Source organism: Bacillus sp. ISL-77 (assembly GCF_018613105.1).
On the sequence record NZ_JAGGQY010000022.1, the window covers coordinates 1 to 51,317 of the forward strand.

General features: G+C 35.8%; 49 protein-coding genes and 9 pseudogenes. 34 read left to right on the forward strand and 24 right to left on the reverse strand.

Going from position 1 to position 51,317, the window contains the following annotated elements; all coding sequences use genetic code 11:
• Nucleotides 1-171: 171 nt before the first annotated feature.
• Nucleotides 172-465 carry a YolD-like family protein gene (locus J7E77_RS08345; RefSeq protein ID WP_214713473.1) on the reverse strand — a complete coding sequence of 98 codons (294 nt, stop codon included), beginning with the start codon at nucleotides 463-465 and terminating at the stop codon, nucleotides 172-174.
• A 919-nt stretch (nucleotides 466-1,384) separates the two neighbouring features.
• On the opposite strand from J7E77_RS08345, the gene J7E77_RS08350 reads away from it, so the two are divergent.
• The 6 genes and pseudogenes from J7E77_RS08350 (at nucleotide 1,385) to J7E77_RS08375 (ending at nucleotide 6,813) form a co-directional block, all read left to right on the forward strand.
• Entirely contained in the window at nucleotides 1,385-1,837 is a 453-nt protein-coding gene (locus J7E77_RS08350) for a JAB domain-containing protein (RefSeq protein ID WP_251028007.1), read from the forward strand.
• A 56-nt stretch (nucleotides 1,838-1,893) separates the two neighbouring features.
• Complete coding sequence (locus tag J7E77_RS08355) at nucleotides 1,894-2,070, forward strand: hypothetical protein (protein WP_214713474.1); 177 nt, start codon at nucleotides 1,894-1,896, stop codon at nucleotides 2,068-2,070.
• A gap of 833 nt (nucleotides 2,071-2,903) precedes the next feature.
• Nucleotides 2,904-4,264: pseudogene (locus tag J7E77_RS08360) on the forward strand (IS1182 family transposase).
• 468 nt (nucleotides 4,265-4,732) lie between these two features.
• On the forward strand, nucleotides 4,733-5,572 hold the full coding sequence (locus J7E77_RS08365; RefSeq protein WP_214713475.1) for an ArdC family protein: 840 nt from the start codon (nucleotides 4,733-4,735) through the stop codon (nucleotides 5,570-5,572).
• A gap of 193 nt (nucleotides 5,573-5,765) precedes the next feature.
• Nucleotides 5,766-5,906, forward strand: a complete 141-nt coding sequence (locus tag J7E77_RS08370; protein WP_214713476.1) for a hypothetical protein — start codon at nucleotides 5,766-5,768, stop codon at nucleotides 5,904-5,906.
• A gap of 373 nt (nucleotides 5,907-6,279) precedes the next feature.
• Complete coding sequence (locus J7E77_RS08375) at nucleotides 6,280-6,813, forward strand: hypothetical protein (protein ID WP_214713477.1); 534 nt, start codon at nucleotides 6,280-6,282, stop codon at nucleotides 6,811-6,813.
• A gap of 546 nt (nucleotides 6,814-7,359) precedes the next feature.
• Here J7E77_RS08375 and J7E77_RS31680 read toward each other — a convergent pair.
• Entirely contained in the window at nucleotides 7,360-7,590 is a 231-nt protein-coding gene (locus J7E77_RS31680) for an FAD-dependent monooxygenase (protein ID WP_214713514.1), read from the reverse strand.
• A gap of 260 nt (nucleotides 7,591-7,850) precedes the next feature.
• On the opposite strand from J7E77_RS31680, the gene J7E77_RS08385 reads away from it, so the two are divergent.
• The 5 genes from J7E77_RS08385 to J7E77_RS08405 are packed head-to-tail and all read left to right on the forward strand — an operon-like array spanning nucleotide 7,851 to nucleotide 13,397.
• The gene (locus J7E77_RS08385; RefSeq protein ID WP_214713478.1) at nucleotides 7,851-9,623 is read left to right on the forward strand and encodes a spore germination protein; all 1,773 of its coding nucleotides are present in this window, start codon (nucleotides 7,851-7,853) and stop codon (nucleotides 9,621-9,623) included.
• A 27-nt stretch (nucleotides 9,624-9,650) separates the two neighbouring features.
• Complete coding sequence (locus J7E77_RS08390; protein WP_251028008.1) at nucleotides 9,651-10,844, forward strand: Ger(x)C family spore germination protein; 1,194 nt, start codon at nucleotides 9,651-9,653, stop codon at nucleotides 10,842-10,844.
• Nucleotides 10,845-10,850: 6 nt separating this feature from the next.
• Nucleotides 10,851-11,084 (forward strand): hypothetical protein, encoded by a 234-nt coding sequence (locus J7E77_RS08395; protein WP_214713479.1) that lies wholly within the window; start codon nucleotides 10,851-10,853, stop codon nucleotides 11,082-11,084.
• 17 nt (nucleotides 11,085-11,101) lie between these two features.
• Nucleotides 11,102-12,223, forward strand: coding sequence for a GerAB/ArcD/ProY family transporter (locus J7E77_RS08400; protein ID WP_214713480.1), 1,122 nt, complete (start codon nucleotides 11,102-11,104; stop codon nucleotides 12,221-12,223).
• Nucleotides 12,224-12,248: 25 nt separating this feature from the next.
• Nucleotides 12,249-13,397, forward strand: coding sequence for a GerAB/ArcD/ProY family transporter (locus J7E77_RS08405; protein ID WP_214713481.1), 1,149 nt, complete (start codon nucleotides 12,249-12,251; stop codon nucleotides 13,395-13,397).
• A gap of 1,027 nt (nucleotides 13,398-14,424) precedes the next feature.
• On the opposite strand, the gene J7E77_RS08410 is transcribed toward J7E77_RS08405, so the two are convergent.
• Nucleotides 14,425-14,574 (reverse strand): hypothetical protein, encoded by a 150-nt coding sequence (locus J7E77_RS08410; RefSeq protein WP_155443886.1) that lies wholly within the window; start codon nucleotides 14,572-14,574, stop codon nucleotides 14,425-14,427.
• Between the two features lie 1,161 nt (nucleotides 14,575-15,735).
• Between J7E77_RS08410 and J7E77_RS08415 the strand changes: the two genes are divergently transcribed.
• Together J7E77_RS08415 and J7E77_RS08420 are read left to right on the forward strand one after the other, a co-directional pair.
• A complete protein-coding gene (locus tag J7E77_RS08415) occupies nucleotides 15,736-16,029 on the forward strand; it encodes a hypothetical protein (RefSeq protein ID WP_214713482.1) in 294 nt (97 codons plus the stop codon).
• Nucleotides 16,030-16,044: 15 nt separating this feature from the next.
• Nucleotides 16,045-16,248: pseudogene (locus J7E77_RS08420) on the forward strand (DUF4145 domain-containing protein); the annotation flags it as partial.
• Nucleotides 16,249-16,435: 187 nt separating this feature from the next.
• Here J7E77_RS08420 and J7E77_RS08425 read toward each other — a convergent pair.
• Both J7E77_RS08425 and J7E77_RS08430 read right to left on the reverse strand, forming a co-directional pair.
• The gene (locus tag J7E77_RS08425; RefSeq protein WP_186446590.1) at nucleotides 16,436-16,612 is read right to left on the reverse strand and encodes a hypothetical protein; all 177 of its coding nucleotides are present in this window, start codon (nucleotides 16,610-16,612) and stop codon (nucleotides 16,436-16,438) included.
• Between the two features lie 12 nt (nucleotides 16,613-16,624).
• On the reverse strand, nucleotides 16,625-16,861 hold the full coding sequence (locus J7E77_RS08430) for a helix-turn-helix domain-containing protein (protein WP_373890014.1): 237 nt from the start codon (nucleotides 16,859-16,861) through the stop codon (nucleotides 16,625-16,627).
• 209 nt (nucleotides 16,862-17,070) lie between these two features.
• Between J7E77_RS08430 and J7E77_RS08435 the strand changes: the two genes are divergently transcribed.
• Both J7E77_RS08435 and J7E77_RS08440 read left to right on the forward strand, forming a co-directional pair.
• Nucleotides 17,071-17,313, forward strand: a complete 243-nt coding sequence (locus tag J7E77_RS08435; protein WP_214713484.1) for a hypothetical protein — start codon at nucleotides 17,071-17,073, stop codon at nucleotides 17,311-17,313.
• 706 nt (nucleotides 17,314-18,019) lie between these two features.
• Complete coding sequence (locus J7E77_RS08440; RefSeq protein WP_251028009.1) at nucleotides 18,020-18,415, forward strand: helix-turn-helix domain-containing protein; 396 nt, start codon at nucleotides 18,020-18,022, stop codon at nucleotides 18,413-18,415.
• Nucleotides 18,416-18,496: 81 nt separating this feature from the next.
• Here the strand turns inward: J7E77_RS08440 and fsa are convergent, their stop codons facing one another.
• Together fsa and tkt are read right to left on the reverse strand one after the other, a co-directional pair.
• Entirely contained in the window at nucleotides 18,497-19,165 is a 669-nt protein-coding gene (gene fsa, locus J7E77_RS08445) for a fructose-6-phosphate aldolase (RefSeq protein WP_214713485.1), read from the reverse strand.
• A 17-nt stretch (nucleotides 19,166-19,182) separates the two neighbouring features.
• Nucleotides 19,183-21,177, reverse strand: coding sequence for a transketolase (gene tkt, locus J7E77_RS08450; RefSeq protein WP_214713486.1), 1,995 nt, complete (start codon nucleotides 21,175-21,177; stop codon nucleotides 19,183-19,185).
• Between the two features lie 250 nt (nucleotides 21,178-21,427).
• On the opposite strand from tkt, the gene J7E77_RS08455 reads away from it, so the two are divergent.
• Nucleotides 21,428-22,177, forward strand: a complete 750-nt coding sequence (locus tag J7E77_RS08455; protein WP_214713487.1) for a DeoR/GlpR family DNA-binding transcription regulator — start codon at nucleotides 21,428-21,430, stop codon at nucleotides 22,175-22,177.
• Between the two features lie 223 nt (nucleotides 22,178-22,400).
• On the opposite strand, the pseudogene J7E77_RS08460 reads toward J7E77_RS08455, so the two are convergent.
• Nucleotides 22,401-22,678, reverse strand: a pseudogene (locus tag J7E77_RS08460) (IS110 family transposase); the annotation flags it as partial.
• Nucleotides 22,679-23,266: 588 nt separating this feature from the next.
• On the opposite strand from J7E77_RS08460, the pseudogene J7E77_RS08465 reads away from it, so the two are divergent.
• From J7E77_RS08465 to J7E77_RS08495, 8 genes and pseudogenes are all read left to right on the forward strand, one after another.
• Nucleotides 23,267-23,417 (forward strand): annotated as a pseudogene (locus J7E77_RS08465) (fructose-bisphosphatase class II); the annotation flags it as partial.
• Entirely contained in the window at nucleotides 23,380-23,808 is a 429-nt protein-coding gene (locus J7E77_RS08470; protein WP_214713488.1) for a hypothetical protein, read from the forward strand. The pseudogene J7E77_RS08465 and the gene J7E77_RS08470, both read left to right, overlap by 38 nt.
• A 135-nt stretch (nucleotides 23,809-23,943) precedes the next feature.
• Entirely contained in the window at nucleotides 23,944-25,590 is a 1,647-nt protein-coding gene (locus tag J7E77_RS08475) for a spore germination protein (protein WP_214713489.1), read from the forward strand.
• Entirely contained in the window at nucleotides 25,580-26,791 is a 1,212-nt protein-coding gene (locus J7E77_RS08480) for a Ger(x)C family spore germination protein (protein ID WP_214713490.1), read from the forward strand. Before J7E77_RS08475 ends, J7E77_RS08480 begins: the two co-directional genes overlap by 11 nt.
• Before the next feature lie 48 nt (nucleotides 26,792-26,839).
• On the forward strand, nucleotides 26,840-27,943 hold the full coding sequence (locus tag J7E77_RS08485) for a GerAB/ArcD/ProY family transporter (protein ID WP_214713491.1): 1,104 nt from the start codon (nucleotides 26,840-26,842) through the stop codon (nucleotides 27,941-27,943).
• A 329-nt stretch (nucleotides 27,944-28,272) separates the two neighbouring features.
• On the forward strand, nucleotides 28,273-28,500 hold the full coding sequence (locus J7E77_RS30485; protein ID WP_308160475.1) for a GerAB/ArcD/ProY family transporter: 228 nt from the start codon (nucleotides 28,273-28,275) through the stop codon (nucleotides 28,498-28,500).
• Between the two features lie 26 nt (nucleotides 28,501-28,526).
• A pseudogene (locus J7E77_RS30490) lies at nucleotides 28,527-28,967 on the forward strand (GerAB/ArcD/ProY family transporter); the annotation flags it as partial.
• A gap of 523 nt (nucleotides 28,968-29,490) precedes the next feature.
• A pseudogene (locus tag J7E77_RS08495) lies at nucleotides 29,491-30,551 on the forward strand (GerAB/ArcD/ProY family transporter).
• Here J7E77_RS08495 and J7E77_RS08500 read toward each other — a convergent pair.
• Nucleotides 30,544-30,774 carry a YczF family membrane protein gene (locus tag J7E77_RS08500; protein ID WP_214713492.1) on the reverse strand — a complete coding sequence of 77 codons (231 nt, stop codon included), beginning with the start codon at nucleotides 30,772-30,774 and terminating at the stop codon, nucleotides 30,544-30,546. The pseudogene J7E77_RS08495 and the gene J7E77_RS08500 overlap by 8 nt on opposite strands.
• A gap of 168 nt (nucleotides 30,775-30,942) precedes the next feature.
• Here J7E77_RS08500 and J7E77_RS08505 point away from each other — a divergent pair, with 168 nt between their 5' ends.
• Both J7E77_RS08505 and J7E77_RS31930 read left to right on the forward strand, forming a co-directional pair.
• The gene (locus J7E77_RS08505) at nucleotides 30,943-31,206 is read left to right on the forward strand and encodes a recombinase family protein (RefSeq protein WP_308160476.1); all 264 of its coding nucleotides are present in this window, start codon (nucleotides 30,943-30,945) and stop codon (nucleotides 31,204-31,206) included.
• A 110-nt stretch (nucleotides 31,207-31,316) separates the two neighbouring features.
• Nucleotides 31,317-31,430, forward strand: a complete 114-nt coding sequence (locus J7E77_RS31930) for a hypothetical protein (RefSeq protein ID WP_483861470.1) — start codon at nucleotides 31,317-31,319, stop codon at nucleotides 31,428-31,430.
• 218 nt (nucleotides 31,431-31,648) lie between these two features.
• Here the strand turns inward: J7E77_RS31930 and J7E77_RS08515 are convergent, their stop codons facing one another.
• Nucleotides 31,649-31,870 (reverse strand): hypothetical protein, encoded by a 222-nt coding sequence (locus J7E77_RS08515; protein WP_214713494.1) that lies wholly within the window; start codon nucleotides 31,868-31,870, stop codon nucleotides 31,649-31,651.
• A 45-nt stretch (nucleotides 31,871-31,915) separates the two neighbouring features.
• Here J7E77_RS08515 and J7E77_RS08520 point away from each other — a divergent pair.
• Nucleotides 31,916-32,287: pseudogene (locus J7E77_RS08520) on the forward strand (JAB domain-containing protein); the annotation flags it as partial.
• A 55-nt stretch (nucleotides 32,288-32,342) separates the two neighbouring features.
• On the forward strand, nucleotides 32,343-32,534 hold the full coding sequence (locus J7E77_RS08525; protein ID WP_214713495.1) for a hypothetical protein: 192 nt from the start codon (nucleotides 32,343-32,345) through the stop codon (nucleotides 32,532-32,534).
• A gap of 1,060 nt (nucleotides 32,535-33,594) precedes the next feature.
• Here J7E77_RS08525 and xerS read toward each other — a convergent pair.
• From xerS to J7E77_RS08570, 9 genes and pseudogenes are all read right to left on the reverse strand, one after another.
• Nucleotides 33,595-34,710: a tyrosine recombinase XerS gene (gene xerS / locus J7E77_RS08530; protein ID WP_214713496.1), complete on the reverse strand. Its 1,116-nt coding sequence runs from the start codon at nucleotides 34,708-34,710 to the stop codon at nucleotides 33,595-33,597.
• Nucleotides 34,711-34,879: 169 nt separating this feature from the next.
• Nucleotides 34,880-35,041, reverse strand: coding sequence for a hypothetical protein (locus J7E77_RS08535; RefSeq protein WP_214713497.1), 162 nt, complete (start codon nucleotides 35,039-35,041; stop codon nucleotides 34,880-34,882).
• Between the two features lie 14 nt (nucleotides 35,042-35,055).
• A complete protein-coding gene (gene hepT / locus J7E77_RS30495) occupies nucleotides 35,056-35,463 on the reverse strand; it encodes a type VII toxin-antitoxin system HepT family RNase toxin (RefSeq protein ID WP_308160478.1) in 408 nt (135 codons plus the stop codon).
• Nucleotides 35,455-35,855 (reverse strand): annotated as a pseudogene (gene mntA, locus J7E77_RS30500) (type VII toxin-antitoxin system MntA family adenylyltransferase antitoxin); the annotation flags it as partial. The gene hepT and the pseudogene mntA, both read right to left, overlap by 9 nt.
• 155 nt (nucleotides 35,856-36,010) lie before the next feature.
• Nucleotides 36,011-36,427 carry a type II toxin-antitoxin system death-on-curing family toxin gene (locus J7E77_RS08545; protein WP_214713498.1) on the reverse strand — a complete coding sequence of 139 codons (417 nt, stop codon included), beginning with the start codon at nucleotides 36,425-36,427 and terminating at the stop codon, nucleotides 36,011-36,013.
• Complete coding sequence (locus J7E77_RS08550; RefSeq protein WP_214713499.1) at nucleotides 36,424-36,588, reverse strand: hypothetical protein; 165 nt, start codon at nucleotides 36,586-36,588, stop codon at nucleotides 36,424-36,426. Before J7E77_RS08550 ends, J7E77_RS08545 begins: the two co-directional genes overlap by 4 nt.
• 577 nt (nucleotides 36,589-37,165) lie before the next feature.
• On the reverse strand, nucleotides 37,166-37,603 hold the full coding sequence (locus J7E77_RS31405; protein ID WP_251028010.1) for a CBO0543 family protein: 438 nt from the start codon (nucleotides 37,601-37,603) through the stop codon (nucleotides 37,166-37,168).
• A gap of 171 nt (nucleotides 37,604-37,774) precedes the next feature.
• Nucleotides 37,775-38,176 (reverse strand): annotated as a pseudogene (locus J7E77_RS30505) (YrvL family regulatory protein).
• A 215-nt stretch (nucleotides 38,177-38,391) separates the two neighbouring features.
• On the reverse strand, nucleotides 38,392-39,420 hold the full coding sequence (locus tag J7E77_RS08570) for a DUF1835 domain-containing protein (protein WP_214713502.1): 1,029 nt from the start codon (nucleotides 39,418-39,420) through the stop codon (nucleotides 38,392-38,394).
• Between the two features lie 460 nt (nucleotides 39,421-39,880).
• Here J7E77_RS08570 and J7E77_RS08575 point away from each other — a divergent pair, with 460 nt between their 5' ends.
• Nucleotides 39,881-41,104 carry an IS110 family RNA-guided transposase gene (locus J7E77_RS08575; RefSeq protein ID WP_214713503.1) on the forward strand — a complete coding sequence of 408 codons (1,224 nt, stop codon included), beginning with the start codon at nucleotides 39,881-39,883 and terminating at the stop codon, nucleotides 41,102-41,104.
• 394 nt (nucleotides 41,105-41,498) lie between these two features.
• A complete protein-coding gene (locus J7E77_RS08580) occupies nucleotides 41,499-42,725 on the forward strand; it encodes an IS110 family RNA-guided transposase (protein ID WP_214713504.1) in 1,227 nt (408 codons plus the stop codon).
• Between the two features lie 131 nt (nucleotides 42,726-42,856).
• Here J7E77_RS08580 and J7E77_RS08585 read toward each other — a convergent pair whose 3' ends face one another.
• Nucleotides 42,857-43,213, reverse strand: coding sequence for a DUF2019 domain-containing protein (locus tag J7E77_RS08585; RefSeq protein WP_214713505.1), 357 nt, complete (start codon nucleotides 43,211-43,213; stop codon nucleotides 42,857-42,859).
• A 273-nt stretch (nucleotides 43,214-43,486) separates the two neighbouring features.
• Nucleotides 43,487-44,500, reverse strand: coding sequence for a DUF3231 family protein (locus J7E77_RS08590; RefSeq protein WP_214713506.1), 1,014 nt, complete (start codon nucleotides 44,498-44,500; stop codon nucleotides 43,487-43,489).
• A 257-nt stretch (nucleotides 44,501-44,757) separates the two neighbouring features.
• On the opposite strand from J7E77_RS08590, the gene J7E77_RS08595 reads away from it, so the two are divergent.
• The gene (locus J7E77_RS08595) at nucleotides 44,758-45,234 is read left to right on the forward strand and encodes a hypothetical protein (protein WP_214713507.1); all 477 of its coding nucleotides are present in this window, start codon (nucleotides 44,758-44,760) and stop codon (nucleotides 45,232-45,234) included.
• A 910-nt stretch (nucleotides 45,235-46,144) separates the two neighbouring features.
• Here the strand turns inward: J7E77_RS08595 and J7E77_RS08600 are convergent.
• Nucleotides 46,145-46,891, reverse strand: coding sequence for a leucine-rich repeat domain-containing protein (locus J7E77_RS08600; protein ID WP_308160472.1), 747 nt, complete (start codon nucleotides 46,889-46,891; stop codon nucleotides 46,145-46,147).
• A gap of 330 nt (nucleotides 46,892-47,221) precedes the next feature.
• On the opposite strand from J7E77_RS08600, the gene J7E77_RS08605 reads away from it, so the two are divergent.
• On the forward strand, nucleotides 47,222-48,226 hold the full coding sequence (locus tag J7E77_RS08605) for a DUF3231 family protein (RefSeq protein WP_214713508.1): 1,005 nt from the start codon (nucleotides 47,222-47,224) through the stop codon (nucleotides 48,224-48,226).
• Between the two features lie 24 nt (nucleotides 48,227-48,250).
• Nucleotides 48,251-48,706 carry a hypothetical protein gene (locus J7E77_RS08610; protein WP_214713509.1) on the forward strand — a complete coding sequence of 152 codons (456 nt, stop codon included), beginning with the start codon at nucleotides 48,251-48,253 and terminating at the stop codon, nucleotides 48,704-48,706.
• 132 nt (nucleotides 48,707-48,838) lie between these two features.
• Here the strand turns inward: J7E77_RS08610 and J7E77_RS08615 are convergent, their stop codons facing one another.
• Nucleotides 48,839-49,276, reverse strand: coding sequence for an Imm26 family immunity protein (locus tag J7E77_RS08615; protein WP_214713510.1), 438 nt, complete (start codon nucleotides 49,274-49,276; stop codon nucleotides 48,839-48,841).
• Between the two features lie 334 nt (nucleotides 49,277-49,610).
• Entirely contained in the window at nucleotides 49,611-49,814 is a 204-nt protein-coding gene (locus J7E77_RS08620) for a cold-shock protein (protein ID WP_214713511.1), read from the reverse strand.
• Between the two features lie 678 nt (nucleotides 49,815-50,492).
• On the opposite strand from J7E77_RS08620, the gene J7E77_RS08625 reads away from it, so the two are divergent.
• Complete coding sequence (locus J7E77_RS08625; protein WP_214713512.1) at nucleotides 50,493-51,125, forward strand: LysE family translocator; 633 nt, start codon at nucleotides 50,493-50,495, stop codon at nucleotides 51,123-51,125.
• Nucleotides 51,126-51,317 lie beyond the last annotated feature (192 nt).

Below are 51,317 nucleotides of genomic sequence, written 5' to 3' on the forward strand. Positions count from 1 at the left end.
ACCATCTTCCATTAAAGGGCGCGATTGTGAAGTAACAAAAAGCCTAATTTCTCAAATACAATACTGAGAAATTGGGCTTTTAAATATTGACATTTTCTTAGCGTTGTAAATCTGCATTTTCCCCTGACCTTCGCTACCTCTATTATAGTTTGTATTTCTAATGCTGTTTTCTTAGTATTGCTCAATTTCAATAATATCTCCTAATTTTAAAACATGTTTTTTAGTCGAGTAATCAACAATTCGTAATTCTCTTTTTAGCTGATCGACATAATGAATATTACCAACAAGTTTCTTCATTTCCCCTTTTTGATAGAAGGTGAATTGTAGAGTAATGTTCTCTTCCATAGCCCTACAGATAACTTCATTAAATTCTTCATATTTTTGTTCATCCAAAACCGGTTTTTCGACTTTATCTAAACTTTCATTGTATTCCCTTAGTAATTTTACATGTTCCGGTACCATCATTGAAACCCATTTAATACGGCCTCTGTCACGAATTTCCTCAAGACACCTACTTTTCCATTACATTTTGTGCGACATTATATAAAATCACTTATCACTATTAAAATTCAAATTAATTCCTTGACATTTAATGTAAATTTCTTCATTCCTCGATCTTTATGATCTTTATTCATTAAAAGTTTCCCCCCTTCTATTTTATTATAGGAACATTCGTTCTTGTTATTCAAGGGGTATGTTACAAAAATTTTTGATATTCCTACATCCTCCTTCAGTTTTTTGATGTCATGCAGCCTTAAGGCTGCAGTTTTTCTTCAGAAATAAGAACGTTAAAATCTAGGTTAAAGGCATACAGAACTACTTTTGGCGGCAGCACTACGGACTGATCAGAAAGGAAAAACACTCTTTCTGTCATTCCGTACGTGTCGCTTCGGCATTAAATGGACCGATAACCACGGACTGTATGGCTCACGTCTACATTCCGTAGGTTCCTGTTTCATTTACGGCTTACGCCGCCATACCGAACGAGCCGAAGACCGGAAAATCAAAAGATTAAATGAATACAAGACAAAAGGAGAGCAGCCGAAACGGCTGCTTTTATTGTTTATTTTTCCCTTTTGCCTTCCGAATCGTAAAACAGCGCAAGCTTTCTAACCTTCTAGCCGGTAGGAACCCGAACCTTTCCGGCTAGAAGCTAAGAAGGATAGTCAATCAGTCAAGGGGTAAAAAACTTTTTTGCTTAAAGGCGCTATCGCAACAGCAAAAAACTTTTTGTGCGAAGAGCGCCCTTGACCCATTGCCTATGCGTGTTTTTCGTTCTACTTGCAAAAGGGGAAAAATCATCCCCCTTTGGGGAACGGATTCGCTTCGGAACCCAAAAAGAAAAAATGAATGAAAAACCAAAGAAGAAAGGGAGTTTTGAAAAATGGAATTTATGTCTATCTTTGAAGTCGTACGAATCAAACAGGAAATTAGGGAATCTTCTGAACCGTTTGCACAATATGTAATTCGTTCACCGGAAGATGCTCAAAAATTAGCTGCCTCTTACATTGCAGATGAAGACCGAGAAGTGCTTCTAGTTATGATGCTCAATACTAAAAATCAGGTAGTTGGGTTACATAGAGCTCATGTAGGAAGCTTGAACGCTAGTATCGTCCATCCTAGAGAGGTGATGAAATGCGCTATTCTCAATAATGCGGCATCCATTATTGTTAGCCACCAGCACCCAAGCGGAGACCCGACACCTAGCAAAGAAGATATAGAGGTCACTAAAAGACTTGCAGAAGCAGGGAGAATTTTAGGTATCGAAGTCCTTGACCATGTAATTGTCAGCCATACGGGTGAGCATGTCAGTCTAAAGGAGAAAGGCTATCTATAAAAATACCAAAATAGCAAGGGGGAGATTTCCCCTTTGCTTTAAAGGGGAGAGTTATCATGACAATTATCATATCTGATTTTTATAAAGATGAGGCACAAGCAATTGAAAACGTAGGCCTAAAAGAGGAAATCGAATATCATTTATTTGAATACGGTTGTAAGCCGAAGAAAATCTATATCCTGCCATTTTTTGAGGCATCGAAAGAAAAATATAAACCCACAAAAATACGATGATTTTATCAGTGTAAAAAATGAAACAGAAACAACATCGGCTGGATCAGCGCCGATGTTGTTCGCGAATGGATAAAAAACATCCGTTTTTTCTTGATCATATGAGCAGGCATCGAGCCTGCTAGACGGTTGCGGACGCAACCTTTTGAAAGATTATTCGAGGAAGAAAGGAAACCACTTGCCACGGCAAATGGTCCTTTCCATAAAATTAAGTGATCTACTGCCAAAGATTTTAAACATTTTTTGGATTCCTGCATGAAAAAGTCCTGAAATTTTTCATTCCACGGTTATCTTATTCATTAAAAGGTTCCCCCTTTTTATCTTAACTGGATTATTTGTTCTTATTATTCAAGGAATATGTTTCAAAAATTTTGGATATGCATACATTCCCCTTTCGTTTTATGCCAGTCATGCAGCCTTAAGGGTGCGGTTTTTCTTCAGAAATAAGGACTTTAAAATCGAGGTTAAAGGCATACAGAACTACTTTGGCCGGCAGCACTACCGACTGATCAGAAAGGAAAGAGCACCTTTCTGTCATTCCGTACGTGTTGCTTCGGCATTAAATGGATCGATAACCACGGACTGTACGGCTCACGGCTACATTCCGTAGGTTCCTGTTCCCTTTACGGCTTACGCCGCCATACCGAACGAGCCGATAACCGGAAAATAAGAGAATAAAAGAAAAAAACATTGAAAGATCAAAAGAATAAAAGACAAAAGGAGAGCAGCCGAAACGGCTGCTTCAGACTGTCGACAAATTCGAAAAAAATCGGATTTATCGATGGTCTTTTTTTTGTATAATTAAGATACATATTAGATTTTCATGAGGTGATGAAATGCTAACCAAAAATACACAGATAAATCGGGACCAATTAGAAATGATTACTTTAGACCAACTTGTACCTGCGAATCATTTGGTTCGTAAAATGGAAGCTGCAATCGATTTTTCATTTATATATTCACTTGTTCAAGAAATGTACTCTAGCGAACGTGGTCGTCCAAGTATTGATCCTGTGGTATTATTAAGATGGCTTTCATCCAATATACCTTCGGTATTCGCTCCATGCGCAAAACTATAGAAGAGATTGATACAAATCTAGCTTACCGTTGGTTTTTAGGATTTGGATTTTATGATAAAGTACCTCACTTCTCAACTTTCGGGAAAAATTACGAACGACGATTTAAGGATACTGATTTATTTGAACAGATTTTCTATCGTATTTTAAAGGAAGCCTCAGAAAAGAAATTGATTAGTAGCGAGCACGTATTTATTGATTCTACACATGTTAAAGCTAGTGCAAATAAGCGTAAATTTGAAAAGAAAGTAGTTCGTAAAGAAACGAAAGCATACCAATCACGTCTTCAAGATGAAATCAATGGTGACCGTGAAGACCATGGAAAGAAACCATTTCCTCCAGATAAATTTGATAAAGAAGAACTGAAAGAAATCAAAGAAAGTACTACTGATCCTGAGAGTGGTTATTACGTGAAGGACGAACGAACAAAGCAATTTGCATACTCATTTCATGCAGCCTCTGATCGTAAGGGTTTTATTTTGGGAGCGATTGTTACGCCTGGGAACATCCATGATAGTGCCATCTTCGAGCCACTACTTGAAAAGGTAATTGAGAACCATGGAAAACCCGAAGCTGTTGCTGCTGACGCTGGATACAAAACACCTGCTATTGCCCAATATCTATTTGAAAATGATATGACACCTGCTTTACCATATACTCGCCCTCGTACGAAGGAAGGATATATGAAAAAACATGAATATGTGTATGATGAACATTACGATTGTTATATTTGTCCGCAAGGACAAATACTGAAATATGCAACGACGATGAAAGAAGGATATCGTCAATACTTCTCAAATCCGATTCAATGTAAAACTTACCCATTACTTTCAGAGTGTACGCAAAGTAAGGAACATAAAAAGCTCATTCAGCGTCATGTATGGGAAAAATACTTAGAAGAAGCTGACCATCTTCGTCATACACAAGAGAATAAAAGCATTTACGCAAAACGGAAGGAAATGATTGAACGTGTTTTTGCAGATGCTAAGGAAAAGCATGGTATGCGTTGGACAACCCTAAGGGGCCTAAAAAAAATGTCCATGCAAGCGATGCTTACTTTTGCATCCATGAATTTAAAGAAGATGGCTAACTGGACATGGAGAAGTCCAGAAATGGTTTAAAAATGTACCTCAGGAGAGGTCCATTTTAAGATATTAAGAGCATAAAAAGGACAAAAGGCATCCGAATGAGTCCATTCGGATGCCTTTTGTCTACAATCTGGAGCAGCCGAAACGGCTGCTTTTATTGTTTATTTTTCCCTTTTGCCTTCCGAATCGTAAAACAGCGCAAGCTTTCTAACCTTCCAGCCGGTAGGACACCCGAACCTTTCCGGCTGGAAGCTAAGAAGCTTATCAATCGGTCAAGGGGCAAAAAAGTTTTTTGCTTAAAGGCGTTATCACAACAGCAAAAAAACTTTTTGTGCGAAGAGCCGCCCTTGACCCATTGACTATGCGTGCTTTTCGTTCTTCTTGCAAAAGGGGAAAAATGATCCCCCTTTGGGGAACTCACCCGCTTCGCAAGTCAAAAGGAAAAAGAAATCCTTAAGACAAACATGAAAAACATTAGAAAATCAAAGGAGGAAAAGCAAAATGACAAAAAGCGTTTATGAAATCATTACAGGAAAAATTGCGGAAAAATTAGAAAAGGGTGTTATACCGTGGCGTCAGCCATGGACCAATTCAAATGCGGTTAACTGGAAAACACAAAAACCATACCGGGGAATCAATATATTCCTGGTGGAGCCAGGGGAATATGCTTCAAAGAAGCAGATTTTAGAAGCGGGTGGACGAATTAAAAAAGAGGAACTGAAAAATTCCCATATCATTGTCTATTGGCTTTGGAAAGAGAAGGAGGACGAAGAAACAAAGGAGAAAAAGACTTTTGCCAAACCATTCTTTTTCCGAGTTTGGGAGATTAATAAACAGTGTACCGGCTTAGATAGTAAAAGAATCAATGAAAAATTTGACCAAGACCCCATCGAAAAAGCGGAGGAAATTTATAAAGGATATATCAACGCACCAGATTACACGTTTCATTCAGGTAAGGCAGTTTACTACCCGACCTGGGATAGAATTAATTGCCCACCCATAAACGATTTTAAGGTTCCGGAAGAATATTATTGCACCCTTTTTCATGAACAAATTCACAGTACTGGACACAAAAGCCGATTAGCACGCCCAGGTATCATGACTGAAGGTGTTGCATTCGGGGATGAGATTTATTCAAAAGAGGAATTAGTCGCGGAAATGGGTGCGGCAATGTTGTGCGGAGTGGCCGGAATTGATAACAGCACTTTAGAAAATAGCGCAAGCTATATCAATTCGTGGTTACGAGCTTTAAAGAAAGAAAGTCGATTAATTTTACAAGCAGCTGCTCAAGCACAAAAAGCAGCAGATTATATTATAGGTAAAATAAAGGACATTCGATAGACGAAAAAACTAAAAGGAATTAGTCACTTATTAAGTAACAAGCACAACTTTCACCGGCTGATCTGTCAGCCGGTGAAAGGATATATCGAAAAGGCCCAATAAAACCCATAGTATACTAATTAAAGGAGTGAAAGAATATGAAAGTCTTTCAAGTTATTTATTTTGCAAAAGGATATCAAGGGTATCGATTGTAGTGGCAAAAAGCGAAGAACAAGCAGAAAAAATGATTTCTAAATACTTTGATAGAAATGATCATTACGAATTAAATCGTATCCAAGAATGTGAACTGACTACGGAAAATATTATTCATACCGAAGTTATAGAAATCGTTTGATACAAATACTAGTAACCAAGAAGCCTATAATACTTGTAATTTTACAATATAAGAGAACAACACCGGCTATAATTCTAGCCGGTGAAGCTTCACGGATAGAGGAAAAAACATTCTTTTTTTTCTGATGAAAGCAGGCATCGAGCCTCCTAGACGGTTGCTGCAGCAAGCTAAAACCCTTGATGATGATTCGAGGAATGAAGATGTTTAGAAATAGGCTGGGCTGAAAACCTTTAAGATTAAGAGATTTAAAGGATAAATGAAAAACAATTATTTTCTCTTTGGTGCACCTGATCGAAAATTTAGAATGTAGCAAAGGATTTCTCATAGGGGTGAAAAATAACAAAAAAAACAGGATTAAAGGAGAGGATTGGAATTGAAAACTTGTCCGTATTGTGGCAGCAACCTTGAAAAATTAGACACGCAGTTTTATTATTGTGAATTTTGTAGTATGGAGGTTGACTCAAGGATCACGAAGGAGAATCGTGAACGTCTAGATGTTCGATTTCAGGATTTTGTATTAGAAGTTTTTATTGATAAAACTACACCGGAAATCATGATATTGTCTACCTTTGAGTTGCTGTATTTGCTGAAATTGATCCGCAAAGAACGGTATGATTGTTACCATCTTATGAACGTGTTTCACCAGGCAGGGAAGGAAGGCATTACAGAATATAAAGAAGTGGAAAAGGAAACAGGCCGTGATTATATGTATTACACAAAAAAAGCGTTTATTGTGGAAAACCTGATTCGGACTCGTTTAGGGTATGTACCGGAACGGATCACGGAAAGTTATTTGGTACAGTATCTGCAAAATATCAAAAATGACAAAAAAACCGGTCCTATGATGATTCGGACACAGCGGAAGGAGTTAAATAAAAACGACTTAATTGAGCATAAATCTAAATAAAAAGAATGTTGGAAAAGAATCTGTTTATAAAAATCAGTTTTAGCTTCCTTCAGGGAAGCTTTTTCTATGAGTTTGGAATTTTGTAGCGAAATTTAATAAAATAACAAAGTGTCAGAACGTAGCTAAATTTATTGTTAAAGATATTTACACTTAGCAGCCTTCTAGTGTGATTATGTTGTTGTCTTAAAGGTGAATAATATCCCTTTGAAGAGGTTTAATTGAGAGGAGTGGTCAAAATGAGAGAAGCAAAACTTTGTTTGCATTGCGGAAATAAAACACAAATTGTATTTGGCAATTAAAAAATGCTGTTTATGGCAGTATGTTTTTTGAATATAAAAAAGCCGAGAATATGTAAGCGGTGAATAAAAACTTGCATATTTTCGGCTCAATGATAATTTTAGTTATTGTGCAAAAGCACCCTTTAGTTTAAGTGAAATACTTAACAATCTACTTCTATTGCTAAACATATAGCTATTATTTATTAGGTTTTCTCTCTTGTTTCCTTTTTAACAAAGTCCCACTCTATCTCTATTCTAATTTCCTCATTTATCGTCCAAAAGACCCACTGAAAGATTGTCCATGTAATGAAGCATTAAATCCCGATGCAGTTAGTGGTGCAGGTAGATGTACAGCATCTCCAACGATTGCTATACGCCCCTTCACAAGATTGTCAGGAACATATTCGGCATTCGGTGTTCCTGTAAGATTACGTGTTTTAATACTATGAAGAGTTGCGTCTAACCATGGTTGAGCCCATCCCGGTTTCCCGCATCTGATATTGCTCGTAACCTAATTAAGATTGCAGCCATTGTCAAAACTCAATCGATTTTCTAAGGTCGGATACATAAATTTCAATATGGTTCAGCATGGTCAGAACCTCCTAAATTCCATGTTCTCATCATTTTATCAAAAGAAATGCTTTTTTACGATATAAGCTTCTGATTGCAAAAAACCCTGTAATTTTTTAGCAGGAATGGATAATTTACCATTTATAGTGAAATATAAAAACATACACACAGGTCTTGAGGAGGGTGGTAATGAAAACCCGTATTCCTAGTCCGATTAAAAAATTAGTACAAGATAAACAAGATGAGAAATTAAAAAAACAACAAAATAATCATGATCAAAGTGGACTACCGAGCCAAGATCAAAATCAAATTCAAGAACAGGAGCAGGATCAAGATTCGGCTCAAAATCAAGAACCTAGTCAACCTAAAAATAAAAGCGAAGGAAAAGCTAAAGAAAAGTTCAAAATAAAAAAACAAACTCAATACCAAAACCAATCTTCACTAACCCAAAAAAACATCGATATTTCTTCAGACCTTACAGAGAATATAGACTATATAAAAAAAACAGTTGGAAATAGTACAGACATTGTCATAAGGCAATTTCAAGCTGGACAAAATGGTGAAATTAAAATTGCGATCATTTTCACAGATGGATTAACAAATTCAGCTGAGCTTCAAGATTTTGTTCTTAACACCCTAATGTTTGAAATACGTAATGCTGAGCTAGATTCAATGGTTTTTGATAGATCAAATCTCTTTAATTTGGTAAAAACTCAATCTCTTCCTGTGGCAGGGATAAGTGATATTTATGACTTTCAGAAGCTTTTTTTCCACTTGTTATCCGGGGATTCCATTCTTTTTATTGATGGTTATTCACAGGCAATTTCTATTAGTTTAAGACATTGGGCTGACCGTGGTGTGCAGGAGCCTTCTTCCCAGACTGTTGTTAGAGGTCCAAAGGATGGATTTACAGAAACGCTCCGGAAAAATACTGCATTAATACGTCGGAGAATAAAAGATCCGAATCTATGGATTGAAACACAACAAATCGGGACGAAGACACAAACTGACGTTGCGATAATGTACTTAAAAGGCGTTGCCAATGATAAAACGGTTGCGGAGGTACAAAGCCGGTTAAATCGAATCAGCATCGATGCGATTCTTGAAAGCAGCTATATTGAAGAGCTGATCCAAGATAAAACCTACACTCCATTTCCAACCGTTTATAATACAGAACGTCCCGATGCTGTAGCTGCAGCAATATTAGAAGGAAGGATTGCGATTCTTGTTGACGGAACACCATTTGTCCTTGTCGTACCTGCACTTTTTGTGCATTTTCTCCAAGCAAGTGAAGATTACTATCAACGGGCTGATATCGCCACATTAATTCGATTACTTCGATATATATCATTTTTCCTTGCCCTGCTGACTCCATCACTCTTTATTGCTGTTACAACGTTTCATCAAGAGATGCTGCCTACTCAATTACTCATTAGTTTAGCATCCCAGCGTGAAGGGGTTCCCTTTCCCGCCCTAGTTGAGGCATTGATGATGGAATTAACATTTGAAGTCTTACGTGAGGCAGGGGTGCGATTACCTAGAGCCGTAGGTTCATCCATTTCCATTGTGGGTGCATTAGTTATTGGACAAGCAGCCGTAGAAGCCGGGATCATCTCTGCATCTATGGTCATTATCGTTTCCTTAACAGCCATTAGCAGCTTTGTTTCACCGAATTTTAATATGTCTATTTCCGTTCGGATTCTTCGCTTTTTGTTTATGTTACTAGCAGCGTCGTTTGGATTAGTTGGAATTATCTTAGGTCTAATAGTGATGGTCCTTCATCTCAACAGCTTACGGTCATTTGGGGTCCCTTATTTAGCTCCTTTTGCACCATTTATTTTAAAGGATCAAAAAGACAGTATCATTCGCATGCCACATTGGTCATTATTTTCACGACCTCGCTTGATAAGTCAGAAAGACATAAAAAGAGAAGATACACCTTCTCCGAAACCATCGAATTAATATGGGAAGCATGAGAGAGGTAGTAAAATGAAAAAAATCATAAGCTTATTCATTATGTTCCTTTTAATAAGTAGTCTTCTAACCGCCTGTTGGAGCAAAAAAGAACTGAATGAGATCGCCATTGTCTCTGCGATAGGGATTGATAAATCAAAGGATGGGTATCTTGTTTCTGTCCAAATTGTTAATCCTGGTGAAATTGCAGGTAAAACCGGTACCGGTCGCACGGAAGTGATCAGATTTATGAAAACTGGAGACACCATTTTTGATGCAATGAGAAGATTATCAACGGATGTACCAAGAAGAATTTATGTAGCCCATCTCCGTGAAGTTGTTATTAGTGAGGAATTGGCTAAAGATGGAATAGGAAAGGTCCTCGATGTTCTTTCCCGGCATCATGAAATGCGTTCTGATTTTTTTCTTACTGTGGCGAAGGAATCTAAAGCTTACGATATTCTTAATGTCCAAACGGCTCTCGAAAAAAACCCAGCAGCTAAAATTTCCAATGCCTTGGAAACTTCAGGAAAAGCATGGGCACCGACAAAGACCGTTACAATTGATGAATTAATAACCAGTATTGTTAGTAAAGGGAAAGAACCTGTACTTACAGGAGTTTACGTATATGGGAACCCAGAATCTGGAAGTCCCTTCACGAATGTTCAAGATGTCTCACCAAAAACAGGCTTAAAAATCGACTCTATTGGAGTATTTAAAAGCGATAAGCTTATCGGGTGGTTAAATGAGAACGAAAGTAAAGGCTTTAATTATATTACCGATAATGTACAGACTTCAGCGGTTACTTTCCCCTGTGAAGACGGCAAAATTACGATTGCCACCACCCGTTCAAAAACAAACGTCAAGGGGAAAATGGAGAAAGGGAAACCGAAAATTTCTATCAATGTTACTTCAGAAGGAAATGTGGGTGAAGTAGCGTGCAAATTCGATTTATCTAAACCTGAAAAAATCAAAGAATTAAATAAAAAATACAAAAACTCAATTAAAGATAAAATTGATGCAGCGATTAAAAAGGTCCAAGAGGATTATCAAAGCGATATCTTTGGTTTCGGGGAAGTGATTCACCGGGCTGATCCGAAAGCTTGGAAACGTCTGCAACAAAATTGGGATCAAGAATTTGCAAAATTGGAAGTAACCGTAAACGTAAAAGCGGAGATTCGTCAATTAGGCACGATTACAGAATCATTTCAAAAGGATATTGAGGAGTAATAATCGATGTGGTCCATAGTCGGAATTTTATCTATCGGGGCGATTATTTCTTTCTTCGAAATTCCGCCCCTTGTGAAAAAAAAATGGTGGCGAGAAATGATTGTTTATTTTCTATTGCTTTCAACAGGTATTACACTGGCGATTCTATTAAGCAAAGATGTTCCCATTCCAACACCGTTAGACTGGATAACGAAATTTTTTAGTCCGGTAACTTCTTACTTCGAACGGATTCTGTCATAGGGAGGTGTACAATCGATATGCTTGAGGAAGGGAAAATTAATGCAGGCGAATTTACTATTATCGTATTTACCTTTACTGTTGGAACCGCCATCCTTCATATACCCGCTTTACTTGCAACAATAGCCAAACAGGATGCCTGGATAGCTGCTGCCTTAACCCTTCTCCCTAGCTTACTATTTATCTTTGTCTATAACCAGTTCGTTTCCCTATTCCCATCCATGACTTATGTAGAAGTATATGAGAAAATATTAGGAAAATGGCTTGGAAAATTAGTATCAGTTTTCTATCTATTTTATGTTTTTCATATTACTGCGGGAGGATATAGAGGGATTGGTGATTTTTTTACAACGCAAGTAATGGTTGAAACACCTATTCAAGTAATAATGATCTTGTTTCTATTGACTAGCTTAATCGGTGTCCGGTTAGGATTAGAAGTTATCTGCCGTACAGCGGTAATCTTTTTCCCATGGATCGTCTTACTGCTGTTGATGTTATTCTTATTACTTATCCCACAGATCAAATTAGAAAATATTCAACCTATTTTAGGAGACGGTATAAAACCAATTATAAATGGATCCTATCACCATTTGGGTCTTCCTTATTTACAGTTACACATTTTATTAATGATAACACCTTTTGTTACGGAAAAATCAGAAATAAAAAAAGCCTTTTATAAAGGTACTGTTATGGGCGGCTTCATCTTATCCATTATTGTCCTATTCTGTATTTTAGTATTGGGATCTGACTTTACCTCAAGACAAGCCTATCCTACTTATATATTAGGAAAAAAAATAAGCATTGGAAATTTTTTTGAACGGGTTGAAGTGATTGTAGCGATTATTTGGATTTTCACCATATATTTCAAGCTGACGATTTGCTTTTATGGGCTCACTCTTGGATTAGCACAATTATTTGGATTAAAGGATTATAAAATCCTTATTTTTCCCTTAGCCTTTTTAATCATTCCCTTTTCTATTTTTATGCATCCAAATGTAGTACATATTAGTAACTATATAGCGACAACGCTGACACCGTTTTCCTTAATGATTTGTTTTTTTCTGCCACTATTTTTGGTGGTAATTGGAAAAATTAAAAGAAAACGCCCCTCTCCCAAAACGTCTAATCATTCATCAGGCTAAGTAACGATTAAAGGAGGCTGACTCATTGGTCCAAAGCAAATTACAACCGATTCAGCTTTTTGTCTTAATCGTTTTATTTGAAATCGGTAGCTCAGTGGTGGTTGGATTAGGTTTGGATGCTAAACAGGACGCCTGGTTAGTGATTCTATTATCGATGATAGGAGGAATTGGGTTATTTTCTCTTTATGTATATCTTTACTTGCAATTTCCCGACTTATCTTTAACTAATTTTCTTGAAAAAATTGTTGGTAAGGTTATCGGCAGGATTCTAGCAATTATTTATATTTGCTTATTCCTATACATTGCTGCTAGAATTTTAAGAACATTCGGTGAACTTTTATTAACAACCGTGTTATATGAAACACCAATATCAGTTGTAATGATTGTGATGATGCTGACCATTTGTTTTGGTTGTTATTTGGGGTTTGAGGTAATTGCTAGAACAGCTGAGATTATGTTTCCCTGGTTTATCTTTTTTGGATTTTTGTTTATTCTTTTTACTTTTTTCAGCGATCTTCCAAAGCTGGAAAACTTACAGCCAGTCCTTGAAGCTGGATGGAAACCCGTACTTAAATCTGCTTTCCCGTCGGTTCTGTCTTTTCCTTTCGGGGAAACGATTGTTTTTACTATTTTTTTCCCATTATTGAATAAACAAAAGGATGGGGTCATTGCTGGATATTTAGCTTTAGTTTTCAGCGGCATTCTTTTGATTATTGTAACGACCATTATCATAAGTGTTATTGGCTCCTACACTGCAACAAAAAGCCCATTTGCTTTAATGGAGACTATTGGAAGAATTCAGATAGGTGAAGTTTTTCAACGTTTGGATCCTATTGGAATAATTCTATTGATTATTGGCGGATATTTTAAAATCACTATTTTTCTATATGCTGCTGTTGAAGGGTTTTCAAATCTGATTAGAATGACTTCTATTAATAAGTTTATGATTCCCCTAATGGCTGCATCTATCATTGCCATGTCGATATTAATGGCTGACAACTCTGTAGAGCATAGGGAAGGAGCTGCCATTGTACCTTACATACTCTATATCCCTTTATTTATGGTTATTCCTTTCTTGTTGGTTGTCATTGTCATAATAAAAAAGAAAATCACGAAGAGAAAACAAAAAAGGCATTCGACTCAAAAATCTGAGTTATTGGAGCCTAGAAATTGACTTCTGCCAAGTTATCTTTTTAAGTGTAAAGATTATCTTCATCTCTTTTTCGGTTATTATAGATGTCAAAATTCGAGAAGTTATTCTTGAACCGGACTTCCTATGTAACGTGATTGAATGACATTAGGTACTTCATGTAGTGAATTTAATGTAAGAAAAATAGGGCAAAAACCGGAGGGCACTGAAAATCTTTCGGATTTTTTGAAAAGAATCAATGGCTGTAACCAAAAAAACGACTCTAAATTCAAAAATGTAAATTTAGAGTCGTTTTTTATGTAAATTAGGTTCTATTTCCTTTTTATTTTATTCAATTAGCATGAGGTTATTAAACTTTTTATTGAAAAATGTTGACAAACTATTAGCTGGTTTACTTTAAGTGAATTAGTTCACAAGTCTTTTATTTATTCTTTTTATCCTCAATAATGTATTGAAACCCATATTACAAAAAAGCCTTGTAAAAGAAATAAAGGAAAAATTGGAAATTATTTAATCGAACTAATTTAGCAACTTTTAATTTCTCTGTTAACCTAACTATAAAAAAAGCAAAGAAACCATCTATAATTGCATTAAGTAATATGAACTTTTTAAAACTTCCATATGTCCACTTTAATATCCACATAGAACCTACAAGAAAGGGACCTAAATTAAAAGGAAATTCATTTGTAATATACGATTTTGTTTATTATAAAAAACCACCATTTCCTTCTTTTTCCTAGTTGAACATTAATTGCTTCTAACACAACAATTAGGATTGATGAAGGTAGAAATCTCTTAATACTACGTACCCCTAAAAAAGGTAATGTCAACCAAGGAAGTATGATCATTGCTATATTGATTATCCACTTATTTTTAAATGACATATTAATTCAAACTCCTTTCTTTTAAAGTTCCACCTGCTTTTTTAAATATTCATTAAGAGTTAATGTAAGTTCATTTTACGCAAAACTGCCACTTTAGTTGAATAACAAAAAGCCAGCAATAGCAGCCAGCTCTTCAAGTATTACAATCCGCTTGTTGAAAGAAACGCCTAATCTTCCATAAAAATTCGCGCGTAGTATTCCGTTTCTTCATCTAATTTGTTGTCTTTTCTCAATTCCTCAATAGTTTCTTTTCGGTCATCTTCAATCACTTGAAAACTTCCTGAAACATTTGGTGTTTTCCCTTTGTTTTTATCCATACTTTCACTCCTACATTTCATCTTATTTATATTACGGTATTTATTTCTCTATTCATTTTGTGCTTAATTTATCACTTTATTCGAAGGACACATAATGGTTTCTTCTTAATACAGATAGGTAAGGGTTTGAAGTTATCGCTCCCTTTTCCCCCCGTTCACACCGTACATGAGACTTTCACCTCATACGGCGTTCCAACTAATCCAATTCGAATTAATCATCAACACTTCAGAAATCGTAGCCCCTTCCGTGTCTCAATTCTTCCGTTTTAATAAGTCGGTGCCTCCCGTAGGAGGTGAACCTCTATTAGTCTCACAAGAACCTATTAACCGATAAAGATTTGCCTTCTTACATGGTTGAATGATTCTTCATTAGTCTAGTGGCTATCCCTCCATGTTGATTAGACATTTCATTGGTACTGTGCCACCACTTTCACTGATACAGAGACAAGTTATACAGTAACTAATATCATTATTGCTTTCCTTGTCAACGCTTCTTCAGTAGTAAGCCCTCCACGTTATCAGCTTACAATGTTGAATTATACCTATTATGGAATGAACTTAGGTGCTTCCTTTAAGCCTGTTAGCACTCATACGCCTGTAACGTATCATGGATTTTTATATTAGTTATTCTTACTCACCCACAGCTAACCTCACAATTTGGTGATATACACATTTCTATGTATTGCAGGTTTAGACCCGTACATTCAGAAGTTCGTCAGCTTAGCCTTTTACTTTTAGACTTAACCGCATTCTCACCATATTCATTCAACTCAAGCATCATGAATTACACCACTCCATCGAGTAGGCTTTCGGCAGCCGAACTGCTACGGTAATTTCTCACGCCTTTTCGCCGAGCTTATAACACTATCATTCTTACCAAATCTAGTGCTATTCGACTAAGAGAGAACCCTTCAGGGCGTTACCCCATCATTTGAATCTTCGATATAATCCTTTAGTTCCGACAGGAACTGTCTAGCCTTTGCCAGAGAAATGTGACCATCCTCCATTTAAGCTAGAAACATCTCGCACAACTAACCTGCCCCGTTAGTGCAGTAAGCACAGCTTCACAAATATGTATTAATATTAGTATCTATACAGTTTCACTTTGAGAAAAGATTCATAAAGATAAATGAACATACTACCAAGACATCCATTAATTAAATGCCAGAAACAACACAGATGGTGTTAATAAACACACATAAGCTGGATAATCCAGAAATTGATTATGAACCTGGTTTATTCACATTGGAACAAATCTCATCTAGTTCTTTTGAGTGTAACTATGATGGCATCCCGATTTGGACCAAAAAGATATTATATCCTTCCGTAGATCCACAAATAAAAAGGTTACCATCAGGAGTAAAAGAATCTTTTAAGGCAACACATAAAACTAGAAATATTGATGGAGCTATTACGGCACTTGCGTTAAGGAGAACACTCGAAAGAATGTGTTAGCATAAAGATGCGGAAGGGAAGGGCTTGTATCATAAACTGAAATATTTAGCGGATAACAGTGTGGTTCCACCTATTCTTTCGGAAATGTCTAAAATAATTAAAGATATTGGTAACGAGGCTACACATGGCGATGATGTTAAATTTGCCGATGATTTGGTGAAATCTTTATTCAAGTTTACCGAGATAATATTAGAATATGCCTATGCAATACCAAGATAATTAAAGCAAATTCAATTTGATTTGAGCTTAAGGAAAGAGGAAGAAATACATGAACAGCCTAATTAGGGTACTTTTTTTATGAACATAAGTGCTGTTTTGTCATGAATTTTAGAAAATGAGCCATTTATCTGGATTCAAATGTCAAAATAAAAAAAGGCACTAATAGGCACCTTTTTTTTGTCAATATTTACAAATTAATATGATCGTTATTGTATTTATCTAATTGTTCTTGTAGGACTGATATGTAATTCATCATTGCCATCCTTACTATAGAAGGGTAGTAACGATTATTAAGTTCTTGTTCACATTCCTCTAAATCCATCTTTTTGACAGCAATAATTTTATTTAATTCATCTATGCTCATCGATAACCACTCCTACATGTCAAAAAAGTCATTGTAATCCACATTCGGATCCAGTTTTTTAAGAAAATTAATGATCTTTCTGGCTGTACTCATAGTTGGTTGATGGTCTTCATCAGAACATAAACGGCTGATTGTAGCTCTACTAACTCCTGATCTCTCTAACTCCTTTTGACTAATGCCGTGCTGATCAATATATCGCCCCAGTTTTGACCTTTCTTTCCCGATGCCAAACCACTTCAAAGCTTCCACTCTCCTAAGTGCTATTTTATTTATAGCTCAAGCATTGACAAAAATTTCATAGCTTATACAAAAGTTTCATCTCTGAAATTTTTTCTCATAGATGATGAAACTTAGACAAACGGTAGTGCATAGGCTTTTATCACAGGGTAGGATCTCTTTCTGATATAGGTCGGATATATGAACTACATCTGAATTCGTTCCGAAAGGGGAGTAAAAAAATGACGGGAATAAAGAAGATTACTCTTGTTCTAAACACGGATGATCCAGAGCAAAAAGAATTGTATAACTTTGTAAATTGTCTGCCGAATGGTAGAAAAAGAAACAGCAGTGCCTTTCTTCGTACTATTGTTGACAGGGAATATCAAAAGAAAAAAGACCAGTACCTGCAAGAAAAAAAATACAACCTTGTGAACTTTCTGTTAACTTCCCTGTCAGTATATCTGACAGGGTTTTTTGTTTAATAGTTTTGTGGGGTATGACCTGAATCTATTTAATAAAAAAATTCTTTCTGTCTTATAGCTGATATCATTTGCGTAGAAAATAAACCAATTTTACAAGATATGCATACAATTTCAGGCAGGAAATCCTGCTTCGGCAACTTTATCGTTTAAGACGACGACAAGCATTTCGTCGTTAGAAAAGCCTATAGATCTGTTTCAAACCAACGGATCAATCGATAATGAAGGAATAGCCAACAGCCTCCTACAGAAGTTGCAAAATAATGACCTACAAAGCTTCCTGAACTAAGTAAAAGCGCAATCCAGCAAGAGCACATTTCAAATGAGATGGCATCCTACTTGCTGAGAGATGCCGAGTACCTTTTGAAGTGGTTTTGTAACTGTTGATTAATTTAAGGGCCGCAGTCAAAGGCTCCAGGTAGGGAGCCATCAGACTCTCGACAAATTCGAAGAATATCGAGTTTGCCGGCAGTTTTTTTGTAAAATTTAAGTATAGTAATTTACTTGAGGTGGATGAAATGCTAAGTAAAAATACACAAATAAATCGTGACCAAATAGAAATTATAGCTCTAGATCTACTTGTGGCTGCAATACAATTTTCTAATTTCAATATGTGCTAAATTCACATTAACTATTATATATACGCCCGGACAACGTATGGTTTATAATTCAAGCAACACCACCAAACGGTCAGCAAGGAGGGTTTATTTTGAAGGATAATATATTAAAAGAAAAAGAGGTAAAATCACGCAACCGAGATAACTTTTTAATCAAGCAACGTGCGTTTATAAAGCTGTATTTGCTCTCGTGGATCGAGCAGGGGAGACCATACGGCCAAGAGATGTTGGACGATTTTTATAAAACATTTAAACACTTTGATTATAAGCCCAACCATTCTGAAGTTTACAAAGGATTGCACGAACTGCTGGATGATGGAATCATCACAAGGTCTCGCATTATAAAAGAGGGGTCAAAGCGCCAAGAGCTTAAAGTATATGAAATTGCCAATAAGGATGAAGCTAGACGGTATAAGAAGCAAGTCAAAGAAGATTTAGACCGCAGCATAGGCCTTTTAAATAAAGCAGTTAGAGATAATTATGCATAAACTATAGGGTATATATCGTAGAACTGTAGTGGGTAAAAACACGACAGGGATGAATTTCTCCTGTCGTGTTTTTTAATTAACTTAGTTTTTAAGAGTATTTTCCCAATCAGCAGCAAATTTTTCGATTCCTTGATTAGTAAGTGGATGTTTAGAAATTTGCTCAATGACTGAAAATGGAATCGTTGCAATATGTGCACCTGCCATTGCTACACGAGTTACATGATCCGGATGACGAACAGATGCTGCAATAATTTGTGTGCCGAAATTATGAATGCGGAACAATTCAGCTATTTTTGATACTAATTGGACACCGTCTTCGGAAATATCATCTAAGCGGCCTAAAAATGGAGATACATACGTTGCACCAGCACGAGCTGCTAATAGTGCTTGGTTTACTGTAAAGATAAGTGTGACATTTGTTTTAACGCCTTTATCAGCAAGATAACGGCAAGCCTCTAAGCCAGCTAAAGTCATAGGAAGCTTGATTGTAATTTTCTCATCTCCGCCGTTAATTTTAATAAGCTCTTCAGCTTGGGCAATCATTTCATCAGCTGTAATGGCTTCTGGAGTTACTTCAGCGGAAACAGACTCTACTTGTGGAACTGCTTGGCAGATTTCTTCAATGCGGTCTTCGAATTTTACGCCTTCCTTAGCAACTAGGGAAGGATTGGTTGTAACACCAGATAAAACGCCAATTTTATATGCCTTTTTAATATCAACAAGATTTGCAGTATCAATAAATAATTTCATCGTATATTTCCTCCATTTTAAGATTGCAGTAGCCTTTTTGCAGTTCGAACAACATTTTCTGTCGTAAATCCAAATAGCTCCATGACTGCAGCGCCCGTTCCTGAAGCACCGAATGTTTCAATAGATAATACTTTCCCTTCTGATCCTACATAGCGTTCCCATCCAAGAGAGATACCCATTTCTAGTGCCACACGCTTCGTAATAGAAGCAGGGAAGACAAGCTCTTTGTATTCTTTCGGTTGACGATCGAAAAGTTCCCAGCTTGGCATTGCGACAACGCGAACCGAAACATTTTCCTTTTCAAGTTCAGCTTTCGCGTTAATGGCTAATGACACTTCTGAACCGGTAGAGATCAAAATAACCTCTGGTTGGTCATTTGTTTGCGTTAATACGTAAGCTCCTTTAGAAAGGTTGTCTAAATTGGCTTGTGTTTCTTGGAACACAGGCAGGTTTTGACGGCTTAGTACCAAGGCAACCGGACCGTCTATTTGTTGTAGTGCATAAGCCCAAGCACTTGCCGTTTCGTTTGCATCTGATGGGCGAATTACGGTTAGCCCTGGGATCGCACGAAGAGAAGCTAGCTGCTCAATTGGCTCATGAGTTGGACCATCTTCACCAACCGCAATCGAATCATGAGTAAATACATAAGTGACTGGAAGCTTTTGCAAGGCTGCCAGACGAATTGATGGTCTGAGATAATCATTGAAAACAAAGAATGTGCTTACAAATGGCTTTACCCCGCCATGAAGAGCCAAACCATTGCCAGCCGCTCCCATTGCGTGTTCCCGGACACCAAAATAGATATTCCGTCCGCTAAATGATTCTACCGCGAATGCTGCGTCTTCCTTTATATCTGTCATTGTAGAATGAGAAAGATCCGCACTTCCTCCAAAAATAGAAGGAACTGATTTTACAAAATGGTTAATAGCTTCTCCGCTGGCTACACGAGTTGAAATTGTTTTACCTGTATCAAATGTCAGGATGTCTTCCGCATTAATTAAAACTTCTCCCGTGATGGCATGTTGCAGTTCCTTCGCTAATTCAGGATATGTCTCTTGATAAGACTGGAATAATGCATTCCATTGTTGTTCTTGACTAATTCCTCTTTGTTTTAGTTCTTCAAAATGGGCTTTAACTTCTTCCGGTACAAAGAAATCCTCTTCATATTGCCAGCCATATACCTGTTTTGTTGCACGAGCTTCTTCTGCTCCAAGGGGATTTCCATGTGCTTTGTTTGTTCCTGCAACTTTGGGACTTCCATAACCGATAGTGGTTCTAATTTCGATCAAGGTTGGTTGGTTTGTATTTTGTTTAGCTAATGTAATAGCTTTTGAGATTTCAGCTACATCATTGCCATCTTCTACTCGTAAATATTGCCAATGAGCAGATTCTGTTCTTTTTTGAATGTCCTCTGAAAATGAAAGGTTTAATTCACCGTCCAAAGAAATATCATTTGAGTCATATAATGCAATTAATTTTCCTAGTTTCATATGGCCGGCCATAGACATGGCCTCATAAGAGATGCCTTCCATTAGATCTCCATCGCCAACTAAAGCATATGTATAATGGTCAATTACAGGGTATACATCCCGATTGAATTTTGCAGCTAAATGCGCTTCAGCCATCGCCATTCCTACTGCATTTGCAATTCCTTGCCCTAAAGGCCCAGTTGTCGCTTCAACACCTTCTGTGTGACCAAATTCGGGATGACCAGGTGTTTTGCTATTAAGCTTTCTAAAACTTTTTAAATCTTCTAAAGATACATTGTACCCAGCTAAATGAAGCAAACAATACAACAAGCTAGATCCGTGTCCGGCAGAAAGAATAAATCGATCTCGATTAAACCATTTTGCATTTGCAGAATTATGATTTAGATGATGCGCCCATAGTGCATATGCCATTGGAGCAGCCCCCATAGGTAGGCCTGGATGACCGGAATTAGCACTATTGATCGCGTCAATAGATAAGGTGCGAATCGTATTTATAGCTAGTGTTTCAATACTATTATTCATATTTTTTTCCTCCTTTTTATTCATGTAATTTTTAAATTAGTACAAAATGTCGGTATTAGGTTTCTTGCCTCAAAGGATTTCTTGTTTTTGCATTTTAAAGCCGGTTTTTTCGTATTTAAGAATATTTTATCTTTATAAACAAGAAAAAACAAGAAGAATTTTGCCGGATTTTTTTTAAAATTGGTGAATTCAAGAAAAAATTATATAATATAAGAAAAAACATGCAAAAACACGGAGGCTGATCATTGTTATGCTAAGAAAAGAACGACAAAGCAAAATTTTACAAATACTTGAAAAAGAAGGGAAAGTCGTTGCTAAAGAATTAAGCATGAAATGGGATGTTTCCGAGGACACAATTAGACGAGATTTAAGGGAAATGGATTCATTTGGTCTTCTCAAAAGAGTACACGGCGGGGCATTTCCTGCATCTGCGAGCGCTTTAACCTTTTCTGAAAGAACGGAAGAAAATATAGATGCCAAAAAAGAATTGGCCTTAAAAGCAGTGAAGATTATTAAAGATGGACAAGTTCTTTTAATAGATGGAAGTACAACAAATCTTTTTCTTGCTCAAGAAATTCCAATGGAGTTTAAAGGGACCATTATTACGAATAGTCCCTCTATTAGTTTGGCATTATCAAAACATCCAAATACAGATATCATCCTTTTGGGTGGAACCTTTTTTAAGGAATCTTTTGTGACTGTAGGATTAGATGCAATTGAAGTGCTTAAAAATATTAGAGCCGATCTCTGTTTTTTAGGAGTGTATTCCCTGCACCCTGACTTTGGTGTCAGCATCCCTCATATAGAAGAGTCTCATGTTAAACGTCAGATGATTAAAAGTTCAAATAAAATCGCAACCCTAGTAACAAGAAGTAAACTTAATACTATTTCCAATTACTTGGTTGGTCCCGTTTCAGAACTTGATTACTTAATTACGGAAGACGGTCCACTAAGTCATAATTTAAACAAGTATATGGAATTAGGTATCGAAATTATTTAACTATAGTAGTGATTTTAAATTTGAGCTAAAGCAGCTAATAGTTTTCAACATTTTTCTATAAAAAGTTTAAAAACGTCATGATATACTAAAAATGTCCATGCCAAATAACCTTCCTTATTTCTTTTATGGGAAGGTTTTGTTGTATATAGTTAGATATTGGTTTCTAAGCTACATCTTGGAAAGTAGTTCTACGTTTTAGTAAGGCATAAATACAATGTAAGAGCTAATTTACACAGGCAATGATAGCTACTCTAAAGGGTTTTCCTTCTTTTCGTTTCTTGTCATAAAACTCTCGTAGTCTTTTATTACGTGGAATAAGATTATCCCGATTACCCTTTGAACAGCCCATGTATAAGGCGTGGCGAATTCAGCAAGTTTCTTGGCAGAATTAAATCGATCTATCTCTCCGATTTCGGAAAAAATCCTGGCAGCGATTTTTATGTCCGGTAGCTCGTCGGGCTCATAACCCGAAGGTCGTATTTTCAAATCAAACCTCCGCAATCAAGTGAATCTAATCATAAAAAATACATAGAATTACATATTTTTCAATAGCCTTAAGGCGTTTTTCCTAAGGCCTTTTTTCATTGTTAAATTAATGGTATATTTCATTAGTTAATAAATTTCAAAAACGAGTACTTTAAAAATTACTTGGGAGGCTTTAATATATTGTATTGAAATAGATAAACACCATTCTGATAGGAGGACGGCTTTTTTTTTTGCCTGATAAGCATTCTTGGTTTATTCCTCGTGAATTAAGAAATCTCCCTATCTTCCTATTCTTCTCCGTGGTTTACTTCCGAACAGTTCAAACATAAAACACTCTTCCTTATTAAATCGAAACTATTTATATGAATAAGACTTTGAAAGTTAGATATCTGTATTAACTACAAAATGCTATTTAATCGTATCCTAATCTCGACAATTTTTTTGCTTCTAGAATAGAAAAGTCCTTTATATGCAAGGGTTCATACCAAAACTAAACAAACGTTTGATTAACAAAGGAAAAGAGAAATAAGGTCGAAGAATGTAAGATTACAATGTTTTTTTCTGATTTTTGAAAATTAAGAAGAAAACTCCAAACATCGGGTGATGGGAAGAGGAAAAAAAGAAGAAGCAGATGATGCAGCAACACAAAGCATGCGTGACTTGTTTAATACAATTCCTTATGAAAGGAACTGTTGTAATCGGTGAAGGCGAAATGGATGAAGCCCCAATGCTATATATCGGGGAAAAGCTGGGAACTTTTTTTTAAAGAACATGGACTTACTGGTATTTTCGGTTCTTTTGGTGATTCGCCTTATCAAGTCATTAAGGCTGTGTATCCCGGTCATTTTCAACCATACGAATTGGCTAACGTTCCAATGAATTATTGGAAGAATCCCAAGAACATCAAACGGACATTAGATTGGTTTCTTTTTCAAAAGCTCGGCTTTTCTTCTTATGAAGAAGCTCTTATGAAACTCAAAAAAAATGATTTCTTCCAATATCGACTAACTGGATTATTGCAAATAGCCTTCGACCTTCGAATGTTTAAGGTGAAACAATGGATAAGAGAACAAAACATTCATGACCATTTAACATCAATAAACAGCTGTAAAAGGGGGTATGGAAAAGATTCGAGGAATGAGTGACCGTATTAGAAATCCCTTTAAGTATGGATAGATATCTTAAACGTATAAAAAACTGGAAAATAGATATGCTAAAAAACTAGGGAACACATCGAACACTTCTTTCAGTAACACTATAAACTTGGAGTGTATAAGAAAATGAACAGTGCATGGAATCGGTTAACAAAAAAGCGAAAAAAAAGAAAGCAAACACTGCAGTTTGAGGAAACAGAAATAACCTCAAACAAAGAGGAACTTAGTGGACACTTAGATGAAAACCTTAAAAATATTAAGGAAGCTTTAGGGAACAGCGGTGACCTAGGTATCCGTGAATTTAAAATGGGAAAACCTTCCATGCATAAAGTTGCGCTTATTTATATAAATGGGTTAGCAGATAAAGATATCATTGGTAGTGCTATCATAGAAAGACTAATGGGTAACGTTAACAATACTGAAAGTGTTGATCCCCAATCACCGAGCCAATTATTTACATACATTAAAGAGAATATCTTAACAGTTGGGAAAGTTGAGGACATAACGGACTGGAACAAGATGTTGCTTTCCATCTTATCTGGAAAATCCATTCTTTTGATTGATGGCTGGAATCATGCCATTAGCTGTGCGGCAGAAGGCGGAGAATTAAGAGCCATTACAGAACCTACGATAGAACCTGCTGTCCGAGGTTCTAAAGAGAGCTTTGTTGAGGCGCTTATTACCAATACAGCCATGGTTCGACGCAGAATTAAAAGCCCTAATTTATGGGTTGAAACCATGCAGCTAGGGAAGATCACACAAACAAATGTAGCCATTATATATGTAAAAGGGATTGTCAATGACAAACTTCTTACCGAAGTAAAAGAACGGCTGGATAAAATGGAAGTAGATGAGATTATTGGTTCCAATACAATCGAAGAATGGATTAATGACGACACATGGACACTTTGGCCAACCCTATTGATAACGGAACGCCCGGATGTTGTGGCTGGAAATTTACTGGAAGGACGTATCACTATTTTTGTTGATGGGACACCGGGTTCTTTAATTTTACCAGCGACATGGAATCAGTTTTTTCAAACGGCCGAAGATTATTATATGCGTTGGTATATGGCCAGTTTTTTGAGACTTCTAAGAGTTGTTTCATTTTTAATAACCCTTCTTGGACCGTCCCTTTTTATTGCGTTTCTTACGTTTCACCCGGAATTGATTCCAACGCCTTTATTAGTTAGTCTGTCAGCACAGCGGCACGGAATTCCATTTCCGGTATTTATAGAGGCTTTGTTAATGGAATTTACATTTGAAGTTTTGCGGGAAGCCGGCGTTCGGATGCCGCGTCCGATTGGGCAGGCTGTTTCAATCGTTGGCGCACTTGTATTGGGAGAAGCAGCTGTTGCGGCAGGAATTGTTTCAAGTTCAATGGTGATTGTGGTCGCAGGGACGGCAATCGCCAGTTTCACCATCCCCCATGTTGCGATGACGGATGCGACACGTTTACTTCGATTTTTCATGATGATGTTGGCAGCTTCTTTCGGGCTTTACGGAATTGGACTCGGAGTCATTGTTTTAGTCGCACACACTTGTAGCATTCGCTCCTTTGGTATTCCTTATTTGGCTCCCTTTGCTCCCATCATTTTTGCTGATTGGAAAGATACCATCATTCGCTTCCCAAAGCCGTTTTTGTCAAAACGTCCTCGATTGATTAACCAAACGAAAATAAAGAGGACAGGTAATACTCAGAATCTGGGCCCGTCACCGAGAGAAGGTCAAATAAAGGATAACGAATCGAAGAGGGATTCTAATGAAACATAAACCATTCATCATTCTCTTTATGATTGTATCTACCGTATTACTGTCAGGATGTTGGGATCGGCAAGAATTACAAGATCTTGACATAGTAAGCGGTATTGGCATTGATAAAGGCGGCAATAATTCGGAAAACAGATATCTCGTTACAGTACAAATTATAAATGAAGGACAAATAGCTAGTGCGTCAGGGCAAGGAGGGAAATCCCCAGTGGCTCCTGTTACGACCTATTCGGCTACAGGAAGCACCGTTGCGGAGGCACTCCGAAAAATTGCGCCAAAGTCACCCCAGGAACTTTTTTTTCCTCATGTCCAATTAATGGTGATTGGAGAGGAGCTAGCGAGAAAAAAAGGGATTCAAGATTTGTTTGATTGGATTGAACGTGATTCGAAATTTCGTACTCTTTTTCCCATTTTAATTGTAAGAGATAATACAGCAAAGACTCTTCTCCAAATCACGACTCCTTTAGAGGATGTTCCTTCTGCTAAAATTGTTGGTGGCTTGGAATCCACCACAAAAATCTGGGGAGAGTATGCAAGTACCCGTGCCGATCAAGTCATTCAACAATTAGAGGGAGGAGAAGGGGCAAATTTAACGGGCGTTCAGATTACCGGCGACCCAGAAAAAGGGAACAAGTTAACAAACGTTCAACAAATATCTCCAAAGACAGCGATCGAAATAAGAGGACTTGCTATGTTTAAAAAGGGTAAACTCATAAAATGGTTGGATGAAGATGCTGCCCGTGGTGCTACATGGATTAATAATGAGTTGACAAAAACCATTGTAGACCTTAATTGTGAAAAGAAAAAAAAGGGTATTGCAGTGGACGTTATGCGCTCCAACACAAAAATTGAAACGGAAATAAAAAACAAAAAACCCGTTATTCAGATCACAGTTCGATCAGAAGGCCACATCGCAGAAGTCCATTGTCCAATCGATCTCGGTAAACATACATCCATTGAAAAACTTGAAAACCAGATGGAGAAGGAAATAAAAGACGAAGTGATGATGGCTGTAAAAGATGCCAAAAAACAAAAAACCGATATTTTTCGTTTTGGCGAATATATCAACCGCGAGAATCCAAAATTGTGGAAGAAGATCAAGAAAAAATGGAATGATGAAATCTTTCCCAAGACAGAAGTCAACGTAAACGTGCAAGCGTTTATTCGACGGTCAGGCTTGCGAACAAAACCATATATAAAATAAAGGAAAAGTCCAGGCATAACAAGTAAAGAAGGAAGGTCTTCTAAGACGATGGAGAAAGCCAAAGTTAGTGTCATACAACTATTTGCCATGATGTTTTTGTTTGAATTGGGAAGTGCACTTGTTGTAAGCCTTGGCAGCGGGGCAGGAAAAGATTCTTGGCTTGCGATTTTTTTAGGAATGTGCGGTGGAGTTGTCTTATTTCTCGTTTATTACTTTTTATTTCGACAATATCCAAACCTACCGTTTACCGGATATGCTAGGATAATATTCGGCAAATACATCGGGTGGGTGATCGGCTTATTATACACCGTATACTTTTTGTATGCTGCTTCCCGGAACTTACGTGACTTTAGTGATTTGTTGCTTACCTCAACAATGCCAGTAACACCGTTATTGGCGATCAATATCTTGATGGTTCTTGCCATTTGTTATGTACTTTATCTAGGGATTGAAGTAGTAGGGAGAACAGCAGAAGTATTTATTGTCACGTTACTCTTGTTTGGGGTAGCAGGAAATTTTTTGGTCTTTGTTTCAGGTAATATTGATTTTCATAATTTGCAGCCGCTTCTGGAAAATGGATGGAAACCGATCTTAGTGACAGCATTTCCGTCGATTACCTATTTTCCTTTTTCGGAAATGTTTGTCTTTACCATGTTACTTCCTTATTTAAACCGACCTAAATTAGCGAAAAATGTTTGGCTGTCTGCCTTAATTTCAAGCGGTCTCATTTTAAGTTATACAGCTGCTTTAAATGTTGCCGTTCTTAGTGTTGAGGAAGTGGGGAGATCGACTTTTCCTTTGTTATCAACCATCGGAAAGGTCAATCTTATGGAGTTTTTACAACGGCTTGATGCTCTTGTTGTTTATACCTTTCTGATTACGATGTTTTTTAAAATCGCCATCTTTTTTTATGCCGCGATAATCGGAATGGTCGATTTGTTCAAGTTAAAAAATCATCAACAAATTATTTTACCAGCTGGGATTATTATCACCTTTTTATCAATAATGATTGCTTCTAATTTTGCAGAACATATTGAGGAAGGCCAAAATATTACATCATTTTACATTCATATTCCTTTGCATATCATCATTCCGTTAATCATGATGGTTGTTGCCATGATTCGCAACCGTTTCAAACATAAAGCTAACTAGACCCATTTTGTTTGTTCACTTAGTTTTTAATGAAGTAAGAACAGGTTTGCAGACAAACATATTAGAAATAAATGAAATCCAGTCATAACAAGGAACGAAGGGAGCTCTTCTAAAACGATGGAGAAGGCAAAAATTAGTGGCATTCAACTATTTGCCATGATGTTTATGTTTGAAATGGGGACTGCATTGGTCATAAAGTTATGAAATAGCTGCTAAAAAGGACGCCTGGCTTGCTATTCTTTTAGGACTGTGCGGAGGAATTATCTTAATTTTCATTTATTTTTATTTCGTCAGTATCCAAATCTACCATTACAGGATATGGTAGGAAAATATTTGGTAAATACCTAAGGTGGGTCATTGGATTGTTATACATCCTATTCTTTTTGTATATTGCTGCCCGAAATCTGTGTGAGTTCGGTGAGTTGCTGCTTTCATCGACATTAACAGAAACACCGTTATTGGCAATCAATATCTTAATGATTCTTGCCATTTGTTATGTACTTTATCCAGGGATTGAAGTATTGGGAGAACAGCAGAAGTATTTATTATCAGCTTAATCTTTTTTGGGTTGCCAGGGAATTTTTTGGTCTTTGTTTCAGGAAATATTGATTTTCATAATTTGCAGTTTCTGGAAAATGGATGGAAACCCATTTTGACCACAGCCTTTCAGCACATAATCATTTTCCCTTTTGCAGAAATGCTTGTTTTTACGATGCTTCTTCCTTACTTAAATCAACCTGAATCAGTGAAAAAGGTGTGGCTGTCCGCCTTGATTTCAAGCGGGTTTATCTTAAGTTATACAACCAGTTTAAATATCGCCGTTCTTGGTGTTGAAGAAGTAGAGAGATCGACTTTTCCTTTGATAGCAACAATCGGAAAAGGTCAATCTTATGGAGTTTTTACAAAGTCTTGATGCTTTTGTTGTTTTGACCTTACTGATTACGGTTTTTTTAAAACATCCATCTTTTTTTATTGTGCATTAATTGGAATAGTCGATTTGTTCAAGTTAAAAAACCATCAACAAATTGTTTTACCAATTGGGGTTATTATTATCTTTTTATCAATGGTGATGGCCTCCAATTTTTCAGAACAAACGGAAGAAGATGTTCATTACTCTTCTTCAACTTCTTCTACTACAAATTCATCAATCTCAGGATCTTCAATTTCACTTGAACATTGATGACAAACCGAAACGTAACCTTTTCCCCAAGCCATTTCTTCTGCTTTTTCCTTAGTTTCACCTTCGTACTCACCGATAAATTTTGTTGCTTTTATTACACCGTAAATTCATAACTTATTACATTGCCATCGTTCTGCATATAATTATTCCCTTGCTAAACCTACCCCTCCGTTCTTAAAAGGATTAAAAATAGGAAAGTAGGATGATGAATGACTAAAGTAGAGGTACAAGCGTTTATTCGTGGAACAGGGCTGCAGATAAAAATATAAAAAAAATAAATGAAAACCCAGTCATAACAAGTAACGAAGGGAGGTCTTCTAAGACGATGGAGAAAGCCAAAGTTAGTGTCATCCAACTATTTTCCATGATGTTTATATTTGAACTTGGAAGTGCAGTGGTCGTAAGTTTTGGAATAGGTGCTAAAAAAGACGCTTGGCTTGCGATTCTTTTAGGATTGTGTGGTGGAATTGCCTTGTTTTTCATTTACTACTCTGTATTTCGTCAATATTCTGATCTGCCGTTTACCGGATATGCTAGGAAAATATTCGGTAAATACCTAGGATGGGTAATTGGCTTATTATACACCGTATACTTATTGTACGCTGTTTCCCGAAATCTACGTGATTTCGGGGACATACTTGTTGCATCAACAATGCAACAAACACCGTTATTGGCGGTCAATATATTAATGATTCTTGCCGTTTGCTATTTACTTTATCTAGGGATTGAAGTATTAGGGAGAACAGCAGAAGTATTTATTGTCGTTATAATCCTTTTTGGATTGATAGGAAATCTTTTAATATGGATTTCAGGCAGCATCCAACTCCAGAATTTGCAACCATTTCTGGAAAATGGATGGAAACCAATCTTTACGACAGCATTTCCAATGACTACTTTTTTCCCTTTCGGAGAAATGTTTATCTTTAGCATGTATCTCCTCATCTAAATCGACCTGAATTAACTAAAACAGTTTGGCTCTCTGCCATGATTTCAAGTGGTCTTGTCTTAACTTATACAACCAGTTTAAATATCGTTGTTCTTGGTGCCGGAGAAGTGGAGAGATCGACTTTTCCTTTGTTATCAACCATCGGAAAAGTCAACCTTTTTGAGTTTATACAACGGCTTGATGCTATTGCTGTCTTGACTTTTTTGTTTACTACGTTTTTCAAAGTGTCCATTCATTTTTATGGTGCAGTCATAGGAATGATCGATTTGTTCAAGTTAAGAAACCATCAACAAATTGTGTTACCAACCGGGATAATTATCGTATTTTTATCAATGATCATCGCTTCAAATTTTGCTGAACACATTGAAGAAGGTCTAATCATTGCACCTTATTACCTTCACAGCATTTTTCTTCTGATTATTCCATTGTTAATGCTGGTTGTTGCCATGATTCGCAAACGTTTCAAGAAGAATGCTAACTAGATCCATTTTGTTTGTTCCTTTTTATGATAATCATGATTTGCTGACCAATTGTAATCAATAAAAGAAATGCTATCAATACATATTCTCCGGGTTCTATTACCCAAAACGGGTTGAGTAAATGCAATAATGCGTGAGAGAGCTTAAAGCCTAAGAGAATGTCCATTAATACACTAAGTGAAATGGCTAATAAAAGAATGAATACAAATACTCCGAATACTTTCATGGTTTTTCTCCCTTATTTGTCATGGTGTAAAGATAGTATTTGTTACAAGGGAATCTTTTAATAAAAAATTCGTATGAACGAAGTTGCTACAAAAAGTGGTTCCTCCTACATCATAGACGTGGATATTTCATTTAAATAGGGGTACCGCCACATGCCCATCAAGAGAAAATTAGCGGTCGCCGGAAAGATAACGATGATCAACTCCAGTTGCTCTTGCAGTCTGCTGGAGAAGGAGATATGATCGTCATCACCAAATTAGACCGGATGGCTCGTTACACCAAGGATGCATTGGATACGATTGAACACTTAAAAGAAAAAGGGATTTCTTTGGTCATCTTGAACATGGGCGGTCAAATAGTGGACACATCAACACCGATTGGTAAAATGTTAGTAACGATGCTAGCTGCTGTTGCTGAGTCGAAGCTGACTTGATTCGTGAACGGCAGCTTGATGGCATTCAAGCAGCTAAAGAGCGAGGCGCTTTCAAAGGACGTTCTCCTAAATACACTAAAGACAGTAAAGAAGTTCAGCAATCTCTTGAGTTGGTCCGAAAGCGTCATGTAACGGGAATGAGTATGGACATGATCGCAAAATCGTGCGGAATGAGTCGCAAGACCTTGTACACGAAGTGCAAAGAGTTTGGGGTTGAGGTGTAGACTACATATGCCTGTTGAATTTTTAACTCGTGAACAAGGAGTACAATAGGGAAGTTTTCCAATGAACCATCATCAGAACAGTTAGCCAAATACTTTTGGTTGGATGATCAAGACCGTAAGGTTATTTATTTATATTTAGCGAACTTTTTAATTTTATTTTTTCCGATAAGCCTTCTCACATCGTAGCTAATTCCTTTATCTCCCGGTCTAAATTTTGATCACCAGAACTTACCCGTGCTTAACCAAAATTCATCTTGTTCAGCGGCCTTTGGAATAATCCTGTACTGGTAAGTAGATGGAAGACTGTTCCTGATTCCCTTGATAAATGCTTCAGCTGCTTTTTCATTTTCAAAAGTTACTCCTGTTTCTTCACCAATGAATGTATTTTTAAACTCAATTTCCTGACCATCTCGATCAAAGGCTTTAACTATAAATTTCATGTTTCTCCTCCATTTCGAATGAACAACCCTGAATGAACGTATGTCATTCGTTCACCGGAAGATGCTCAAAAATTAGCGGCCTCTTACATTGCGGATGAAGACCGGGAAGTGCTTCTTGTGCTGATGCTTAATACAAAAAATCAGGTAGTTGGGCTACATAGAGCTCATGTAGGAAGCTTGAACTCAAGTATAGTCCATCCCAGAGAGGTGATGAAATGCGCTATTCTCAATAATGCGGCATCCATTATTATGGCTCATCAGCACCCAAGCGGAGACCCCACACCGAGCCGGGAAGATATCGACATCACCAAGCGACTGGCTGAAGCAGGGAGAATTCTAGGAATCGAAGTCCTTGACCATGTGATTGTCACCCATACAGGGAAGCATGTCAGCTTGAAGGAGAAAGGATATTTATAAAAATAACAAACTAGCAAAGGGGATGTTTCCCCTTTGCTTGAAAGGAGAATGTTATATGATGATTATCGTATCTGATTTTTATAAAGATGAGGCAAAAGCAATTGCAAAGGCATGTCTAAAAGATGAAATTGAATATCATTTAATGGAATACGGTTGTAAGCCGAAAAAAATCTATATCCTGCCATTTTTAGAGTTAATGAGTGAAAAATATAAACCTACAAAACATACAATGATTTTATCCGTGTAAAACTGAAACCAAAAAACATCCGTTTTTTCTTGATTATATGACGCAGGCATCGAGCCTGCTTTAGGTTGCGGATGCAACCTTTGAAAGATGAATCGGGGAAGAAAGGAAACCATTTGGTAGGACAAATGGTTTCCATTAAACTAAGTGATTTAGTACATAAGGACGGTCGAAGAGGCACCAACTAACGACAATCATTTAAATCACCATACTTATATTTCCAATTATCCTGCTCTGTTTGTTGTTAGCCAGGCAGCCTTAAGGCTGCATTTTTTCTTTAGAAATAAGGACTTTAAAAAATTCATTCAAAAATAGGTAGAACTTACTTCGTCGGCAGCACTACGGACATGGGCATGATGGTGGAAAAAAACCTGTTGAAAATTGGATGGATTGAAGAACCTCAAATGCAAGATAGTTTAACTAAATAATTAAGATCATTACCAAAATAATACAAGTCTACTGAATAGTAAGGAGTTCTTGTATTATTTCACTTAGAAAAAAATTGAATAGAGGTATTGTATATTAACTAACTTTAATCCATGCTTTTTCTACTCTTTTCTTCTCCTAACTGCAAAAACCCTTACAATCTCTTTAACCTTACCAATTTTCTTTAAACGAGTTGTTCAACAATCGGGCGCAATTGCGGAAGAACGCAGCACAAAAAGATCAAACTTTTTTATAAAAACAAAACTTAAATCTACTAAATAAGAATCCATTTTGATCAAATCTTTTTTTCAAAATGGATTCCTTTTATTTATCGTAAAATACGGGTTTGTGAGGTGCTTTTGGTCAACAAAAGGCATGAACATATTTGATATGTCAAATATGTTCATGCCTTTTATTTAAATATCCTTGACCCACATTATCTAAAGATAACACCTTGGTCCGCATTGTTAAGAGGCGTGGTGGGTTCTGTTATTATTATAATATATCCTTTAACTGTTTTTGTCAAAGAGGGAAGCGTACAAGCATGACCACTTCTTCAAGCACTAACATTACGTTAAATTTCCGTCTTATAATATACGAAACTAAAAAAAGGGGGAGAAGATTGCTCACTCTAACACTACGATTTATTTTCTCGACGCTTATCTAAGAGCTCAGCAGCACGCCTTGCCTTTTCCCTACTAGTATTAATGTATAGTAAGGAAATGTCTGAAGATGTATGACCAAGTTGTGACATGATTAATGGGATATCCCCATTGGTTTGTTCAGCTAAGTTGGTAGCATATGTATGTCTTAACTTATGTGGAGACATTCTTTTATCAAACGATTTGGTAAATTTGTAAACAATATTTTCAATCGCGCGATTAGTCAAGGGTTGGATTTTATTTTTAAAGAGCTTTACATACACAAACTCATTTTCACCATCGCCAGCTTTGTATTTTGCTTGTCGAACCGATAAATATTTTTGCAGGTCTTCAAGGCTGGAAGGGGTTACCGATATGGTATCTTTTTTATTTCCTTTCCGAATTACACTAATTTCTTTTGAAGAAAAATCGATATCCTTGATACGTAAATTTGATAATTCGTTAACCCGAATACCGGTACCAAGAAAAAGTGAAAGAATACTTATATTCCGTTCTTTATCCCGTTCAAAGTATTTTTTCTCAATAGAAGAGAGAGAGTTGACATAATCACCCTTAATATAATCTAAAAAGTCTAAGTCTTTGTTATCGATAAAAATCTTGTCAGTTAGATTTTTAGCCCGCTCATTAAAAGTCTCTGATACCTTTGTAACTTCAATTTTTTGCATGACATTCCGGTGGAAGTAAGGCTCCTTATTTTCTAGTTCCGCCTCAATAGTCATGTATTTAAATAAGGATCGGAGGGAGGACTTATGCCGATTGACCGTTTTGGGGTCAATCTTTTTTGTCTCGTCGTCACTTTGCGAAACTTTATATTTTTTTCTACCTACAAATTTGAAATAATTCCTGGCTTCCTCCAAAGATAAATTCCCAAGTGTTTCTGGAGAAATGTCTTTCATTTGCTTACAATTTGCGATACCTTCAGAAATGAGCCAATTAAAAAAGTCGCGGTAATCCCGAACATAATGAAATAAGGTGATGGGGGAGCGGATATCCTGTTTGGCATCAACATATTCTACAACATAGTTAGGCATTTCTTTAAGTAAAGTTTCTAATTTGTTCTCATAGTACTCATGTTGTTTAGAAATGGCCATAAATTGCACCTCATAGGCAAAATTATTTTTAGAACAGAAACAAATGTTCGTATAATACAATTTTTACGAATTGTTGTTAACATAATAATATTATGTAGTACTTTATTTAATTCTTACTCTTTCAGGTAAATAATCTACCAATAAAATCAGAAATGTTGTTATTTCACTTTTATTGTTTAACCGGAACCTTTACGTATTGAAGGTCTTGAGAAAGAGAAGCCTTTAGGCGGTCAATCTCAGCTTCAGCTGCTTCTATAGATTCGAAAACTTCATCAATGCTCATTGCTTCTTTGTTTGTTTTTTTATTAAACACTCTAATTTTATATTTCATAAAAGACGCCTTCCTTAATGTTTTAGGACTTGCTTAGTAAAATCAGTAAAATCATCTAAATGTTTTTCAACAATTTGCTCTAAAATACTCACGTTAATAGTCTGGTAATCATGAACCGCAATATTTCGGAATCCGACCATCGCCTTTAATCGTTTTGCTATTTCCTTATCAATTATTGAACTGGATTCAAGCATATCAAAAGCATCATGACTGGTTTGTGGTAATCCTAGCCGTTGTTGAGCTACAATATGCATAGCCAGATCAATACAGGCTTCACAGGCACGTTGTATATTTAGAATAATGGAGTCTTGTTTGGTATAATCTTTCAAGTTTTCTGGGTTTTGATCATATACATAGAGAATTCTTTTTTTGCTGCGCTCAATAACGCTTATCTTATTTAAAATAACATCATTTTCATAGATAGTCCCGCTTGCATCTACATTTTCTATAATTAATTTACGTTCTTCATTTAACTTTGCGTACATACTTAAAGCTGTCATCTCAATATTCATCCTTAATGTTTCATCATTGGAGAAAATCACTTTTCCAGTTGAAAAGATTTGTGCTTGGAAGACTGTAGATGCATGGGTTAAATCGACTAAGTCGACATCTATTTTGAGAATATCCGCCAGCTCTTGGGCTAACATAAAAACTTCATAGGATGTAAGATTTCGCTCTTTATTATAAAAGCTATATCAATGTCACTTTCTTTATGTGTTGTACCATTAGCAAAGGAACCAAAGACAATGATAAAGGAGGGATTGATTTTACTGATTAAGAATTCTTGAGCTTTCTCGAGAATGTTATTTGTGATAGGGATCAGCCCAAGTGGATTATATTGTATATTATACCAAACATTTGATCTTGATACAATTATTCGTAAAAGAGTTATTATACGAATAGTAAAGGGTTTCTATGAAAATAAAAATGGTTACCTGTTCCCTTTATAAAAAGATAAACAAGTAACCATTATACATCTAAGTCATTTTCATAATCATATATCTCAGAATATTTTTCTAGCCACATTTCAACATCTTCAAGTATTGGGCGAGATTTTTTATCAGCAATCTCTATACATTTATTGAATAGTTCTTCATTGCCAACAATAATTCTATATCCGTTTAAATTTAAAAATGTACTGGCAGCTAAATAACCTGATCTTTTATTACCATCCTTAAAGCAATGATTTATTGTAATAAAATACATATAAACAGCAGCTTTTTGAAACAACCTTGGATAGTATTCAAAATCTCCAAATCCCTCTTGTGGCATAGCAACTTTAGCTTCAATACAACCCTTGTCATAGCCTTGTAATCCACCATAACGTTCTAACGCTAAATCGTGTATATCTATTATATCTTCATAAGTTAAATATTCAAATTTCAATTCTTACTCAACTTTTTTAGAGCTTCATCATTACGATCACATGCTTTATTTGCCAGAGCTAGAATTTTTCGTTTACGTGCATTCTTTTGCATTTCTTTCAGCTCCTTTTCAGTATATGCTACATTCATTGCCATTTCTATGTCTTCCTCCTTATTGCACATACAATCACCTCTTAATACCATGTTAAACAGGTTTAATATGTGATGTATATATAAACTTTATACTAAATTCAAACAATTTTCAAGGGAGATTAGTATAAAATGGCGTATAGTGTCATATAATATATATTTTTGTTAATTCAAAAAACGAATTTAAGAATCATTTAAATAAATAGCCTATAATCCAAAATTATGATTTAACGCGAAGTTTAATATTTTGGTGGTCAAAATGTGGTCAAAAGTGCTTTATTACAATGGCTCTGTTAAACGATAATGTTGAGATTTAAGCTATAAAAAAATAGACCATCAAAATGATGGTCTTCTTTAACTAAAGCACCCGTTAGTTGCTTTGCTATTGGTACATAATTAACCTTTTGTTTATATAGACTTGAATTACTCAAAACATTGAGATATGGGGAGGTGACTAACCTTCATCCCCTATCTCTATTTGTCTTTCTTTAGTTTTTATTGGTTTTTCCAAATGAATTCAATCGACTAAACCAATGAGCCAATAAATACATTGAAGTTAAAATAAAGAACGAATAGGTATAAGTCCAGTCAATTTTCTTATATAAATCAATCATAGCAACATTGGCATTCCCACATATGCACTTAATCCTCCAAAAAAAATTGCTTTAATATAGGGATTAAAGCGAGGCTTAAATTGTAAAAGTAGCATTACAAACACAGGTAAAACCGAAAGTCTAAATGGAAAGTTTAGAGTTGCTACTGGTACTAATTTCACAGGGTATACCCACTTTCCAAAATTAATGCCAAATGTATCAAGCATTTCTGATATAACCATCATCAATAAACCAGCGGAAAAAATACGAGCTGAACCTTCTCGGTTACGGAATACCCCCCAAATAATCCAGGGAACAATTAACATGATTAAAGCAATCCACCATTGCCAAGTAAATAAAAAAGCGTTCATTATTGCTTCAACAACTAATCGGTTTGCTTCAGTTATTTGTTGAGTTGCTTTATCTATTTGTTTCAATCCTTCTTGGTAGGTCACCAATTACACCTCATCAATTTGATATTCGTTTCTTGTTAGGTTTTACCATACCTTTGTCAACTATTCTGACCGTTAGTGGAACAACAAAAAGAGTCGCCGCAGCAACTCTTATTAAACTCAAGCACCCTTAGTTGAAGAAGAAGCACATATGAAAAAGACTTAATTAGAAAATTACTTTTTATTTTTATCTTTATCATCAAAGGCAACTTCAATAATGAATAATAATAAAACGGCAACGATTTCTGTTTTCAATGGAATTGTAATACTATTCATAAATTCATCTACTGAATGTAATGCAAACCAAGTAAATGTACAATCAATAACCATTCGTGTGATAAATAATTAATATTTACCTGATATATATTGGGATAACAGCTTGATAAAAGCTATAGAGAATAAATCCACTACACCACCTAAAACAAAGAAGAACAACACAAAACCTATAAGGGAGTAAGACGATGTGTATTTCACTCCAAATAAACTAAAAAAGCCAACAAACCCAAAGAAAATACTCCCTATAACAAAAGTAATAGATAAGACAACAAAGAGTGTTAATGCTGTAATAACTATCATCTTTTCAAATAAATCCAAATCTCGAAAACGATTTTTTTATTATTTTTATTCATTGTTTAATAACAATTCCTTTTTCGAAAACTTACAAATTACTAACATTTTCGCACATCATTATAACATACCTTCTTTTACTAAACTGCAACGTTACTTGAATAAGAAATAGGCTTCACTCCATATTGAAGTACCCGTTAGTGAAAAGTAGTGAGTTAAAACATTTAACTAAATTTAATGCTGTAACAACGCATTGCCTCTAAGCTACCTTCATATCTAAAAATTCCATTTTCAATTAATTTTCTAACCCTATATTCTAAAAAACTGTCACCGATATATTGAAAAATATGTCCATACACTTCACCGATTAATCTTGCACATTTTATGAATCCCTTTTTCTTTCCAATCAACTTCTTGGCTTTTTCAATTATAAAATCATCATAATAGTCTTCAGAAACAATCTTTATTTCACCGTTTTCCCATATTCTTAACGTAGTAGAATTTACAGAAAGATTTAACCACTGTGTTTCAAAATGTTTACGCTCTTTGTCAGATAAATTTTTTTGATTTTCTTGAGAATATTTGTAAATGGATTGTAATTCTTCTGGAAGTACTCCTCCAGAAAAAAATGGGATATACTTTTTAGATTTTTTCTTAAATAATTCTCTATACAATTGCGCTGTATTAACGATAAAGATATTATTTTTTCTTTCCCTTAACAAGTGCATTGTAAAAAAAAGTCCTGTTTGTTCATTAGCATTTTCTGAAACCCATATGTAAATTGGAATATTTTCTGGAATAGAAACTAACCGAGCAATTGTTCTTTGAAGTTTATCACAATAATTTTTTGTTCCTTCTTCATCTCGTTCTAAGTTGCTTTTTATCCATACAAATCTTTCTCTTAGACCATTTTCTGTTTCTAAATTACCTATTGGGGCAACAGCAAAATTGTCGTTGAAAGTAACAATAAATTCTTCTTCGTGTAAGTTTAATTCTTTTAATGTTTGTCTTAAATATGGGTATCCAAAAGTGATGTGAACTTTTTTGTAATTGCCTTTATCGAATATATTTTCATTAAGGTATTCTGGGTAAAGAATGTAGTTATAAATTTCTTTAAGGTCTTTTGAGAACTCAACTAAAGAATAATCCCTCTCCTCCAACATTCCTATCCTAAAAAGAATAAGTTGCAAGTATGACCTTACTTCCTGTTCTGGTAGGTCTTTAACTATGTTTTTAATCTCAAAAATATCCACCTAAAAAACTCCTTATCTTATTGAGCTGTTCATATGTGCAGTATATCAAACCTCTAAGTATAATTTCCAAATCCTACAAATCATAATTACTACTTATCCGCTAATTGTATTAAGTTTCCTTCTTTAACTAACCTGACCGTTAGTGAAACAAGAAAGGGAGCTGCCGCAGCAACCCCGTTCTTCAACTATTGCACCCGTTAGCCATCCATGAAGCGCAAAAATCAGCGCTTCACCACAGAGAATGAAAATGGTCACGAACCGTCAATACTGATTCTACGGCTGGGAGAGGAAGGTCGCTGAACTATGGTGCGTTAGAGCCCATCCGTTAGTCTGACTCCACCGACCACGGTGCACCACTGACTGTCGCTCCCTTACGGGAAGCACTCATAGTAGATTAATCCTAATTCTGGTTGTTGCACCAGCCTCTAATATAATGATAGCCGTAGAAAGGAAGTTTTCAATGGATGTAATCATTGAAAGAGCGTGTGGTATGGATGTCCATAAGGACAACATTACTGCCTGTATTATGACAACTGAAGGAAAGGAGATTCAAACGTTTTCTACTAAAACGGTATTTCTATTACAATTGATTGATTGGATTAAACAACATAATTGTACCCATGTCGCCATGGAGAGCACGAGTGTTTATTGGAAGCCTATTGTGAACTTACTAGAAGCTGAGGATATTGAGTTTTTAGTGGTGAACGCCCAACATATGAAGGCAGTTCCAGGACGAAAGACAGATGTGAAGGATGCAGAATGGATCGCCAAACTTCTTCGCCATGGTCTACTTAAAGCCAGTTATATCCCTGACCGAAATCAACGTGAATTGCGTGAACTCGTTAGATATCGTCGAAGTATTATCGAGGAGCGTGCCAGACAACATAATCGAATCCAAAAAGTGTTAGAAGGCGCGAACATTAAGTTGGGATCTGTGGTTTCAGATGTGGTGGGTGTTTCAGCACGAGATATGCTTGATGCCATTGCCGATGGTGAAGAGGACCCTGAAAAACTAGCAAACTTCGCTCGACGCAGCATGAAGAAAAAGAAAGAAGAACTGGAACTCGCCCTAAAAGGCTATATCAATTCACATCAACGCCTCATGTTAAAAACCATTTTAGGTCATATTGATTTTCTTACTGAGCAAATCGAGATGCTTGATAAGGAAGTTGCGGACAGAGTCAGCTCTCATCAAGAAGATGTATCACGATTGGATTCGATTCCAGGTATAGCGACCAGAATGGCTGAGCAAATTCTATCCGAAATTGGGACTGATGTGAAGAAACAATTCCCCACTGCAGCCCATATGTGTTCCTGGGCAGGTTTGGTTCCTGGACAAAACGAGAGTGCCGGAAAAAGAAAATCAGCTAAAACCAAAAAAGGAAATAAGTATTTGAGATCAGCATTAACTGAAGCAGCTCATTCAGTAAAAGGTTCGAAGAACTATCTCGGAGCACTGTATCGACGAACAGCATCACGAAAAGGCAAAAAGCGAGCCGGAATAGTGGTCGCACATGCCATGTTACGTATCTCTTATTATCTCTTAACACGGAAAGAAATGTATGTAGACTTAGGCGAAGACTACTTTGATAAACAGAGACAACAATCTATCGTTCGGCATTCACTGAGACGACTCGAAAGTTTAGGATACACCGTTACGTTAGAAGAACCTAAAGCATCTTAATCAGTCACTTTTTAAACCATAGATCAATGAATCTGGCGCTCTCCCCTTTTTTAAAAAATAAATGAGCTGCGTCCTCTTTAGTATTGCCTTTTTTCACTGAGTTAAAGATGTTAATTTTCATGGTAGACAACCATGCCGCTTTCGCGGCACCATCAAATAAATGAAAATGTTTTTATACTAGTCTAGCTCCCCTTCCTCCTGTCAATCCTGATAATATGGCTGGCGAAGGAAGGTCGATCAACTATGGTGCTTTTAAGCCCGCATGGTAGACTGATTCACTACGACCAGGTGCACCACAAATTGTTGCTCTCGAATGAGAAGCACGCAGGATAGATTAATCTTATATGGTTGTTGCACCAGCCTTAATTTATTTCAGCCAAGGAAGGGTTTTATAATGGATGTTGTATTTAAACACCGTTGTGGACTTGATGTTCACAAAAAGAGTATTACCGCTTGCGCGATTACTCCAAAAGGAAAAGAAATCGAAACATTTGGTACGATGACACTTGACCTTTTCCAATTAGTGGATTGGATTAAAAGCAAACAGTGTACTCATGTTGCCATGGAAAGTACAGGTGTGTATTGGAAACCAATTTACAATTTACTAGAACTAGAAGAAATAAAACCGATGGTTGTAAATGCGGCTCATATCAAGGCTGTTCCAGGACGTAAAACCGATGTAAAAGATGCAGAATGGATTGCGAAATTGTTGCGCCATGGTCTTCTTCAACATAGTTATATCCCTAATCGGGAACAAAGAGAACTGCGTGAGTTAGTTCGATACCGCCGCAGTCTCATTGAAGAACGGGCTAGGGAGATTAGTAGAATCCAAAAGGTGCTGGAAGGTGCTAATATTAAACTTTCTTCGGTTGCGACTGACATTATGGGTGTCTCCGGTCGAGCAATAATTGAAGCGATTATCAACGGTGTAAATGATCCACAAACATTATCAAGCCTGGCAAAAAGAAGATTGAAGAATAAAAAGGATGATTTAGAACGTGCGTTAAAAGGATCCATTGGACCCCATCAAAAAATGATGTTAAAAACTCAACTCTCACACATTAACTTTATGGATCAACAGATTGAACTGCTAAGTGAGGAAGTCCAGCGACGTATGCAACCTTATGAAGAAGATATTGAATTGCTTGATTCTATCCCTGGAATCGGTAGAAGTCACGCCGAACAGCTTTTGGCTGAAATAGGAATTGGCATGGAGATTTCAAACCAGTTTCCTTCCGCTTCTCATTTATGTTCGTGGGCAGGTATGGTTCCAGGTAATAATGAAAGTGCCGGAAAAAAAAAGTCCGGAAAAACGAGAAAAGGTAATAAAAAATTGCGATCAGCACTCGTTGAAGCAGCACATTCAGCAGCTAAAACAAAAAACACATACCTATCTTCCCAATACCAACGTTTGGCGGCACGAATTGGTAAAAAACGTGCAGCAGTTGCGGTTGGACATACCATATTAACAATTGCATATCACATGTTAAAGAGAAGAGAACCCTATATTGAGTTGGGCGCAGATTACTTTGACCGACGAAAGAAAGAAATCGTGATCAAACAATCTATCAAACGGTTAGAGACTCTTGGTTGTAAAGTAACAGTTGAAGCAATAGCATAGCTATGGTCATAAAAATATAGTTAAAATTAGAACCCCAGATCTTTTAAAAAAAATCGATCTTACAGGGTTTAGTTTCGTATTGCCAAAAATGCCCTTTACCCATTACTATTTTCAGGATAGTACAATAACACCTAGCTAAGATAATCCTTTAAATTTCCTTTATCCCACTCAATTATTAACATTTCAACATCAAAGCCAAAAAGTTGAGGTTTACTGACTAATCGTTTTAGTACATCTTTCGCCTTTACTTCTTTTACCGAAAGTAAATGTGTGGCAGAACAATATTTAACATAGTCATTTGAGTGTTCAAGCAACTTTTCTAATTCAACAATCCCATTGCTTCCAAGACTTTTTAATGTTTTAAAGTTTTTGAAATTCTTATCGTATAAACGATTTGTCTTTCTTGAATTTTCGACAACCTCAAATGCAGCTACACCATATTCAATTGCTGATTTTATACATTTTTCTACCAAGGTATTAATTTCCACAGATACACTCTCCAACGAACTTAATTCTATTTTCTTTTTACCTAATTCACTATCCTTATTAAACAATCCTGCCCGTTACTTGAATAAGAAAAAGGCTTTACCCTGTTAAAGTAAAGCACCCGTTACTTTAAGTACAACACTTCACAATCTGCTTCGTTAATCAAACCAAAATAGGCGATGCCTTGTCAAAGCATCGCACCCTTTAGTTGAAGAAGAAACTTAGATATTATTTGCATGAAGGTCATGAGCAATTCATGACTTTTCCATAACTTTTTATTTTTTAATTATTTCTTTTCGTTCTACCATTTGAGGCGGTTCTTCCATCCATCCGTTATTAATCATAATCTTTGCACCTTCATGGGCATATTCGAAAATATCTTTAGTAAAAGCAGTATTTTTTGCTGCCAAATCGTTCCGTAAACTAAAAGCAGTTCCTACGGCATTGCCTCCCATAGAAAAACTACAAAACATACTGGTACAATACATCATGAGCTTATCGGAAAACGGAGGAACTGTTGAACGCGTCGCATTTCCGCCCGAGGGAGCAGGTATTTGGATATTTTCTTCGAGAAAAGTTTCACTCATCTCTTTAATAATACTTTTTGCGAGTTCTGCACCTTTTGTAAAAAATTTTTTCACTTCTGATTTATTGGCACATTGAGCAAAACCAGTAATCATTTGTAACCCAGTCACATTTGATTCAATACCATGAAAAATATAAGCAACCTCTATCGTATTTAAGGTTCTCTTGTTACCAATTTTAGTAAATGGATTAAGTCCACCCAAATAGTTTGTTTCTTTAACAAACTCAACCGAGTTGGGCATAGAAACATATGGAGCCCTAGCCAGCATCCCTTTTTCAATCAAATATTGTGTACAAGAATTGTAATATGCTTGGGTAATGGCGGTAAGTTCCTTAAAAAGCATGACAATATCTTCACGATATACCATGTTTATATTTAGTGTATGCAACCCCATACTAATTTCTTTTAGTAACCGTACAAACATGATGTCAAAACCATTATCATATAACTTAGGCACATCTTTGTTAACATCTTCAGTAGTAAACCCCACTGGGATTACAGCCCCTTCACTTTTGAAAATGTTTGTTATTTTGCCAACATAAATGTCGATTTCATTGTATACATCAGTCATGATTTTTTTGGCTTTTTCGTCATCAGCTTTTTCAATAAAGTATTCTAGTATTCGCAAAATCATCGTTTTCTCTTGGTATGTAAGCCATAGAACTCCAAGTTCGGATGCCGTTATTGCAGGTCTCTCAGGCATTCTGCATTCCTCCTATATTTTTTCTTCTTTATTTTGCTCTACAAAGAATACAATATCCTAAAAATTTATATACTTTACCTCGTTAATTGTTATAGAAAATAATATTTTTCCTTTAGCTAGAATATTTAAATACTGTATTAAGGAAAATAAATTTGCATGAAAAATTCGATGAAGAAATTTAGATGGAGGGATGGAATAACTACCCCATTCCAAATAGATACATAATAGTAAAAGAAAAGTGATAGAAGTGAATAATAATGATAACAAAAGATGAGCTTGAAAAAATCCTTTGGAGTATTGCTTTACCTGGGTTTGCCCAAATTCTGAACAAGAAATTTTTTAAGGGATTACTTTTCATCGGATTAGAAATATTGATCAATGTCCAATCCAACTTTAATGATGTAATTATTCTGAGTTTTCATGGGGAAATTGAAAAAGCAATTGGACAAACGAATTACCAATGGTTGATGTTTTATCCTTGTCTTTATTTTTTTGCGATTTGGGATGCTTACAGTGATGCAAACGGTAAAAAAGCATCCTTAGCGTTTCTTCCGTTTGTGTTTTCCGCCTATTTAGTTACAGTAGGGCTTATTTACTCAGCAACATTTAAAGTAAACGGAATGTTACTCGGACCTATTTGGTTACCAATGTTGTCATTACCCATCGGAATACTGATTGGAATTTTTTTGAGATATATGCTTTTAAAATTTATATATCGTGCCGAGGAAACTTAGGTACACTAGCTCAAAGAAATTAGTGATTCTTCAATAAAAGGAAACGCCAAAGGGTTCAATTGGCGTTTATTTTTTATTGAACTAACCTGCATCCGTTACTTCAATAAGAAAAAGTGCTTTACTCTTTATTCAAAGAATTTCTATGTTCGATTTTATATATAATTGAAGGCAAACAAGTAAAAAAATGTAAATAAAATACTTAATGTAATAGCCCACAAGAAATTAACATAATGAATTCGCATCATTATAAACATATTGACGTTAAAAAAAATCGACCACCAAATACTCCACCCGTTATAATAAGTAATCCGCCCAAATTTCCAACCAATCCATTCGACTACACTATAAATAAAGACCCATTTCAAAATATGAACTATTTGTTTTTTTAATGGGGTGGGATAAGTTGATAAGAAGATAAAAGTGGACAATGAAAAGGTTATTAAAACGTACAAAAGGTAGTCGTAATATGATTTATAATATAGTCTTTTTGGATTTTCCATAAATGATAATTATTAAGTGCAAAGATTTTATATAAAAAATCGCCAGCAATAACGAAAATTATCGTTGGATAGTAATGTTTGAAATTTTTCCAATCCCCCCAATACATAGCAGCCAAAATAGCCCATATTGCTATTGCTATATGAATTTTAATCACTTCCCAATACGATATACATTAATAATATTATTTGAATTTATTAGTATTCTTATGCCTTAAGATAAGGGAACACCTTCTTAAGCTAACCTGCCCGTTAGTGGAACAAGAAAAAAGAGCTGCCACCGCAACCCTTTGTTAAACATAAGCACCCGATAGTTTAAGTATAATATTTCACAATCTTATTATGTTCATTTCATTAGCCTGAACCCTTTAGCATAAATGAAAAAGGGTACTTTTCTTTTTTGAAGTAACCCATTATTTTTCGTATTGATATTTATATTTATCTTGAAACTCCCTAAACTGTTCCTCATATTTTCTCAACTTTGTTGAATCGGTAGTTGAATTTAAGAAAGGTTTTCGTTTACCAATTACCATTATATCTTTACCTTCTATTGGATTGTCTACTTTTACATAAGGCTCAAAGAGATCACATTTAGTATCAGGGAGGGCAACTGATAACCTTGCATATTCTTCCGTAGGAAGTTGATTTGATATTTTTAGTTCCAATAGATTACTTAAACTCGTGAGTGGTACAAGCGATTCATTTTTTATTCGTATGTTATATAAAGTTAAATACTTAAGATTGGTCAATTTCTTAAGGGGTTCAAGAGTATCAATATTCAGGGTATTCCATATACCACCTGATAACTCTAATTTCTCAAGGGATTGGCAATTTTGCATAGGATAGAAGTCATTTAATTTCTTGAAGTCCTCAATTGACAAATATTTTAGCTGATTATTTTTATTCAAATCCCACAGCTTTGTTGCCTTAGTATTCCAACACAAATGGATTTCTACTATATCTGAAAGGAGCTCTAGCGAAGATAGGTCTTCTACTTTAATTTCATAAATATAAATTATTTTAGGTCTTACGCAGCTAAGGATAAAATCAAACTGAGCTTGATTAACAGTAAACAACCATAACTTTTCAATATTTGAAATATCACTCAATCGTTCAAGATTTTTAGTTTTTCCTTGTAGAGCAACCTCACTTGGTAGCACTTCAAAGTCATTTAATCTTTAATAAAATTAGGTTGTTCACCTATTGGAAACATTTATGACCCTCCATTTGACTAAATTAACAATCTTAATTAGTAAAAGGCATCACAAGCCTATTACCTCTAAAATTCGACGTAATAAAAACTATTTCCTTCTACAACTAAACTGCCATTTAGTTGAAGAAGAAAAAAGCTTTACTCCCTATTGAAGTAAAGCACCCGTTACTTTAAGTGAAATTTTTCACAATTGGGTTTGTTGACGGACAAGCAAATAACATCCATAAAAATTCATATCACTTACTAAATTGGTAAATAATATCCTAGAGGTGATAATGTGGATGAGAATAAATTAAAACTCACATCTTCCGAAATAGGAACACTATGGGGAGAGTATGTGAACGGCACGGCGGTAGATATGGTAAATAAATATATGGTTTCTATTATTGAAGACGAGCCGATAAAAGCTATATTTGAGGAAGCTATTATTACATTTGAAAAACAAAAAAAGCAAATCGTAGCCTTTATCGAGAATGAGGGATTTCCTGTTCCTATTGGATTTAATGAGTCTGACCTCTTTAAAGGTAAACAGAGGTTATTCACGGATATATTCTGTCTGAATTATTTACATATTATGACCTTACATGGATTGCTGGGACACAGCACTGCATTAGCCGTTTCTGTTAGAAAAGACTTAAGGGACTTTTACGATTCATGCGATAACGATGCGAAAAAGATGTATCATCAAACCATTGAGTTATTGCTTGAGAAAGGAAGTTTTCAAAGAGACCCTTTATTTTACCCAGCTAAAAACCCTGAATATATTTCCAGCCAAGATTTCACAGATGGATTTTTTGGAAAGGGTAGAACATTATCAGCGACAGAAATCATTAGTATTTCTTTCAACCTTAAAAAGAGCATTATGACTAAAACCCTTTCTATCGCATTCAGTCAAGTTGCCCAATTAAAAGAAGTAAGGAAGTTTTTAACCGATTCCGAGAAAACGGCTGATGGTCAAATAAAAACATTTTCAAAAATAATGCAAACGGATAATTTACCAGTTCCGAAATCCTGGGAAACAGAAGTGACAACTTCAACTGATTCCCCCTTTTCCGATAAGTTAATGTTGTATCATATTGGTTTCTTGTTCCAAGCTGGACAAAACTATCATGGGGCAGGATTAGCATCATCTATGCGAGCAGACCTCGTAACAATTTATGAAGGGACTATTCTAAAAAATTTAATGGTTACAAAAAAATGGTATAACTTAATGGTGCAAAATAAATGGTTAGAACAGCCCCCTCTTGCTCCTAATAGAAAAGAAATTGCAAAAGAAATATAGAATAATCAGTTGCTTGTATGTTCAATGAATAAAAATATAATTGAAAAACTAATATGGAGTATCGCACTTCCTGGATTTGGTCAGTATTTAAACGAAAAATATTTTAAAGGCACGGTATTTTTGGTACTTGAATTTCTGATTAATATACAATCCAATTTCAATCAGATTATACTTATGAGTTTTCACGGAGAAATTAGTGATGCCATAAAACATACGAATTATCAGTGGCTGATGTTTTATCCTTGTTTGTACTTTTTTTCAATGTGGGATGCCGTTAAAGATGCTGGTGGAGGTAAAGACCCTATTTCTTTCCTTCCGTATGTATTCACTGCATTTTTTGTAACAGTTGGCTTGATTTTTTCATCAAACTTAGTGATATTTGGAGTATTATTGGGTCCTGTTTGGCTTCCAATGTTGTTTGTTTTTCCTGGGATAGCATTTGGAGGTATTATTAAGAAAATCATAAATAACAGTCTTTGAAAACCATCCCCTAATAATAAAGGATGGTTTTTGTTTATTCCACTAAACTGCACAGTTAGCACAACAAAAAAAAAAGACCGCAGCAGCGATCTCCATCTTTAACTCTTGCCCCCGTTAGTGGAACAAGGAAAATTATTTTTCATCATCTTTGAGCCACTTATCATCTCCCATAATCCTATCAATGATGTGATTATCCGCCCAAACTGCCGCTACTTCTAATTTTTCACATTCCAATTTAGTTGCACTTCGGATTTCCCCTTTATGGTAAATGGAATATTCACCTGAGATACTATCAATGATACAGGAAGGAGGTGGAAATGCTTCATCATCACTTTTAAAAGGGCGATATTCTACAACTGTCCAATCTCCTGATTTTAGAACATATTCATATACACCAACAATAAATTGGTACTCCTCAACCTTTGGAATATCTTCAATACTTTCTCCGATATATTTATAAATACCTATGCCAGCATCTTTAAATATTCTACCAAAAGCATATTTACCATTAGGTAAAGGAATAGCATATACATCCCCAATTTTGATTCGTTTACGTTTCTTTCCTGTCATTAAAATCACCACAATCTTAAAACATATTGATAATAAGTTCTACGTTTCGGCTGACTCTCCTTCTTAAGCTAACCTGACCGTTAGTGAGAAAGCGACTGCTTTTTTAGCAATCGCACCCATTAGTTTAAGTACAAAACTTCACAGTTTTAGCCACTCTCTACAAAAGCACTTTAAAATTGTAATTAGGAGAATTCGTCATTATGTGATACACTGTGTTTACCATTTGATTTACTTGTTTACATGTGCCCTACTCATTCGTGAGTGGGGTTGCTTGTTTTTAAAAGAAGAAATAAAAAAACAGACTCTATAAAGAGCCTGCTTTAGTTTGTTCTTATTATGCAGCTTTACGCACGTTAGCTGCTTGAGCTCCACGTTGACCTTGCTCAACGTCAAAAGTAACTGCTTGACCTTCGTCTAAAGATTTAAAACCTTCGCCTTGGATAGCTGAGAAATGAACGAATACGTCTTCTCCACCTTCACGTTCGATAAATCCGAAACCTTTTTCTGCGTTAAACCATTTTACTTTACCTTGTTCCATTTTGTTTCCTCCTGCTGTGTGCTTTGCACACAAAGTGTTACTATCCTTGCACTCAGTGATCATCAAGACGAAAAGTTAATCTTATACTATCCTTTACACCGAACAAAAATAATTCTTCTAAAGTTTAACATTTTTTAAAAGTATTTGCAAGAAGACATAAACAAAACCATTTTTGCCACTCATGAATTCTTTCACCTGGTTTTGAATTCTTATGTTGTTCTTATTCAAGTAAAGCACCCTTATATACAGTATCATTTTTAACCGTATTTATCGTAAATAACGAAACAAAAATAGCGTATTTTCTAACTTTGTTTACTTATTATCTTCAGTAAGTATTTATAGTTTTCAACGTTAACAAACATAGGACTTTATTTGGAGGGGTGGGTATGATAGGCTTGGCTGCCTGATGAAACAACTGCTTCAGCCTTTCAAGACAAATCATACCCACGGAGGCTCCAAGTCAAGTCCTTAAACGCTTATCTATGGATACATATAAACAAAGATAAAAGGTGCACTATTCCAGGGAATTATTGCTGATACTGTATATAACTGACCGTTAGTTTAACAAGGAAATCAATGAAAAAAAGATTTATGTTCAATAAATAACACGCTTTATATATAATAATGTGTAAGAATCACATATTCAAACCTTATCAAAAGCAGAAAGGAGATACTAAAATGGAAAACTTTTATATGTTTGTCCTTATGTGTATTTTTTTTATCATTTTACCTGGTCCCGATACTGCAATAGCTACAAAAAATACTGTTACCGCTGGGAAAATCGGAGGTTTTAAAACAGGTTTAGGTATTTGTTGTGCCCTTCTTATCCATACTTCTGCTGCTGTATTAGGTCTTTCAGCCATCATTGTGAAATCAGCGTTATTATTTTCTGTCTTTAAATATGTGGGGGCTGTTTATTTAATTTATCTGGGTGTTAAGACATTATGGTCTTTAAAGAAAAAGGAAGTAGCAGCAAGCGTTGAGATGAATACAAAAAGCAAGATGGTAAGCACATCTTGTTTTAAACAAGGGTTCCTTACAAATCTCCTGAATCCCAAAGTTGCTATTTTATTCTTAACCTTTTTCCCTCAATTCGTTGACCCTGGAACCAATACTTTTTTACCGTTTGTTATAATGGGTACCACTTATACTGTAATGACTGCCCTATGGTCTTTTCTTTATGTATATTTAATTAATCATATTAGTGCTTTTATGAAAAAACCTAAAACACAAAATATTATTGAAGGAATCACGGGGACAATACTGATTGGTTTTGGTGTAAGACTATTTCTTGAAAAGGCTCATAATTAGATTATTATTATGTATTTTGATAAGACCCTTGATTTTCCTAAATCGATGGGTCTTTTTTTTTGAAATTTTTTATGCCTTTATTGAACTCCCTCAGTTTAATACGATTTTCTCACGAATACTCGCTTATTCGCAGGATTTCATAACCCTTAATATGGATTTAACGATTAAATGAAATGAGTTCAGATCATTATG

Coding starts and splice junctions, on each gene's coding strand:
- J7E77_RS08400 (WP_214713480.1), top strand. CDS start 11,102: ATGCTTGAGGAAGGGAAAATTAATGCAGGCGAATTTACTATTATCGTA.
- J7E77_RS08425 (WP_186446590.1), bottom strand. CDS start 16,612: ATGAGCATAGATGAATTAAATAAAATTATTGCTGTCAAAAAGATGGAT.
- xerS (WP_214713496.1), bottom strand. CDS start 34,710: ATGGCCATTTCTAAACAACATGAGTACTATGAGAACAAATTAGAAACT.
- J7E77_RS08580 (WP_214713504.1), top strand. CDS start 41,499: ATGGATGTTGTATTTAAACACCGTTGTGGACTTGATGTTCACAAAAAG.
- J7E77_RS08410 (WP_155443886.1), bottom strand. CDS start 14,574: ATGGATAAAAACAAAGGGAAAACACCAAATGTTTCAGGAAGTTTTCAA.
- J7E77_RS08355 (WP_214713474.1), top strand. CDS start 1,894: ATGACAATTATCATATCTGATTTTTATAAAGATGAGGCACAAGCAATT.
- J7E77_RS08515 (WP_214713494.1), bottom strand. CDS start 31,870: ATGAAATTTATAGTTAAAGCCTTTGATCGAGATGGTCAGGAAATTGAG.
- J7E77_RS08500 (WP_214713492.1), bottom strand. CDS start 30,774: ATGAAAGTATTCGGAGTATTTGTATTCATTCTTTTATTAGCCATTTCA.
- J7E77_RS08615 (WP_214713510.1), bottom strand. CDS start 49,276: ATGACAGGAAAGAAACGTAAACGAATCAAAATTGGGGATGTATATGCT.
- J7E77_RS08345 (WP_214713473.1), bottom strand. CDS start 465: ATGATGGTACCGGAACATGTAAAATTACTAAGGGAATACAATGAAAGT.
- J7E77_RS08485 (WP_214713491.1), top strand. CDS start 26,840: ATGGAGAAAGCCAAAGTTAGTGTCATACAACTATTTGCCATGATGTTT.
- J7E77_RS08575 (WP_214713503.1), top strand. CDS start 39,881: ATGGATGTAATCATTGAAAGAGCGTGTGGTATGGATGTCCATAAGGAC.
- J7E77_RS08455 (WP_214713487.1), top strand. CDS start 21,428: ATGCTAAGAAAAGAACGACAAAGCAAAATTTTACAAATACTTGAAAAA.
- J7E77_RS08595 (WP_214713507.1), top strand. CDS start 44,758: ATGATAACAAAAGATGAGCTTGAAAAAATCCTTTGGAGTATTGCTTTA.
- J7E77_RS08480 (WP_214713490.1), top strand. CDS start 25,580: ATGAAACATAAACCATTCATCATTCTCTTTATGATTGTATCTACCGTA.
- J7E77_RS08525 (WP_214713495.1), top strand. CDS start 32,343: ATGATGATTATCGTATCTGATTTTTATAAAGATGAGGCAAAAGCAATT.
- J7E77_RS08395 (WP_214713479.1), top strand. CDS start 10,851: ATGTGGTCCATAGTCGGAATTTTATCTATCGGGGCGATTATTTCTTTC.
- J7E77_RS08620 (WP_214713511.1), bottom strand. CDS start 49,814: ATGGAACAAGGTAAAGTAAAATGGTTTAACGCAGAAAAAGGTTTCGGA.
- J7E77_RS08365 (WP_214713475.1), top strand. CDS start 4,733: ATGACAAAAAGCGTTTATGAAATCATTACAGGAAAAATTGCGGAAAAA.
- J7E77_RS08475 (WP_214713489.1), top strand. CDS start 23,944: ATGAACAGTGCATGGAATCGGTTAACAAAAAAGCGAAAAAAAAGAAAG.
- J7E77_RS08590 (WP_214713506.1), bottom strand. CDS start 44,500: ATGCCTGAGAGACCTGCAATAACGGCATCCGAACTTGGAGTTCTATGG.
- J7E77_RS08390 (WP_251028008.1), top strand. CDS start 9,651: ATGAAAAAAATCATAAGCTTATTCATTATGTTCCTTTTAATAAGTAGT.
- J7E77_RS08535 (WP_214713497.1), bottom strand. CDS start 35,041: ATGAAATATAAAATTAGAGTGTTTAATAAAAAAACAAACAAAGAAGCA.
- tkt (WP_214713486.1), bottom strand. CDS start 21,177: ATGAATAATAGTATTGAAACACTAGCTATAAATACGATTCGCACCTTA.
- J7E77_RS08385 (WP_214713478.1), top strand. CDS start 7,851: ATGAAAACCCGTATTCCTAGTCCGATTAAAAAATTAGTACAAGATAAA.
- J7E77_RS08435 (WP_214713484.1), top strand. CDS start 17,071: ATGACGGGAATAAAGAAGATTACTCTTGTTCTAAACACGGATGATCCA.
- J7E77_RS08350 (WP_251028007.1), top strand. CDS start 1,385: ATGGAATTTATGTCTATCTTTGAAGTCGTACGAATCAAACAGGAAATT.
- J7E77_RS08610 (WP_214713509.1), top strand. CDS start 48,251: ATGAATAAAAATATAATTGAAAAACTAATATGGAGTATCGCACTTCCT.
- fsa (WP_214713485.1), bottom strand. CDS start 19,165: ATGAAATTATTTATTGATACTGCAAATCTTGTTGATATTAAAAAGGCA.
- J7E77_RS08470 (WP_214713488.1), top strand. CDS start 23,380: ATGAAGCCCCAATGCTATATATCGGGGAAAAGCTGGGAACTTTTTTTT.
- J7E77_RS08625 (WP_214713512.1), top strand. CDS start 50,493: ATGGAAAACTTTTATATGTTTGTCCTTATGTGTATTTTTTTTATCATT.
- J7E77_RS08550 (WP_214713499.1), bottom strand. CDS start 36,588: ATGTGCAATAAGGAGGAAGACATAGAAATGGCAATGAATGTAGCATAT.
- J7E77_RS08415 (WP_214713482.1), top strand. CDS start 15,736: ATGCCAGAAACAACACAGATGGTGTTAATAAACACACATAAGCTGGAT.